Source organism: Solihabitans fulvus (genome assembly GCF_008386585.1).
GTDB classification, from domain to species: Bacteria; Actinomycetota; Actinomycetes; order Mycobacteriales; family Pseudonocardiaceae; genus Solihabitans; species Solihabitans fulvus.
Window position 1 is genome coordinate 1 of sequence record NZ_VUOB01000076.1, and the last position, 57671, is coordinate 57671.

The following is a 57671-nucleotide window of genomic DNA, read 5'->3' on the forward strand; positions in this document are numbered from 1 at the left end:
CGATCGGTGATCACGGCAGTCGAGTCGTCGGCCAGTCCACGGCGGTGACCAGGTAGGCGCGCGCCCCGGTCGGGGCCGCCTCGCGCTCGGTCAGCTCGAACTGGTGCAGCTCGCGGCGCAGCGCGACGGTGAACTCCCAGAACGGCCGGTCGTGCCGGTCGAGGGCGGCGGACAGGACCGGGTCCGGTTCGGCGGCCGGCGCGGACGCGACGTCGGCGAGGACGAACACCGTTGTGCTGCACCGCAACAGCTCCTCGAGGATCCGACACAGGGTGCGTTCCGGGAGCAGCCGCCAGTAGTCGGTGACGATCGCGATGTCGAAGTGGCCGTGGTCGAACGGCAGCCGGGTGCCGAGGAACGGCAGTCGGTCCGGTTCCCCTGGCTTCTCCAGCGGGGACACGACGCGGTCCGGGGTGTCCAGGTCCGCCGGCCAGCCGTCGGCGGCGCCGAGCAGCAGGACCCGGTTGGCGGCGCGCGCCTCGGCGAGGGTGGCCGGTAGGGCGGTGATCCCGGCCACGTCGATGGCCGACCGGTCAAGGCGGTTCGCGAACGACTCGAGCTGCGGGACCAGGTCGCGCGCGTTGACGATGTCGAAGCTGCACACGGCCTCCACGTCCGGGTCGGGGTGTCGGCGTAGCAGGAGCAGGTCGTTGCGGCGGTCCCGCTGGAGGTCGTCGTGTCGCCCCCTGGAGTGCGGTTGGTGCAGGGCTCGCGCGGCGTCCAGGAAGATCGTCGGCACGTCGTCGCGTTGCAGGCGCAGGCCGATCTCCAGGTCCTCGACGCCCTTGATCTCGAAGTCCTCGAGGAAGCCGCCGCACGCCTCGAACACTCGGCGCGGGATGCTCACGTTGTGGGTCCAGAAGAACGCCCAGTCGGTCGGCAGCGGCGGGTTGAGCACCAGACCGAGCGGGTCCGCGAACGCCGGGGTGTCGGCGGCCCTGGCGAACGTGCCCGCCGGGTCGTCGAGGTCCCAGTCCGTGCCGAGGCGCAGGTCCCAGATCGCGGGGGTGAGTTCGCGGCCGTAGACGTAGCCGCAGGCCGCGATCGGTTCACCCTGCTGCGCGTCCAGGTGCGCCTGGAGGCAGTCCGGGTGCGCCATGCAGTCCACGTCGAGGAAGACCAGCAGGTCGCCGGTCGCGTGCGCGGCCCCCGCGTTACGCGCGGCCGACACGCCCTTCGCCGTGTCGTGCCGCAGGTATCGACTGCTGGCGAATTTCTCAAGCGCGGCAACGGATTCCCGGTGCATGCCCTCTGGCGAACCGTCGTCGACGACGATCACCTCGAACCGGTCCTGCGGCAGTGACTGCACGGTGAGGCTGCGCAGGGTGCGCCGTAGCTCGACCTTGCGGTGGTGCGCGGGGATGACCACCGACACCGTACGCGGGCTCGTCGCGTTCGTTGGCATCAGATGGCCCTCGCCGTCGTGTCCAGGACCTCGGGCGCGACCATCGAGCAGGACACCACGGCCCGGCCGGCGGCCACGAGTTCCGCCAGCGGCGCGGACGCGGCCACGATCTCCTTGCGCGCCAGCGCCTCGAAGTGTTCGAAGTCGGTCTCCCGGTCCCGGTGCTCCGCGTGCAGCCCGAGCAGGAAGTCGATGCGCAGCACACCGTCCTCGCCGGTCGAGGACTCCCAGTCCAGGATCGGCTGGGTGCAGTCGTCGGCCCGGTACACGCCGTTCTCGTGCTGCTCGTCGGGCTCGTGGGCGACGAACGGCAGCGTGTCCACCGCGTCCTTGATCTGCAACGAGGTCAGGTACAGCCGGTCGATCCCGCGCTCGACCGCAGCGGAGGCCGGCGCGAGCCGCACCGCGTCCCGCAACCGACCGCCGAACAGGTAGCGGTCCCGGCCGGTGACCTCGCAGACGCCGTCGATCTCGGTGAGGTCGCCGGTGCGGTAGCGCAGCAGCGGCTGCCGCAGCGCGAACGGGGCCAGGTGGGTCAGGGTCAGCTCGCCGACACCCCGGTCGACCGGCCTGCCGGCGGGGTCGGTGACCTCGACGAGGATCGTCCAGTTGAAGTGGTAGGCGCCGCAGTGCGGGCAGCGCATCCCGTAGCTCTGGTAGAACTCCGTGCACCCGTACATGTCGGTGATGTGGCATCCCCAGTAGTCCTGGAGCTTCCGCCGCCAGGACGCGGACAGGTGGAAACCGCCGTGCAGCACCGATTCGACGGCCAGCTGCGCCGGATCCACGCCCTGTTCGATCAGGTACGCGGTCAGCCCGAGCACGGTCGGGGTCTGCGACCGCACCGACACCACCTGCTGCTCGGCATTGCCGCTGCCGTTGTCCAGCAACAGGTGCGCGGCCTCGGCGTAGTCCGCGTCGGAGTGCAGCGGGAACGCGATGGTGGCGTGCCGGTGCAGTTCCGGGATCGGCGCCGGCGCGCCGTGCGTCACGTCGATCGGCCGCAGCGCGATCGCGCGGTAGGGCCGAGGGGTCTTCGCGTACTGGAGCGCGCGCACGGCGTTGAGGTAGGCGTCCTCTCGCAGGTCGCTGTGCAGCACCTTGTGCCGGTTGGTGGTTCCGCCGGAGAAGTACAGGGCGTCGCTGCGGGCCCCGTCCACGAGCAGGCCGCCACCGGCCCAGTCCAGCGTCTGGTCGAAGGTGGGCACCGCGCCGAGGTCGCGCCAGGTCGGGTCGCCCGCCGCGCGCAGTAGCTCGGCGTAGTGCGGTATCCGCGAGTACAGGTGCCGGGTGCTGTGTTCCCACACCACGGTGCTGCGTTGTTCCGGTGGCAGCGCGGCGACCTGTTCGACGTCCAACCCCTGGTGTTCCCACAGCAGCAGCGGGTTGTCCCGCTCCGCGTTCGGCGTGCCCAGCGACATCTGTGGCCCTTCGCGGTCGTCGTTCGTCAGTCCGTTCACCAGGCGGGCCGGATCCGCTCGACGTCCGCCGAGTCGTCGGCGGCGATGACCACGCTCCGCACTATTCCGGTGCGCATGTGGTGGCGCCCGCACGCTCGACGGGATAGATCCAGTTCGCACGGCAGTTCCGTCGTCGATCCGAGCGTATGGACGGCCGTCGAACCGCACACCGCAAGAACTGCGGCCGACGACCGCAACGATTGCGGTCGACTACCACAGTGTTTGCGCCCGGCGCCCCGCCGACCCCGCACGAACGGCCAGGATCCAGGGGCGACAGGTCCCCGCCCGAGAGGTGAGTCCCGCATGCCGGACGGCACGTCCCCAACCCTGCTGTGGCTCTATCCCGACCGCGACACCTCGGGAAAGCGCGCCTACGCCGAGGAGCACTACTGGCCGTTCCGGCGGTCCGCGGCCGAGCGCGAGGGGTTCCGGTTCCTGCTCGCGGCACCACAGGACCTGGTGCTGCACCACGACGGCGGGCTCACGGTCGACGGCGAGCGGATCGACCGGGACACCTGCATGGTGGTCGCGGACCTCGGCCTTGACCCGCGTTCGCTGCCGGACCTGTGGGCCACCGTGTCGGTCCTGCTGTGCCTGGAGGCGGCCGGCTACCACCTGGCCACGCCGCTGCGCTGGCTGCTGATCGGGAACGAGAAGTACGCCACGCTCCGCGCGCTCCCGGCGCTGCCCGCCCTGCCGACGCTGCGGATCGTGCCGAACCACCACCTCGACGACACGGGTGTGGTGGAGGCCGCGCTGGCACTCGGCCTGCCGCTGGTGGTGCGGCCGGCGAGCTGGTACGGCGGCATGGGGGTCTGCTTCGTCCACGACCGCCCGCAGTTGGAGCAGGTGCTCAGCCTGGCCGCCGGCTACGACCAGCCCTTCGTCATCCAGCATCGGCTGCCGGAGCCCCTGATCGACGCGCGGGCGTTCTGCGTGGACGGCGAGATCCTCGCCTTCGTCGAACGCACTCCCCTGCCCGGCGAACCCGTGAACACCCGCACCGGTTTCACCGCGAAGCTCGGCACGCCGCCCGAGTTCCTGGTGACGGCGGCGCGGGAGCTGTTCCGCCGCAACGAGTTGACGTACCTCAGCATCGACATGTTGTTCGACGGCACCGACTGGTGGCTGTCCGAGATCGAACCCGACGCGGGTGCGCTGCCGGTCGGCGAGTTCGACGAGGACCGGGTGGCGGCCCTGCTGCACGCGCGCTTCGCCAGCTACCGGCGCCGGCTGGCGGGTGTGGGCCGCTGATGCCGGGCACGTCGACGCCGCCGACCGAGGACTCCGTGCTGCCGCAGGCCCCGAGGCGGTCGCTGTGGCGGCACCGAGACTTCCGGCTGTTGTGGGGCGGACAGACCGTCAGCGAGCTCGGCGCGAGCGTGTCGAGCCTGGCGCTGCCCCTGGTCGCGGTGGCCCAGCTCGGCGCGAGCGCGTTCCAGGCCGCGCTGCTGACCGCCGCGTCCTGGTCCGGCTACCTGCTGGCGACGCTGCCGGCCGGGCCGCTGGCCGACCGGATGTCCCGGCGACGCCTGTTGGTGTGGTGCGACATCGGCCGCGCCGCGGTGACGGCGTTGATCCCGATCGCCGCGCTCGCCGGCGTGCTGACGCTGGCGCAGTTGTACGTGGTGACCGTGGTGACGAGCGTGCTGTCCGCGGTCTTCGACGTCGCCTACCCGAGTTACCTGCCGTCGTTGGTGGACAAAGACCAGCTCGTGGACGCGAACGGGAAGCTGTCCACCGCGGGCTCCGTCGCGCAGCTGGCCGGCCCGTCGCTGGCCGGGGTGCTCGTCTCGTCGATCGGCGCGACGCGTGCCGTCGTCGCCGACGCCGCCTCGTTCGTCGTCTCGGTGTTGTCCCTGCTGGCGATCAGGACACCAGAGGCCCCGCCCGAGCCAGAACCCGAGGCGGAGTCGCAGCCAAGGCGGCAGGTGCGCGCGGAGATCCTGGACGCCCTCAGGTTCCTGCTGCGCCATCGGATCCTGCGCAGCATCGCCGCCAGTTCCGCGCTCAGCAACCTGTTCGTGGCGATGGCGCTCGCGCTGGAACTGGTGTTTCTCGTGCGCGACCTGCACGCGCAGCCCTGGCAGATCGGGTTCGTCATGCTGGGCGGCGCGGTCGGCGGGCTGCTCGGCGGGCTGCTCACCGGCAGGCTCGCCAAGCGGATCGGCACCGCGCGAATGATCTGGCTGCCGTTCCTCGCGCTCGGCTGGAGCGGCCTGCTCGCGCCGCTGGCGCGCGGCGGCTGGGGCGTGTACCTGGTCGCGGTGGGGTCACTGGTGTTCGCCGCGAGCAGCGTCCCGTTCAACGCCGCCGCGACCGGCTACCGGCAGGCGATCTGCCCGCCCGAGTCGCTCGGCCGCGTCAACGCCGCGTCGCGGTGGTTGTCCTGGGGCACCGCGCCGGTCGGGGCCGTGCTCGGCGGCCTGCTCGGCGACTGGATCGGCGTGCGCACCACGCTGGTGGTGGCCGGTTTCGGGGCGTGGGCGTGCTGCCTGTTCGTACTGTGCTCGCCGCTGCGGCGGATGCGGGACATCCCGGAATGAGTCGGCCGGCGATCATCACGACCGTGCACCGCGACGTCGACGAGTTCGCGGCGGACTACCTGAGGATGGTGCCGAACCCACCGCTGCACGAGTCCGTGCGGTGGCTGCGGTACTGCGACCGCAGGTCCCGGGGCGGCATGCGCTACGTCGCGGCGCGCGACACGGGCGGCGCGTTGATTGGCCTGGCGGCGCTGCGCGCGACCGCCGACCGGTCCGGCGCGTCGCCGAACTACGACGTCGCGGACCTCGTCTGGCCCTGGCCGCTGGAGCCCCCGGTGCCGAGGAACCTGTTGTACCCGCAGCTGTTCGGCGCGGTGTCCGGGGCGCGCTGCCTGCTCACCGCGCGCGACAACGGCGTGCTGGAGTCCATCGCGGATGCCGCGGACGCGCTGGCCGGCGACGGGGTGCTGAGCTTCGCCGGCCTTGCCGACCTCGGGCTCGCGCGGCGGCTCGCCGGACTGCTGCGCAACTCCGAGGTCGGCCTCGTCGGGGCCGAGACGGTCCTCGACGTCACCTGGACCGACTTCGACGGATACCTCGCCACGCTGGGCAGAAACGCACGCACCAGCATCCGTCGGGAGCGCCGGCAGTACCTCGCCGGCGGGCTGCGCACCCGAGTTGTCGAGGGCACCGCCGCGCTGGACGAGTGCACCGCGCGCCTCCAGGTACAGCTCGCCGCCAAGTACCGGACGACGGCCTCGACCGAGGCCGTGCTGGCGGACTACGCGGACATCGCGGCCACGATGGCGGACCGGATGGTGGTGTTCCTCGCCGAGCGGGCCGGTGCGCCTGTCGGGATGTGCGTGTGCCTGCGCGACAACGGCACACTGCACATCCGCAACGTCGCGTTCGACTACGCGGCAACCCGCGCGGACTTCGTCTACTTCAACGTGATGTGCTACGAACCGCTGTTGTGGGGACTGTGCAACGGGATCTCCCGGTTCTGCTTCGGCAACGGAGCGGCGGAGGCCAAGCGCCGCCGGGGTTGCCGCCTGGATCCGCTGTACGGCGTGGTGCGCTGGCCGGGTTCGCTCGCGGCTGCGTGCGGCGGGTCACTGGCGCACCGCACCAGGCTGGCCCGTGCCGAACTTGGCCTGGCCGAACCGGAAGCGGCGTCGGCGTCAGCGTCGGATCGGGCGCGGACTCCAGTTCCGGCGACCTAGACACCAGCCATCCGGTCGGTCTCGGTGATGCCGGGGCCGTGGCCTTGTCGAATCCGGTTGCGGCCTCAGGAGTTCGTCTGTTGTGGGGCTACGGCGGGAAATGTCACCCCGGTCAGTTCCTCGGAGACGGTCCACAGGCGCCGTTGAACATCCTGGTCGTGGGAGTCGGGGCTGGAGGTGACCGGCTTCGGGTAGCCGCGGGTCCCCCAGCGGTTACCCGGGCCGTAGTACTGGCCGCCGGTGACCGCCGGGTCGGTGGCGGCGCGCAGGGTGGGCAGGGCGCCCATCTCGGGCTTCTGGGTGAGCAGCGGCGCGAGCCAGGTGATGGGCAGGCGAAGTGCGGCGGGTGTGTGGCGCGCGAGTTCGGTGTTGGACACGCCGGGATGGGCGGCCACCGCGATCGTGGTGCCGTGCGGTGCGAGCCGGCGCTGTAGTTCGTAGGTGAACATCAGGTTGGCGAGCTTGGCCTGACCGTAGGCGCCGATGCGGCTGTACGAGCGCTCCCATTGCAGGTCGTCGAAGTGGATGGCGGCCCGGATGCGGTGCCCGGTGCTGCTGACCGTCACGACGCGGGAGCCGGGGACTGGCAGGAGCCGGTCCAGCAGCAGGCCGGTGAGGGCGAAGTGGCCGAGATGGTTGGTGCCGAACTGTAGTTCGAAGCCGTCGGCGGTGGTCTGCCGAGGGGTGTACATCACGCCGGCGTTGTTGATCAGAAGGTCGATGCGCGGGTGCGCGGCGCGGAGGTCGGCCGCCGCCGACCGGATCGAGTCCAGGGAGGTCAGGTCGAGGGCTTGCACGGTCACGTCGCCGGTGATGCGGGCGGCCGCCTGCTTGCCCTTGTCGACGTCGCGGACGGCCAGGACCACCGCGGCCCCGCGCGCCGCGAGCATCCGAGCGGTCTCGAAGCCCAGCCCGGTGTTGGCGCCGGTCACGATCGCCACCCGGCCGCGCTGATCGGGAATGTGCTGCTCAGTCCAGTTGCCGCTCATGAAGTCTCCTAAAGAACCGTCAGTCTGTTACGAGTGTCAATGTAAGAGACTGCCGGTCTCATGTCAATGAACCGGTGGTCTGTAAACTAGGATGCGGGTGTGACCTTTCAGCGAGCGCGAAGCGAGGAGCAGCGGGAGATCCGCCGCCGGGCGATCCTGGACACGGCGGCGGCGATGCTCGACGAGATGCCCGTGGCGGACGTGAGCCTCAACGAGCTCAGCCGGCGGGTGGGCCTGGCCAAGTCGAACGTGCTGCGGTATTTCGAGTCGCGCGAGGCGGTCCTGCTCGAACTGCTGGACGTCTACCTGGAGAGCTGGCTCGCCGAACTGGCCGACGAGCTGGCCACGGGCATCGAGGCGCACGCGGCGCCGGAGGTACGGGCGGGACAACTGGCCGAGATCCTCAGCCGGTCACTGGCGGGCCGAACGGTGCTGTGCGACCTCTTCGGCGCACAGGGCGGCGTCCTTGAGCACAACGTCTCGGTCGAGGTCGTCAAGCAGCACAAGCGATCGGCCCTCACGAGACTCGAAGCTATGACCCAACTGCTGCGCCGCCACGTGCCCGAACTCGGCGACAACGCGCGGCTGTTCTGCCTGCTGAGCCTCGTCTCGGCGGGCGCCCTGTCGGCGTACGTCCCGCCACCGCCCAGCCTCCTCGCCGCCTACGCGGACGAGCCCGCCCTCGGCGTGCTCCACCTGGAACTGCGTGACGCGTTGCGACTCTCCTTCACCTCGGCGCTGCTGGGCGTACTGCCGCGCACGTGAACCTGATTGCCAAGTGCGTGTCCGTGTGGTTACAGTCTGTCCTGGGAGCGCTCCCAGGTATGGCAACGTCGCCCAGCCCACAGGAGAGCACATGCGCCGAAGAACAGGCGGCGACTTGGCGGCCGTGGCCGCGTTGGCGACCGTGGCCGCGTTGGCGATCAGCGTGAACCCCATCTCCGGACACGCCGCCGACGCGCCCGCGTGCGTGGTCGGCTACCACGTGGACCAGTGGAACGGCGGTTTCGTCGCTCAGGTGACGGTGACCAACAACGCCTCCCCCATCAACGGCTGGGCCCTGACGTGGACGTTCGCCGGCAGTCAGCACGTGACCTCCGGCTGGAGCGCCGACGTGACACAGTCCGGCAAGGCCGTGACCGCACGCAACCAGGCGTTCAACGGCAGCATCGCCACCGGCGCATCCGTCCAGTTCGGATTCCAGGCCACGTTCCAGGGCAGCAACGACACGCCGGCAGACTTCGCCCTCAACGGTGTGCGCTGCAACGACACCAGCCCACCACCACCCACCAGCACGACCACGCCACCGCCGCCGCCCGCGGGCTGTCCGGCTGGTGCCTTCTGCGATGGCTTCGAGAACCAGACCGGGCCGACGCCCTCCGGTGACTGGTCACTGGCCTTCCCGAACTGCCAGGGAACCGGCACCGCGACCGTGGACAGTTCGACTGCGCACAGCGGCAGTAAGTCGGTCCGGATCGACGGCCACGCGGGCTACTGCAACCACGTGTTCCTCGGAACATCCAGGGGGATAACGGCATCCAGCCTGTACGCGCGGTTCTACGTCCGGCACACCACCGCGCTACCGGACGCGCACGTGGCCTTCGTGGCCATGAAGGACACCGCGGACGGCGGCAAGGACCTGCGGATGGGCGGGCAAAACCGGGCCATGCAGTGGAATCGGGAGTCCGACGACGCCACATTGCCCGAGCAGAGCCCGGCAGGGGTCGCGCAGAGCGTCCCGCTACCGGTGAACCAGTGGAACTGCGTGGAGTTCGGGATCACCGGCTCCGACCTGCGGACCTGGGTCAACGGCACCGAAGTGCCTGGCCTGCACGCAGACAGCACGCCCACGCCGGACGTGGACGCGCAATGGCTCCGCCGGGGCGGGTGGCGGCCTGCCCCGGCGGACCTCCGGCTCGGTTGGGAGAGCTACGGCACCGGCGACGACACGCTGTGGTTCGACGACGTGGTGGTGGCGGCGTCGCGGATCGGGTGCTCCTGAGACACGGACGGGGAGGTCAGCTGGCCTCCCCGGTAGGGCTGGGCGTCCACGCGGCAACCGACGGCGAGGAGATGTGCTTTATGCGGTCGAGAAAGTTTCACGCCGGGGCGTTACTGGCGGCGGCGGTGCTCGCGGTGTCGGCTGGCGCCGTGCCCGCCTCCGCCGTGGACTACGAACGGCTACTCAACGGCGACTTCTCGGGCAGCACCATCGACCCGTGGTGGACCGGGGCGGGCACCAGCGGACACGTCACCAGCGGAGAGTTCTGCACCACCGTCACCGGCGGCACGGTCAACCGCTACGACGCGTTGGTCGGCCAGAACGGGGTTCCCTTCGAGGCGGGCCAGCGCTACACCTTGGCGTTCGACGCGCACGCGACGACCACCCAGCCGATCTCCGCTGTCGCGGGTGAGGCAGTGTCGCCCTACCGGCAGATCTCACGGAACGACCTGACGGTCACGCCGACAACCCAGCACTTCACCTTCGCCTTCACGTCCACCGTGGACTTTCCCAACGCGGGCAACGGCCAGCTCGCGTTCTGGTTCGGCGGCCAGACGAGCGACAACACCATCTGCCTTGACAACATCTCGCTGATCGGCGGCGTGATCCCGCCCGGCGGTCAGCCGCCGACCAGCGGCATCCGGGTGAACCAGGACAGCTACGCGCCGGGCCTGCCCAAACAGGCCACGCTGATCAGTGCCTCGGCCACGCCGTTGACGTGGACGTTGCGGAGCTCCGCAGGGGCCGCCGTGGCCACCGGCCAGACCACGCCGCGCGGTGCGGACGCCGCGTCCGGCGAGAACGTGCACGAGATCGACTTCTCCTCCTACGACACCGTGGGCGCCGGTTACACGCTGGCCGTCGGCTCCGAGACCAGCTTTCCGTTCAGCATCTCCTCGGACGGACTAAAGAAGCTGCGCCACGACGCGCTGGCGTTCTTCTACCACCAGCGCAGTGGTGTCGCGATCGACGCCAAGTACGTCGGCGCCACCTACGCACGGCCCGCAGGACACGTGAACGTGCCACCGAACCAGGGCGACAACAACGTTCCGTGCCGCTCGGACCTCAACTGCGGCTACACCCTCGACGTGCGCGGCGGCTGGTACGACGCAGGCGACCACGGCAAGTACGTCGTCAACGGCGGCATCGCGGCCTGGCAACTGCTCAACGAATACGAGCGGGCGCTGAGGATGGGCGACGCGAGCGCGCTGGGTGACGGCACGTTGGCGATCCCGGAACAAGCCAACGGCGTGCCCGACATCCTGGACGAGGCCCGCTGGGAGGTCGACTTCCTGCTGGAAATGCAGGTGCCGGACGGCAGGTCGAACGCCGGGATGGTGCACCACAAGATCCACGACGCGCAGTGGACCGCCCTGCCCACCCGGCCCGACCAGGACAGCCAGCCGCGCCGACTGTCGCCGCCGAGCACGGCGGCCACCCTGAACATGGCCGCGGTCGCCGCGCAGGCGTCGCGGCTGTGGCGGACCATCGACCCGGCGTACTCGGCGAAACTGTGCGCCGCTGCCGAAAAGGCCTATGCCGCCGCGAAGGCCAACCCGATCATGCTGGCCGACCCGAACGACGGCACCGGTGGCGGCACCTACAGCGACAACACCGTGACCGACGAGTTCTACTGGGCGGCCGCGGAGTTGTACTCCAGCACGGGGAAGCGCACCTACCGCGACGACGTCACCGGTTCGTCGCTCTACCGGGGCGTCAGCTTCAACACGCACGGTTTCGACTGGAGCTCGACGGGCGCGCTCGGCGACATCACGCTGGCGTTGGTGCCCAACGACCTGCCCGTGGCGGACCTCGCGGCGATCAGGGCGGCGATCACCACGACCGCCGACAGCCACCTGGCGCAGATGAAGTCCATGGGCTATCCCGCGCCGTACCGCACGGCAGACGGATCCTACGAGTGGGGCTCCAACGGCCTGGTGGCCAACAACGGCATGGTGCTCGCGCTGGCATACGACTTCACCAAGCAGGACAAGTACCGCGACGGCGCGTTCCAGGCGATGTACTACCTGCTTGGCCGCAATCCCGCGAACTACTCGTACGTCTCGGGCCACGGCGACCAGCCGGTGCGCAACGTGCACCATCGGTTCTGGGCACACGAACTGGACCCGTCGCTGCCGACCGCCCCGCCCGGCGTCCTGTCCGGCGGGCCCAACAGCGGCCTCCAGGACCCGACCGCGGCCCGGCTGCTCGCCGGTTGCAAGCCGCAGCGCTGCTTCGTCGACGACATCCAGGCGTACTCGGTGAACGAGGTGGCCATCAACTGGAACTCGGCGCTGGCCTGGCTGGCGAACTGGGTCGCGGAGAAGTCGTCGTCCCCGGTCACGCCGCCGGGCGACTGCCGCGTGACCTACGCGTCGAACACCTGGAACACCGGCTTCACCGCAACCATCACGCTGACCAACACCGGCACTGCGGCCTGGACGGACTGGGCGCTGACGTTCCCCTTCCCCGGCGACCAGCAGGTGGCGCAGGGCTGGTCGGCCACCTGGTCACAGTCCGGCGCGAACGTGACCGCCACGGCCATGCCCTGGAACAGCACGCTGGCCCCGGGCGCGTCGACCACGATCGGCTTCAACGGTACCTACACCGGCGTCAACACCAACCCGTCGTCCTTCACGGTGAACGGGAGGACGTGCGGCTGAAGACGCGCCCCGCCTGCCGGAGCAACGCACTCCCGGCAGGCGGGGCGTTCCCAGGTGTGGATCGCCACTCACCTCGTCACGACGACGTCGCGTGGCGTGCCTTCCAGGCGCGCCAGACCACCGAGTTCATCGCCTCGCAGGCCGGCATCGTCCGCGCATATGCTCGAGCGGACCAGTTCGTGACCACGTGCATCGCCTACACCCGGGTCGCGGTCGACGACGACGAACTGACCGATCAGTTGGATGTCACTGCGGGCAACGAGCCCGCACCCGGACGTCTCGTCGACGTCGCGGGTGTCCGGTACGACGAGTGCAGCAACCTGATGCAGGATAATCCCGCTGCGCGCCGCGCCGGGCGTCCCACTCGACCTGCCGACCGACGCCATCGCGACCCGCTGGATGGACGGGCTCATCGTCCTCGACGCTGACGTGCTCGTCGGGTACGACCACCCCCACTTAGGGCGCTGGGCCACGACGCGGCGGTTTCGTCACGAATCACACGCACGAATATGACGTCCTTGGCCACGACAGGCGACCAGGTGTGCGAGACTCATCGCCCAGATCGGGTCAAGCGGACATCAGTACCCTGCCGGTGATCAACGCAGTGTCCACTGCTGGTTGGCTTGGCCGGTGCACGCCCACAGCACGAGTTGCGTGCCGTTGGCGGTTCCCTGACCGTAGGCGTCCAGGCACAAGTTGGACTGCACACCGGTGATCGTGCCGTTGGAACCGACGGTCCACTGCTGGTTGGTCTGGCCGTTGCAGTCCCAGACGATCACCTGGGTACCGCTGCTGGTGCCCTGGTTGTTCGCGTCAAGGCACTTGTTGCCGTAGATCGTCAACTGCCGGCTTGGCGTGTACGTCCAGGACTGGCTGGCCTGGTTGGCGCAGTCCCACAGCCGTGCCTGGGTGCCGTTGGTGTTCGGCACGTCCACGCACCGGCCGGACTGGGTGCCCGCGATGTGCCTGGCCACCGGCGGCCCGCCGGGGTCACCGACGCTGCCGGGGACCGAGCCGAGCGCGGTGTACCAGGTCGCGGCCATCTTGTCGTAGCCGCTCGCGGTCGGGTGGACGCCGTCGACCAGGTCGGCGGCGGTCAGCGCCGAGTGCATGTCCACCAGGTGCACGTGTTTGCCCGCGGCTGCCTTGCTCTGCACGATCCCGGGAATCGTGGAGTTGTAGGACCGAGCCTTCGATTCCTGGTCCGCATTGGCCAGCGGGATGATCGTCGCGACGAACACCTCGGCGCCCGGCACGGTCGCGGTGACGTGATCGACCAGGGCGGACAGTCGGGCCGGGGCGGTGGCGAGGTTGAAGTTCTGCAACACGTCGTTGGTGCCGATGTGCAGCAGCACCGTGTGCGGGGTGGTGTTCTGTAGCCACGGCACGATGTTGGCGTCGATCTGGTCGATCCGCCAGCCGGGGTGTCCCTCGTGGTCGTGGTCACCGAGACTCGCCGGGCCGTTGTACTGCGACCCGACGAAGTCCACTCGATAACTCCCGCCAACCAGCCGCTGCCACAGCCCGATCCGGTACCCGCCAGGAACCTCCGCGCCGTCGGTGATGGAATCACCCAGCGGCATCACGCGGACCCCACCGTTCGACTCGGCGGACGCGGGAACCACCGACAACGTGGCACTGACGACCGCTGCGGCAGCAGCAGCCACAAGCCAGCGAAGGCGCGTGCGCATTGTGTCTCCTCGTCAGACGAAGGACTAGCAGGATCTCTCTGTCAATCGAATCGATTCGATTCCTAGGTAACGATAAGGGAACGCTCCCGAGCAGCACAACCGGTCGACACACGCCTCTTGCACAGGCCTTGTCACGCGGTTACGTTGACGCCACTGCGAGGATCGAATCGGTTCGATCAAGAGCCGGAGGGGAACACGCGATGCTGCGTATACCGATCGCCCGGCGACTGACCATCGTGCTGATCGCCGCGGGGCTGGCCGCGTGCGCCTGTTCGAGCCAGGCCGGCGACGGCGGTTCGAAGGACTCCGGCACGTACTCGCTCTGGGACCCGTATCCGCAGTTCGACAACGGCTCGGAGTGGGTCAAGGTGATCGACAACTGTGGCACGCAGGCGGGCGTCAAGATCACTCGACAGGCCTATGACACGACCGATCTGACGAACAAGGTGCTGCTCGCCGCGCAACAACACACCGCGCCGAACGTGCTGGTCGTGGACAACCCGGTGGTGTCCACCCTCGCCGACGCCGGCGTTGTTCTGTCCAACAAGGACAGCGGGTTGGCCGCGGCCGAGGCAGCGCCGAACCTGGTGGCCGCGGCGCAGACGGGCGGGCAGACCTACGGCGTGCCGATCGGCGCGAACACCCTGGCGTTGTACTACAACAAGGCAGTCCTGCGGACGGCCGGCGTCGACCCCGCTGCGATCACGGACTGGGCGTCCCTGGACGCGGCACTGGCCAAGGTCACCGCGGCAGGCAAGAAGGGCATCACGTTCTCCGCGATCGGCACCGAAGAGGGAACGTTCCAGTTCCTGCCGTGGTTCTGGGGCGCTGGCGCGCAGCTGACCAGTCTGTCCTCGCCCGAGGCCGCTTCCTCGCTGGACCTGTGGAAGTCGTGGTTGGACAGGAAGTACGCGCCGAACTCCGTCATCGGCAACACGCAGACCACGAGCTGGCAGGAGTTCGCCACCGGCGAGTACGCCTTCGCCGAGAACGGCACATGGCAGCGGGCGAACGCGGCGAAGGCGGGCTTCGAGTACGGCGTCATCCCGATTCCGGCCAGGAACGGGGGTGTCGCGCCTGCGCCGACCGGTGGCGAGTTCGTCACCGTTCCCGTGCAGGGCGACAAGGGCACCGAGACCACGGCGGCGAAGATCGCCAACTGCCTGGTAAGCCCGGACACCGCCCTGACCACCGACACCGCGCTGACCTACGTCTCCGCGGTGCCCGCCGTCCAGGAACGCCAGATCGCCGCGCAGCCGGACCTGAAGGTGTGGGTGGACGCGGTGAAGGCGGCGAAGGGCCGAACGAGCGACGGCCTCGGCACGCGCTACCCACGGATCTCCCAACCGCTCTGGACCGCCGTCCAAGCGGTGTTGACCGGGTCGAAGTCGTCGGCGGACGCCTTGTCTGCGGCCCAGGCCGCCGCAGCGTCGGCGAAGTAGGGCCGTGGTGCAGCTGCGCAGACAGCTTGTCGGATGGGCGTTTCTGCTGCCACTGCTCGCGTATCTGCTGCTCTCCTACGCCTATCCGCTGCTGACCAACCTCGACCTGAGCCTCCGCGACAACACCATCCGCACCTTCGTGCACGGCGGCGCCCCGTTCGTCGGCTTCGCCAACTACGCCGCGGTGTTCGCCGACCCCGCCTTCGGCACGGCCGTGCTGCACACGGTCGTGTTCACGCTGGTGTCGCTGGTCTTCCAGTACGCCGCCGGCCTGGCGCTGGCGGTGTTCTTCACCCGCAGCTTCCCGCTGTCGGCGACGCTGCGGGCGCTGTTCCTGGTGCCGTGGCTGCTGCCGCTGATCGTGTCCGCGTCGACCTGGGCGTGGATGCTCAACAGCGAGGCCGGGGTGGTCAACGCGGTTCTCGCGGCGTTCGGCGTCGACAAGGTCGACTGGCTGACCTCACCAAACTGGTCGCTGGTGTCGGTGACGGTCGCCAACATCTGGATCGGCATCCCCTTCAACCTCGTCGTGCTGCACAGCGGCCTGCGGAACATCCCGGCCGAGGTGTACGAGGCGTCCGCGCTGGACGGCGCCAACGGCTGGCAGACCTTCTGGCGGATCACGTTCCCGATGCTGCGGCCGGTTTCCGGGATCACGCTCCTGCTTGGTCTCGTCTACACCCTCAAGGTGTTCGACATCATCTGGATCATGACGCGCGGCGGCCCCAGCGGCGCGTCCACCACGCTCGCCGTCAAGTCCTACGAACTGGGCTTCGGCAACATGCTGCCCCGCTTCGGGCCCAGTGCCGCAGTTGGCAACGTGCTGATCCTGGTCGCCATGGTCGCCGGCATCTGCTACGTCCGCGTCCAGCGCCACCAGGAGGAGGCATGAGGCGGCGGCGGTTGTTGCGGACCGCGACGGGCGTGCTGCTCACCGCGCTGATGCTCTTTCCCGTGTACTGGATGGTCAACGTCTCCCTCACGCCGCCGGGGAAGATGCGCAAGTCGCCGCCGGACTTCTTCCCAACGACTCCCACCTTCGACGGGTACGTCCGCGTGTTCAACGAGCAGCTGCCGTACTTCCTCACCAGCCTGCTGGTCGCGTCCGGCACCGTCGTGCTGACCTTGGCACTGGCCGCGCCCGCGGCGTACTCGCTGGCGAAGCTGCGCCCCCGGGGTCGCCGGCCACTGTGGTTCGTCCTGCTCGTCGCGCAGATGATCCCCGGCATCATCATGGCGCTGGGGTTCTACGGCATCTATGTCAGCCTCGGCATCACCAACTCGGTGTCGGGCCTCATCCTGGCCGACTCGACGATCGCGGTGCCGTTCGCCGTGCTGATCCTCTCGTCGTTCATGGCGTCGGTGCCCGACGAACTGGTGCAGGCGGCTCGGATCGACGGTGCCGGTGCCGTGCGCGTGTTCTGGTCCATCGTGCTTCCGGTCAGCCGCAACGGGATCGTGACCGCGGCGTTGTTCGCGTTTCTGTGGGCGTGGTCGGACTTCGTGTTCGCCGCGACGCTGGACAGTGGGGGTTCGCTGAAGCCGTTAACCCTGGGGATCTACCGCTACATCGGCAACAACAACCAGGAGTGGAACGCGATCATGGCGACCGCCGTGGTCGCTTCCGTGCCCGCCGCCGTCCTGCTCGTGCTGGCCCAGCGTTTCGTGGCCGCGGGCATCACGGCTGGCGCCGTCAAGGACTGACCGAAGAGGGGCTTGCGCGCGTGGACGACTTCTCGATACAGGAGATCCCGTTCAGCTGTCGGGGTTCGTGGTTCGGTGTCAGCCCGGTCGTCGCTCTCGGCACCTACGCCGACGACCTCCACCTCGTGTCGCACCGCAACGGGATGCACGCGGTACTCCGGCTGGTCCCCGTGTTGAGCGGCACCCGGGTACCGGCCGAGGTGACGGCGAATCCGACGGTGCTGACCTGGTCGACCGACCGAGGACGGATATCGGCCGCGTTCGAGTCGCCGTCCGTGCTGAGAATCTCCGGACACGGCCTGGGTTTGCGCGTCGAGGCGGCCGACGCAACCCTGACTCCCTTCACCGGGACCTACTTCTTCCACGACCCGGTCACCTCGTCGTACGTCTTCACCTCCTACGAGACCGGCCACCGCTACCGGGCGACCGCCCTGTCCGGTTCGGTGCGCACGCTCGGGGCCTCCGCCCTGGGAACCGGGGAGCGGTCGGTGGAGATCGGGGCGGACGGCGCCGAGTGGGAGTTTGTGGTGGAGGAACTGACCACCGCAGGGGACCCGCCCTTCGTCCGCCCGCCGTTCGCCGACGTGGTGGCCGCGTCCCAGCGTGCCTTCCGGGAGTTCGCCGACGCGATCGCGCCCTGGCGCAACGAGAGGACTCCGGCCGCCGAACTCGCCTGCTACGTGCTGTGGTCTGCCACAGTGGACCCGTCCGGGTTCGTCCGGCGCCCCGCGATCCTGATGTCCAAGCACTGGATGGACAAGGTCTGGAGCTGGGACCACTGCTTCAACGCGCTCGCGCTGGCGGCCGGCGCACCCGAGCTGGCCTGGGACCAGTTCCAGGTGGTGTTCGACCACCAGACCGAGGAGGGCGCGCTGCCCGACTCGATCACCCATGCCGAGATCCTGTACAACTTCGTCAAGCCGCCCATCCACGGCTGGACGGTGAACCGGCTCCGCGAGCGACTGCCAAACGGGTTGCCAGCCGCTGAACTCCGGCACGTCTACCGACAACTGGCCACCTGGACGACGTTCTGGCTCGACTACCGCCGGGTCCCTGGTCAGCCGCTCCCCCACTACGAACACGGCAACGACAGCGGCTGGGACAACGCCACCGTCTTCCACGGCCACCAGCTCGTGCGGTCCGCGGACCTCGCGGCGTTCCTGGTGGTGCAGATGCGCGAGCTCGCGCGCATCGCCGAGGAGATCGGCGACCCGGTCGCCGCGACCCGATGGACCAGGGAAGCCAAGACGATGCACACCGCCATGGTCGACGAGCTGTGGAACGGCACCCGGTTCACCAGTCGCACGGTGGAGGGCACGGCCCGAACGACGGCGAGCCTGCTGGACCTTATGCCTGTCGTCCTGGGCACTGAACTGCCCTCCACCGTGCGTGCCGCCGTGGCGGCCGACCTCGCCGGGCACCTGACCCCGGTGGGTCTGGCCACCGAACGCCCCGACTCCCCGCTCTACCAGGCCGACGGCTACTGGCGTGGTCCGGTGTGGGCACCCGCGACGGTGCTGATCGAGCATGGCCTGCGTCGGGGCGGTTCGGTGGCCTTGGCGGACCAGGTGAGTGCCCGGTTCCGTGCCGTGTGCGAGAAGTCCGGCTTCGCCGAGAACTTCGACGCCCTCACCGGGCAGGGGCTCCGGGACCGCGCCTACACCTGGACGGCCAGCGCCTACCTGCTGCTTGCCTCGGACGCCGAAGGCAGGCGCGACCGCCGGACGCCCTGACGAACCGCTATCTCACTTCGTTGGTGTCGATGACCTTGGCGAACCATTGGGCGGACCGCTTGGGCGTGCGCGTCTGGGTGGCGAAGTCGACGTGCACCAGGCCGAACCGTTTGGCGTATCCCTCGGCCCACTCGAAGTTGTCCAGCAGCGACCAGCAGAAGTATCCGCGTAGGTCGACGCCCTGTTCCACGGCCTTCGCGGCGGCGCGAAGGTGAGTGTCGAGGAAGGCCACCCTGTCGTAGTCGTCGATGCCCTCGTAGGAGGCGCCGTTCTCGGTGACATACAACGGGACGCCTCGGTCCTTCAGGCTGACCAGCACGGTCGTCAGCCCGTCGGGATTGACCTCCCAGCCGCTGTCGGTCAACGGGAGGTCGCGGGGTGGGAACGCGGCGTGTTCGGCGCCGATCCACTCCGACGGGAACCTCGGCTCGCCGCCGCCGGAGACGACGTAGTCCCGGTAGTAGTTGACGCCGAGGTAGTCGATGGGTGCGCTGATCAGCTCCATGTCCCCGGGCTCGACGAGGTCCGCAAGGCCGGGCAGGACGTCGTCGGGGTAGCGACCGTCGAACACCGGATCGAGGAACACCCGGTTCTGTAGCCCGTCGACGGCTCGCGCAGCGTCCACATCGGACTCGTCGGCGGGATCGACGGGTGCCACCGGGTACAGGTTGAGGGTGATCCCGGCAACGGCCTGGGGAACGTTCTCGCGGATGACCTGCATCCCGAGTCCGTGCGCGAGCATCAGGTGGTGGACGGCGGCGGTCGCCGCGTCCGGCTCGGTGCGACCTGGTGCGTGAATACCGGCGGCATAGCCGAGGAAGGCACTGCACCACGGCTCGTTCAGCGTCGTCCAGTGCACCACCCGATCGGCCAGGTGTTCGGTCACCGAGGACGTGAAGTCGGCGAACCGGTATGCGGTGTCCCGGTTCGCCCAACCACCCAGCTCTTCCAGCTTCTGCGGCAGGTCCCAGTGGTAGAGCGTCAGCCACGGGTCGATCCCGTTGTCCAGCAACGTGTCCACCAGGCGGTCGTAGAAGTCAAGGCCGCGCGGGTTGGTCGCGCCGCCGTCCGGCCGGATCCGGGGCCAGGCCACGGAGAACCGATACGCCCGCAGCCCAAGGGACGCCATCAGCGCGACGTCCTCGGCCATCAGCCGGTAGTGGTCGGCGGCCGGGTCGCCGGTGTCGCCGTTGCGGACCGCCCCCTGAACTCGACAGAACGCGTCCCAGATCGAGTCCGATCTGCCGTCCACTGTGGTTGATCCCTCGATCTGGAACGCCGCAGTGGCCGCGCCCCACACAAAATCGCTCGGAAACCTCACCCTGTTCACCCCTTCACCGCACCCTGCATGATCCCGGCGACGATCTGTCGACCAAGCAGCACGAAAACAATCACGATCGGAATGGTCGCCAACGTTGTGCCCGCAAGCACCAGCGAATAGTCGATGTAGTAACCGCTCTGCAACTTCTCCAATGCCACCTGGACCGTGGGGTTGCCCGCGTCCAGCACCACCAGCGGCCACAGGAAGTCGTTCCAGGACGTCATGAACGTGAACATGCCCAGGAACGCGGCGGCCGGCCGGACCGCGGGCAGGCACACGTGCCAGTAGACCCGGATCATGCTGCACCCGTCCATCCGCGCGGCCTCGACCAGCTCGTAGGGCACCGCTTCCAGCGTGTACTGGCGCATCCAGAACACGCCTAGGGCGGTGACCAGGTTGGGCACCATCACCGCCCACAACCCACCGATCCAGCCGAAGTCGGCCATCGCCATGTACAGCGGGACGATCCCCAGCTGGGTGGGCACGGCCAGGGTCGCGACGATGAACAGGAACAGTGGGTCGCGCCCACGGAAGCGCAGCTTGGCGAAGGCGAACCCGGCCAGTGTCGAGAAGAACACCGTCGTCAGCGTCACCGTGCCCGCGACGATGACGCTGTTCGTCAACGCCTTCACGAACTCCACGGAGTCGAACACCCTGGCCGCGTTGGCCCAGAAGTTCCCGCCGGGCAGCAAAGGTGGCACCCGGTCGGTCAGCATCCCGCTGTCCCTGCTGGCCACCAGATAGGACCAGTAGAACGGGAACACCGACCCCAGCACGAAGGCGGTCAGCAGCCCGTACGCCCAGAACCCGGCGCGTCTCACGACGGGCCTCCCGTCGACGCGATCCGCCTGGTGAGCAGGAAGTTGACGGACGCGACCACCAGGATCACCAGGAACAGAACCCAGGCTATCGCCGAGGCGTAGCCGAAGTGCTGGCTCTCGAACGCTGTCTGGTACATGTACAGCGTCACGGTCTGGAACTGGTTGGTGGAGCCGCCGTTGTTCGACCCCGGCATCGCGTCGAACAGCTTGGGCTCGGTGAAGATCTGCAACCCTCCGATGGTCGACGTGATGATCACGAAGACCAGCGTTGGCCGCAGCAACGGCAACGTGACGCTGCGGAACTGCCGGACCGCCGAGGCGCCGTCGACCCTGGCGGCCTCGTAGAGCTCCTTGGGAATCGCCTTCATGGCGGCGAGGATGATCAGCGCGTTGTATCCGGTCCAGCGCCAGTTCACCATGACCGCGATGGCGATGTGGCTGGCGAACCGGTTGGCCTGCCAGTCGATCCGATCCAGCCCGAAGAACTGGAACACCGAGTTCACCAGCCCGTACTTGGGCCCGAACAGGTTGGCGAAGATGATCCCGATGGCCACCAGGCTCGCCGCGTACGGCAGCAACACCCCTACCCGCCACCCCGTTGGCGTCCGCAGGCGCGAGTTCAACAGGGCGGCCAGCAGCACCGCGATGACGATCTGCGGGCCGCTGGAGAGCAGGAAGATGCTGAACGTGTTGGTGAGCGTTCGGTAGAACTGGTTGTCGGCGAACAGCTCGACGTAGTTCTGCAACCCGATGAACGTGGGGTTGTCGCTACCCAATTCCCACCGGAACAACGAGATGTATCCGGTGTACAGCAACGGGAACAGTCCGACAACCGCGAACACCACGAAGAACGGCGCGATGTACAGGTACGGCGACGCCTTCACGTCCAACCGGGCCAACCGATGACGCCACCCCGACCGGCCCCGCGGCCCGTCTCCGGGCTGCGGGGTGCGCTGGTCGTCTGTGGCCAGTTCCTCACTCAGGGTCAACGGACGAGCTTCTTCGCGCCGTCGACCACCTGCTGCCACCCGTCGGAGGGGCTCTTGCCCTGCTCCACCGCGGACAGCGCCGGGCTGGTCACGTTCTCCTGGATCTGGCCGTCCTTCGGCCCCTTGTACTGTGCCTTGGTCACCTTCTTCGCCTGGGCCGCGAACAGCTCACCGATCTTGGTCGCGCCGAAGTAGTCGTTGGTGGTGGCCAACAGCTCCGGGGACTCCATCGCCTTGACCTGGCTGGGGAAGTTCCCGGTCTTCTTGAACGCCTTGAGCTGCTGCTCCGGCGCGGTCAGCCACGCGGCCAGCTCGGCGGCCTCCTTCGGGTGCTTGCTCTGCGTTGGCACCGTCAGGTACGAGCCGCCCCAGTTCCCTCCCCCGTTCGGGAACGCGTCGGTGACCGCCCACTTGCCGGCGTTCTCCGGGCCCGCCTGCTCCTTTACCACACCGAGCATCCACGACGGACACGTCTTGGTCGCGAACGCGCCCTGCTTGAACCCGCTGTTCCACTCGGGGGAGAACGCGGTCAGCTTGGCGCTCTGGCCGTGCGTCGCCGCCGAGGTGACCTGGTCCCACGACTTCTTGATGCCCGGGTTGGACTCGATCGCCAGGGTGTCGTCGGTGTTGAGGTAGCCGGTGTCGAGCTGGTTGATCATGGCGTTGAAGACCTGCGCCGACGAGTCGAACCACGCCTTGCCCGTCGCCTTGGTGAACTGGTCGCCCGCCGCGAAGTAGCTGTCCCAGGTCGCGAACAGGGACTTGACCCCGGCGGGGTCGGTCGGCAGGCCAGCGGCGGCGAACATGTCGGTCCGGTAGCACATCGCGAGCGGGCCGATGTCCGTGCCGTACCCGATCAGCTTGCCGTCCTTGGACTTGCCGGCGTCGTACTTCCACTTCAGCCAGCGGTCCTGCAGGCCCTGCGGACCGATCTGGTTGAGGTCGTTGAACTTGGCCGACTTGTCGAGGAAGTCCGACAGGTGGCCCTCCTCAAGGGCCTGGACGTCCGCCAGACCGGATCCGGCCGCCAGCTTGGTGAGGAACTCCTGGTGGTACGGGCCGCCCTGGCCGGTCTTGCGCTGGGTGATCTTGATGTTCGAGTGCGCCTGCTCGTACTCCTTGAGCAGGTCCTCGTAGCCGAACTCGGTGAAGGTCGCGACGGTCAGCTCGACCGGACCGTTCGCGGTGTTGGCCTGGTCCGTCCCGCCGGACGAGCTGCCGCAGCCGGCCGCGGCGACTAACGCCACTGCGGAGACGCAGGTGAGCAGTGCTCTGAGCATGTTGGCCCCTCATTGGACTCGTTCTGGGAGCGCTCCCAGAACATGCTGCCCGAGTTTTCCGGGTGTACCTGATAGTGTCAAGACCTTGTTACGGGAGCGCTCCCAAATTGGATGTGCAATATACTCTTGCGGGGAGGTGACGAATGGCGTCCAGTATGAGTGCCGAGCGGCCGACGTTGGAAGACGTCGCCGCGTACGCGGGGGTGTCCCGTTCGACCGCGTCCCGCGCGCTCAACGAGGAGTCCTACGTCAGCCCCCGGGCCCGCGAGGCCGTTCTCGCGGCCGCCCGCGACCTCGGCTACTCCCCCAACCAGGCGGCCAGGTCCCTGGTCACGAAGCGCACCGGCGCGGTGGCCCTGATCCTGTCCGAGCCCGAGTCCAAGGTTCTGAACGACCCCTACTTCCTGATGGTGATGCGGGAGGCCTTCCGCGCGCTGGCCGACGGCGGCGCGCAGATGCTGGTGATGTTCGTGGACAACCGCGACGACATCCCGCGAACGACGAGGTTCCTCGAGGGCGGCCACGTCGACGGAGCCCTGGTCTTCGCCCCGCACGCCGGCGACCCCCTGCCCACCGCGCTCAAGCTGCTACGCGTCCCCGTCGTCTTCGGCGGTCGCCCTGGCACCGCCAGCAGGGGCCTCTACACGGTGGACTACGACAACGTCGGCGGCGCCCACCTCGCCGCCACCCACCTGATCCAGCGGCACCGGCGCAACATCGTCACCGTCTGCGGTCCCCAGGACCACCCAGCCGCCCAGGACAGGCTGCTCGGCTGGCAGAAGGCCCTCGCGGAACACGGAATGCCCATCGACGACCGCGCCGAGAGTGGAGACTTCACCCAGACCGGCGGCGAGGCGGCCATGACCCGGCTGCTGGAACGCCACCCCGACCTGGATGCCGTCTTCGCCGCCAGCGACCCGATGGCGGCCGGCGTCCTCCAGGCGCTACGCGCCCACGGCCTCCGCGTCCCCGACGACGTGGCCGTGGTCGGCTTCGACGACAACCCGTCGATAGTGCACACGCTCAAGCCCCCGTTGACGTCCGTGCACCAGGAGCCGGCCGCACAGGTCCGGCACATGATCACGATCCTCCAGTGCCTCATCGCCGGCGACGCGCCAACCCCCAAGCGCCAGGTCCTCCCGGTCTCCCTCGCCATCCGCGACTCCACCTAGGCCGTGTCCCGCGGACACGGCCTAGGCCGGTCCACGCAGGTCCGTCAGGAGAAGGAAACCGAGTAGCTGTTGGTGTTGAAGTTCAGGCCGCCGCTCGACGAGGTGATCTCGAAGCCGAACTGGACCTCGCCAAGGGTGACGTCGCCGTACCAGCCGCGGTTCTTGATCCAGTTCAACACCGCCAACACATCCACCGTGCCGGCGTCCGTGTTGGACGTGCGAACGAACGAGAACACCGCGTTCGAACCGTTGCTGCCCTTGTAGACGTCCCAGGTGTGACCGCCGACGGACGCCGTGGTCTGCTTCGTTCCCAACGGACCAACGGCGCCGGTCTTGTTCATCCACAACATGATCTCGTCGGCGTTGTTGTTCGCCCAGATGTCGTACGTCGTCTCGTAGGAGCCACTGCCCGGCCGGGACACGGAGAAGCTGCTGGACACGCCGCGCAGCGCGCTCAACCTCTGGTTGACGTTCCTGGCCGAGTGCGGATACGACTTGACGCCGCCGGTGTTGGGATGGTTGGCCCACACACCGAAGTTGCCGTACGAGTTCGCCCAGATCGTCTGCGGCCCGGCCCCGCCGCCCCAGACGTCGTTGCGGAGCGTGTAGCCGCCGTTGGACCAGGTCGCCCACCTGTCCGACGAGGACCACACGGCGGCCTGCGCGGCCACCCCTGTCGTCAGCGTGGCGACCGCCACGATCGCCGCGCATACCAATGAACGCGCTGAGTTCCTCATGGATGCGTTCCTTCCTCAACGGGAGTCAGCCCATGCTCGCGCAGCCACGCCAGCTGTGCGGCGGAGTTGAAGCCGTGACCGCCGCCGTGGTCGGCGAACGGCCAGACCGTCATGGCCCGGTCAACGGCCGCGTAGCGGTTGAAAGCCGCGTAGACGGTGGAGGGCGGGCAGATCGGGTCCATCATGCCGACGCTGAACAGTGCCGGCGCGGTCGCCCGTCGACCGAAGTGCACACTGTCGAAATAGGACAGCGTGGCGAAGGTTTCCCGCACCCGATCGGGACTGTGCCACCGCAGGTACTTCGCGAGTTCCACGTACGGGCCTTCACCGCTGATCTCCGCGCCCCGGCGGAAGTCGCACAGGAACGGCACGTCCGGCAGCGCCGCCACCACACGGCCCCGCGTCAGTCCCGCGACGGCCAGGGTCAGTCCGCCGCCCTGACTGATGCCCGTGATGATCACCCGCCCCGGATCCAGGCCGGGCAGTTCACCGACCGCGTCCACCGCCCGGACGCAGTCGGTGATGATGCGCCGATAGTAGTAGTGATAAGGGGACTCGATGCCTCGGGTCATGAAGCCTTCGACCCACTGCGTGCCGCCGCCCTCACCCCGGTCCGGGGTGTCGTGGCCCTGGCCGCGGCTGTCGACGACCAGCTGGGCGTACCCGGCGGCGGACCAGAACAGGTGATCGGTGGGCAGGCCGCGGCCACAGGAGTAGCCGAGGTAGGTGACGACGACAGGCACCGGGCCGTCGACGTCGCGCGGCCGCAGCAGCCAGGCGGCCACGGGTTCGCCGTTCCAGCCGGGGAAGCGCACGTCGTCGACGTCGACGGTGCGCAACAGGTGCCGGTCGGTGACCCGTTCGGCCTGCACCGTCCCGCCGTGCGTGCGCGCCTCGGCGAGGGTGCCGTCCCAGAATGCGTCGAAGTCCGCCGGTTCGCGCGACTCGGTTCGGTAGGCGGTGAGTTCGTCGAGCGTGCAGTCCGTCAACGGCATCATTGGTCCTTGGTCTCAGTCGGCTGTCGAACCGACGAAGCGGAAGGCGACGAGCCGGAAACCGCCGTGCAGGGCGAGCCGCAGGTCGTGGACACCCGCCAACGGCGCCGCGAGTTCGGTGGCGACGGTCGTCCGCGCGTAGCGGTGTCCGGTGACCGGCACCGGGATCGTCCCGATCAGCTGGTCGTCGGCCCAGAACTCCAGCCTGGCCTCGGCCGGGCCGTCCTCCCGTGCGATCTCGGCCTCGACCCGGACCGCGCCCGACAGGTCGGTGGAACGGAACCACAGCATCGCGGGCTGCGCGGGATCGGTCGGCGCGACCGCGTCGCCGGTCGCGCGGCTGGCGTCGACGATGGTGACGCCGGCGTGGTCGTCGAAGTCGACGGCCGCGGTGTGGCGGTCGACCACCGCGCGAGGCGCGGGCGCCGGTCCGGTCACCGTGAGCCGCGCGGCGCCGACGACGTTCTCCGCGGACCGGGCCACCAGGACCTCGTAGTCGCCGGGGTCGACGGTGAACGCGCCGGTGCCGACGTCCCAGTGGGCGAGCTGTTCGGCGGACAGCGGGAAGGTCACGTCCCGGCTTTCGCCAGGGTCGAGCCGGATCTTGCGGAAGTCGGCGAGTCGCAGCGCAGGCGCCTCGTAGCGGGTGGTCAGCGCGCGGACGTAGAGCTGGACCACCTCGCTGCCGGGGCGCGCGCCCGTGTTGGCCAGCGTCACCGCCGCCTCGACCGAGCCGTCCTGGGCGATGGCCCTCGAGGACAACCGCAGGCCGCCGTAGGCGAAATCGGTGTAGGACAGGCCGTGCCCGAACGGATACCGGGACGCGGTGCGGTGGTACTGGTAGGTCCAGCCCGCCTTGATGATGTCGTAGTCGAGCGGGTCCGGCAGCTCGTCGTCGCCCCGGTACCAGGTCTGCGGCAGCCGGCCGGCCGGCTCGGCGTCGCCGAACAGCACGGCGGCCAGCGCATGGCCGGTCTCCTGCCCGCCGTGCGACGTCCACAGCACGGCGGGCAGGTGCCGGTCGGCCCAGTCCAGGGCGTACGGGTAGCTGCTCATCACCACCAGCACCGTCTCCGGGCGGACCTCGGCGACCGCGCGCAGCAGGGCGTCCTGCGTCCCGGGCAGCGCGAGGTCCGTGCGGTCCTGGGTTTCCCGGCCGTTGACGAGCGGGTGGTTGCCGAGGACGACGACCGCGACATCGGCCGCCTCGGCGGCCACCCGCGCTTCGCGCACGCCGTCACGCACCACCTCGCGCTGCCAGCGTTCGGCATCCTCGGGTGTCTCGGCCGTGACGCCGATCCGGCCGTCGGTGGGATCGGCGGCCGCATACCGGCCGGTGAGGACACTGCGCAGCAGGACGGCGCCACCATCGGGTTCCAGGCGGAACGTCTCGTGCACGTCCCAGCTCTTGATCTGGTCCTGGTCGGCGACGAGCGAGGCGTCGGCGTCCTTGAGGCTCAGGTAGCGGCCGGTGTCGGTGGCACGGAGCGTCAGCACGTCACCGCCCCAGTCGACGACGTCGAACGCGGTCCCTCCCAGCAGTTCGCCGGTAGTGCGGGAGCGCAACGCGATCCGGTCGACGCCGTCGACGCGGACCAGCTCGCCGCGCTCGCCGAGCCCGGCGGCGATGGTGATCCCGTAGGGCATGGTGCCGCTGTACCAGTCCTCGTACAGCGAGTCGGCGAGCGGGCCGATGACCGCGATCCTCGGTTTCCTGGCGGCATCCAGCGGCAGCAGCCCGTCGTTCTTGAGCAGCACCACCGATTCCGTTGCGGCACGCAGCGCGAGAGCCCGGTGCTCGGGGCAGTCGATCACCTCAAGGCCGGTGTCGGCGTACGGGTCGAGGTCGGGATCGAACTCGCCGAGCCGAAAGCGGACCAGGAGCTGCCTGCGTACCGCGCGGTCCACATCGGCCTCGTCGATCAGGCCACGCTCCAACGCCGCACGGAGCCTGCCGATCGGGGTCGCGCTGTCCTCGCCGTGGTCGGTGAAGCTGTCGATGCCGGCCTTGAGCGCGGCGGCGTGGGACTCGACGTGGTCGTCGAAGTAGTGCTCCAGATCGACGAGATTGGACGGCGCCTCGGCGTCGCTGACCACGAACAGCTCGTTGCCGCTCGCCTCGGCCCAGCGGCGCAGCTCCGTCTCGATGAGCGGACTGACGTGGCACGGGCGGCCGTTGACGAGGTTGTACGCGGCCATGGCGCCGGTGGCCGCGCCGGAGGCGATCACGGGACGGAAGGCGGCGAGGTCGTACTCCTGGAGTACCCGGGAGCGCAGGCCCGAGGAGGTGGTGCAGCGGTCGTTCTCGTTGTTGTAGGCCAGAAAGTGCTTGAGCACGGGGGCGGTGCGCAGGAACCGAGGATGGTCGCCGGACAGGCCCCGGCAGAAGGCCACCGCGAGGCGGGCGGTGTGGGTCGGGTCCTCGGAGTAGCCCTCCTCGTTGCGTCCCCAGCGCGGATCGCGCAGCAGGTTCACCACGGGCGCCCAGGCCTGGAGGCTGTTGGCGCCGTTGCCGACGGCGGGCGGGCGGTGGTAGTGGAATGCCCGCTGCTCGACCGAGATGGCCTCGGCGACGCGATGGACCAGCGTCTCATCCCAGGTCGCGCCCAGCCCGACCGCCTGGGGGAAGACCGTGGCCGGACCGAGCCACGACACCCCGTGCAGGGCCTCGGTTCCGGTGCGGAACCAGGTGAGCCCAAGGCGTGGCACTGCGGGGGCATACTGGTGCAGCATCGCGATCCGCTCGTCGATCGTGAGCCGCCCGAGCAGGTCGTCGACGCGCTCGCTCACCGGCAGCGCGGGGTCGCGGAACGGCAGCCGCGTTACGGCGGGTGCGGTCGGGGAACTCACTGGGCGGCCCCTCTGGATCGACGTTGAAGCGCTTCGACAGTCGCATGCGCCATTTGGACTGTCAATCGTCCCATCGAGTAGCACAATTCGCGGTACAGCAGACTCTTGTCAGATGTCAAACGGGTTACTAGTCTCGCCACCACTGTTTAAGCGCTTCGACACTTCAATGGAGAAGGGCGGACATCGGCATGGCCACCGACTTCACTCGCAGAAGGTTCATCAGCGTCGCGGCAACGCTCGCGGGAGCCACAGCCATAGCGCCGCTTGTCTCCGCCTGCGGCAGCGGGGCCCAGAAGACGACCGGCGCGAACAGCGAGTCGGGCCTGCGGGCAGTCCTGCCGGCATACGCGCCATCGACCCAGATCACCCCGGATCTCCCGTCGGTGTCGGGCGCCGCCGACATCGCGACGGAACCCGGCTTCCTGACCTACCCGGCCAACCCGGTCGTCACCGTCCCGGATGTTGCAGGCAGAGGCGGCACCTACACGGCCGTCACCCCGCTGTGGGGCACCATACCGCCGGCCGGCAATGCCTTCTACCAGGCCATGAACAAGGCGCTTGGCGTCAACCTGACCATCAAGCCCGCAGACGGGACCAACTACAACACGATCGTCCCGACCATGACGGCGGCCAAGAAGCTGCCCGACTGGATCCAGCTGCCGAGCTGGTGGGACCCCAACTTCAACGTCGGCGAGCTGGCCGGCACACAGCTGGCGGACCTGACGCCGTACCTGGCCGGCGACAAGATCAAGAAGTATCCGAACCTCGCGGCCATCCCCACCGGCGCGTGGCGGGCCGGCGCCTGGAACGACAAGCTCTACGGCATTCCGTCCTTCTCCAGTGGCTTCAGCCTCACCGGTCTCGTCTACTACCGCCGCGACATCTTCGACGCGAAGGGCATCACCGCCGGCCAGGTGAAGTCAGCCGACGACCTGATGAACCTCGGCAAGGAGCTGACCGACGCCAAGAACGGCGTGTGGGCCTTCGACGACGTGTGGACCTACACCTTCGCCGCCTGGGGAGTGCCCTACAAGTGGCGGGTCGACAGCGGCAAGCTGGTCCACAAGTACGAGACCCCCGAGTTCCTGGCGGCCCTTGACTGGCACTACCAGCTCGCGCACGCGGGCTACGTGCACCCGGACGCGTTGGCGGGCGACAAGGAGAACGCCAACACCCGCTTCTACGCCGGAAAGGCGCTGATCCAGGGCGGCGGCACCAGCGGCTTCTCCCTTGCCGACTACCAGTCCGGCACCGCGGCAAACGGGAACTACCGGCGCGGCGCGTTCGACGTCATCGCCGCGGACGGCAAGAGCACACCCCGCCTCTTCCTCGGCAACTCCACCGGCATCCTGAGCTACCTCAACAGCAACCTCAAGCCCGACCAGATCGAGGAACTGCTGGCGGTCGCGAACTACCTGGCGGCGCCGTACGGCTCGGCCGAGTACACGATGGTCAACTTCGGCGTGGAGGGCACGCACTACACGAGGCAGGACGGGGTGCCGACGGCCACTGACGCGGGCAAGAAGGAGGTCCAGGCGCAGACCTATCCGTTCCTGGCCTCACCGCCGCAGGTGATCAGCAACCCTGGCGCGGACGTCGTCACCAAGGACTGGACCTCCTGGCAGGCCGCCAACCTCAAGACCGTGTACAAGCCGGTCTTCTGGAACATGAACATCAGCATGCCGCAGGCGCAGGCCACCGCCGACGCCGCGCAGGCCGTCGAGGACTCCATCAAGGACTGCTACCACGGCAAGAAGAAGGTCTCCGACGTGCGGGACGCCATCGCCACGTGGAAGTCCAGCGGCGGCGACCGGCTGACCGGCTGGATGACCGACAACGTCCTGAACAAGTACGGCACCGGCCAGTGACCAGGCCGGCGCCGCCAGCTCGATCGCGGCCCGGGGCACGACCGGCGCGGCGGAACTGGCGGGTCAGGATGCGGCGCGACCGGTCGCTGCTGCTGATGGTGGTGCCCGCGATCCTCCTGCTGCTGGTCTTCAACTACGTGCCGTTGTTCGGTGTGGTCACGGCGTTCCAGGAGTACGACCCGATCGTCGGCGTCTGGCACAGCGACTGGGTCGGCCTTGAGCAGTTCCAACGACTGTTCGCCGACTCGCTGTTCTGGGAGTCGCTGAAGAACACGCTCTACCTCAGCTTCGTCCAACTGATCCTGTTCTTCCCCATCCCGATCGCGCTGGCGCTGCTGCTCAACTCGCTGCTGTCCCAACGGCTGCGCAACTTCGTCCAGTCCGTCGTCTACCTGCCGCACTTCTTCTCGTGGGTGCTCGCCATCGCGCTGTTCCAGCAGATGCTCGGCGGAGCCGGTGTGCTCAACCAGTTCCTGCGCAGCCACGACCTCGGCACGTGGGACGTCATGACCGATCCACACGCCTTCGCGCTGCTGATCACCTCGCAGACCATCTGGAAGGAAGCTGGCTGGGGGATCATCGTCTTCCTGGCCGCGCTCGCCACGATCAACACGGACCTGTACGAGGCGGCGGCGGTCGACGGCGCAGGGCGGTGGCGGCGGCTGCGCCACATCACCCTGCCCGGCCTGCGCGGCGTCATCATGCTGATGCTGGTGCTGCGTCTCGGCAACGCGCTGACCGTCGGGTTCGAGCAGTTCCTGATCCAGCGGGACGCGGTGGGCCACGACGCGGCGGACGTGCTGGACACGTTCTCGTTCTACTACGGCATCGCCACCGGCAACTACAGCTACGGCGCGGCGGCGGGCCTGTTCAAGAGCGTCATCTCGCTGCTGCTGATCTGGGGAGCGAACAAGCTGGCCCACACCTTCGGCGAGGATGGGTTGTACCGACAATGACCGACACGTTCACGATCGAAGGCCTGGAGCACAGGGCGAGCGCGGCCGAGGCGGCCGTCCGCGTGCCGAGACGGACCGCGCGGCCACGCTGGGAAGAGCCGCCGACGGTCGTCGGCCAGGCCGCCAAGGGCCTGACTCTTGGCGGGTTCCTGCTGATCATTGTTGTTCCACTGTGGATAGTCGTGGTCACCAGCCTGTCCACCCAGGCCGCCGTCAACCGCGCCGGCGGGATGGTGCTCTGGCCGGACGGCCTGACCTTCGAGGCGTACCGGGAGATGCTGACGGAGTCGACCGTGCGCACCGCGTTGCTGGTGAGCCTTGGCATCACCGTGGTCGGCACGGCCCTGTCGATGGCCGTCTCGGTCCTGTGCGCGTACGGCCTTTCCCGTTCGCGCTCGCTCGGCCACCGCTTCCTGCTGGTCCTGCTGGTCGTCACCATGTTCGTCAACGGCGGCCTGATCCCCACTTTCCTCGTCGTCACCGGGCTCGGCGGCTACGACCAGTGGTGGGCGCTGATCCTGCCTGGCGCGGTGTCTGCCTTCAACATCCTGATCCTGCGCAACTTCTACATGCAGACCTCCGCCGACCTGATCGAGGCTGCCCGGATCGACGGCGCCGGGGACTGGCGGATCCTGTGGTCGATCGTGCTGCCCACCTCGCGCGCCGTGACCGCGGTGACCGCCCTCTTCTACGGAGTGGGCTACTGGAACTCGTTCTTCAACGTCATGCTGTACATGCCGACCGACAGCGAGAAGTGGCCGCTTCAGTACGTGCTGTTCACCTACGTCGACCGGGGCAATGGAATGCCCGGCTCGATCAACTCGGGCTTCGGCACCGCGCACGCGCAGACCGCGCCGCTGGCGCTCCAGATGGCGGTGGTCGTGCTGACCCTGGTGCCGTTGCTGCTCGTCTACCCGTTCATGCAGAAGCATTTTCGCACCGGTGTGCTCACCGGAGCGATCAAGGGCTGAGCGGTTGGGACAACGCGGAACCGATCCGAGGAAACGGAGTTCCATCGATGGTGACGCTCGCCGACGTGGCCAGGCAGGCGGGGGTGTCGGCCAGCACGGTCAGCTACGTGCTCAGCGGCAAACGCTCGATCTCCGAGGAGACCCGACGCCGGGTCGAACGGTCCGTGACCGAACTCGGCTACCACCCCAACGCGGGCGCCAGGGCACTGGCCGCCCGCCGCTCACAGATCATCGCCCTGGTGGTTCCGTTGCGCGCCGACGTCTACGTGCCGGTCATGATGGAGATCGCCGTCTCGGTCACGGTGGCGGCCCGCCGGCACGGCCACGATGTTCTGCTGCTCACCAAGGACGAGGGACCAGCAGGGGTGCGCAGGGTCGCCGGCAGCGGCCTGGCGGACGCGGTGATCCTGATGGACGTCGAGGTGGACGACGAGCGCGTGCCGTTGCTCCGCGCCCAGGGCACGCAGGCCGTGCTCATCGGCGTTCCCGACGACCGGCGCGGAGTGTCCTGTGTGGACCACGACTTCGCCACCGCGGGTGCGCTCTGCGCGGACCACCTTGCCGACCTTGGCCACCGGGAGGTCGCCTTCGTCGGCTACGGTTCCGGCGTCTACCACCGGCACGCCGGATACGCGGAGCACACTCTCGCAGGGTTCCGCGAGCGCGCCGAGCGGCGCGGCCTGCGCTTCGTGCAGCGCCCCTGCGAGGGCACCTACGAGAGCACCGCGGGGACCCTCGGCCGCATCCTCGCCGACCGACCCGAGACCACCGGGTTCGTGGTGCAGAACGAGGGAGCCATCGGCCCGCTGCTCGGCCTGCTGCGCACCAGCGGGCGGACGGTTCCGGAGGACGCCTCGGTGATCGCACTCTGCCCGGAGCAACTCGCCGAGCAGTACGCACCCCGGCTCACCGCCGTGACGGGGCCGGCGCAGGAGCTCGGCCGGGTCGCCGTCGAGCAGACCATGGGCAGGATCGCCGCGCTGGATCGGGGCGAGGAGCCGCGTGACGAACTGGTCCTGCTCACTCCCGTCCTGACGGTTCGCGAGAGCACCGGTCCCGCGCCGCGACAGGGCTCCCGACCGTGACGCCGCAGGGAAGAGACCGGGGCACACGTCATCTGGTCGACCGGCTCGGCGGCCTCGCCTTCGGCGGGGACTACAACCCCGAGCAGTGGGACGAGCCGGTCTGGAAACAGGACGACGACCTGATGCGCCAGGCCAGGGTCAACCTGGTCACGGTCGGCGTCTTCTCCTGGGCCCTGTTGGAGCCGGAAGAGGGCCGCTACGACTTCGACTGGCTCGACGCCCAGCTCGATCGCCTGCACGCCAACGGCGTCGCCGTCGACCTGGCCACCCCGACCGCGTCGCCACCACCGTGGTTCACCCTGGCCCACCCGGATGCCATGCCGGTCACCGCTGACGGCACTAGGCTGACCCACGGCAGCCGCGACACCTACTGCCTGGCCGCCCCCGCCTACCGGCACGCCGCGCGCCGCATCGCCGCCGCGCTGGCGCAACGCTACGGCGACCACCCGGCGGTGGCGCTGTGGCACGTGCACAACGAATACGCCACGCTCTGCTGGTGCGAGCACACCGCCGCCGCCTTCCGGGTGTGGCTCCGCGCCCGCCACGGCTCGCTCGACGCCCTCAACGAGTCGTGGGGAACGGCCTTCTGGAGCCAGCACTACGCCTCCTGGGAACAGGTCCTGCCGCCGCGAGCCACCCAGTGGCACCGGAATCCGGGCCAGGTACTGGACTTCCGCCGATTCTGGTCCGACGAGGCCCTTGCCGCGTACCGGGAGCAGCGCGACGCGATCCGCGCCGCCAGCGACCGGCCGGTGACCACCAACCTGATGGTGCCCGGCTACCAGAACCTTGACCTGTGGGCCTTCGGCCGGGAGGTGGACCTGGTCGCCATCGACCACTACCCGGACGCGCCCGGCCTCGACGCCGCCGCGGACACGGCCTTCGGCGCCGACCGCGCCCGGTCGTTCGCCGCCGGCCGGCCCTGGCTGCTGATGGAGCAGGGCACCAGCACCGTGTACGCGGGCGACCGGGTCCTGGCCAAGGAACCGGGAGAGATCCTGCGGCACACCATGGGGCACATCGCGCGCGGCTCGGACGGCGCCCTGTTCTTCCAGTGGCGCCAGTCCCGTGCTGGCGCCGAGCAGTGGCACTCGGCGATGGTGCCGCACGCCGGGCAGGACAGCCGGGTCTTCCGCGAGGTGGTGACGACCGGCGAGGCCGTCGCGCGCCTCACCGAGTTGGCGGGATCGACGGTCACCGCACGCGTGGCGATCCTGCATGACTCCGATGCGTGGTGGGCGCTCGAGTCGAACGGATTGCCGTCGGCCGAACTGGACTATCACGGCACGCTCCGCCGGGCGCACCGGGCGCTGTGGGACGCCGGCGTCACCGTCGACTTCGTCCCTCCGGACGCCGAGCTGAGCCGCTACCCGCTGCTCCTCGCCCCGGCGTTGCCGCTGCTGTCCGACGCGAACGCGGCGAACCTGCGTCGATACGTGGCCGACGGCGGCATCCTGCTCCTCCAATGCTTCGGTGGCGTCGTCGACGAACGCATGCACGCCCGCCTCGGCGGCTACCCGGCCGCGCCGCTGCGCGCGGCAATGGGTGTCCGGGTCGAGGAGTACCGACCGTTGCGGCGCGACGAGCGGGTCGCGCTCTCCGACGGCCGGCACGGCACCGCGTGGATCGAGTCCGTGCGCGTCGAGGGCGCCGAGACCCTTTTCTCCTACGCCAAGGGCGTTCTCGCGAACGCTCCCGCGCTCACCCGCCACCGCTTCGGCGCCGGACAGGGCTGGTATCTCTCCACCTGTCTCGACGACGCCGGCTATGCCGCCCTGGTGGCGCGGTTGTTGACCGAGGCCGGCGTCGCTCCGGACCTGCCGGGTCTGCCGTCCGGCGTGGAAGCCGTCACCCGGGCCGCCCCGGACGGCCGCCGCTGGCTGTTCCTGCTCAACCACCGCGCGGACACCGTGCCCCTGCCGACACCAGCGCACGACCTGCTCACCGACAGACCGGCGAAGGAGCTGCCGACCGGCGGGTGCGTGGTGCTGCGAATGACCTGAAAGGACCTGATCCGGTGTCAGACCATCAGCAGGACACCACCGTCGCCAACCCGGTGATCGCCGGGTTCCACCCCGATCCCAGCGTCTGCCGCGTCGGCGCGGACTACTACCTCGCCTGCTCCAGCTTCGAGTACTTCCCCGGCGTCCCGATCTTCCACAGTCTCGACCTGGTGCACTGGACGCAGCTCGGCAACGCCCTCGACCGGCCGAGCCAACTGCGGCTGCCGAGTGACACACCCGCCTCCGCAGGCGTCTACGCGCCAACGTTGCGCCACCACGACGGCCGGTTCTGGCTGATCGTCACGAATGTCAGCGACGGCGGCAACCTGCTGGTCACCGCGACCGACGCGGCAGGGCCGTGGTCCGACCCGGTGCGGCTGCCCGGGGTGCCCGGGATCGACCCCGATCTCGCCTGGGACGAGGACGGCACGTGCTGGTGCACGGTCGCCGGGGTCGCGCAGGTCCGTCTCGACGCGCACACCGGCCACGCGTTCGGCCCGCCACGCCGCCTGTGGTCCGGCACACCCGGTGCCACGGCCCCGGAAGCGCCACACCTGTACCGCATTGGCGACCACTGGTACCTGCTCATCGCCGAGGGCGGCACCGAGCGGGCCCACAGCGTGTCCGTCGCCCGCGGCGACGCGCCAACCGGGCCGTTCGAACCGTGCCCGGCCAATCCGATCCTGACCCACCGCGGCCTCGACCATCCCATCCAGAACACCGGCCACGCGGACCTGGTGCAGGGTCCGGACGGCTCGTGGTGGATGGTGCTGCTCGGGGTACGGCCGGGCGGCGGCACCCCCGGCTGGCACGTCCTCGGCCGCGAGACCTTCCTCGCCCCGGTGAGCTGGGTGGACGGCTGGCCGGTGGTCGGCGACCTGTCCCCCGTCCTGCCCGCTCCCCCGTGGCCGCTGCACCCCGGTCCCGTGCCGCCCGACCGGGACGACTTCGACCTCGGCGAGCTACGGCCGTGCTGGCTCTCGCTGCGCGACCGGCCCGCGAACCACTACACCACCAAGGAGCGCGCCGGATGGCTGAGCCTGCACGCCAGGGGCAGCGGCCTGGACGATCCCACCGTGGTGTTCCTCGGCCGGCGCCAGCAACACCTGTCGTGCCGGGCGCGCACGCTGATCGACCCAGCAGAAGGCGTCGGCGGCCTGGCGGTCCGGCTCGACGAGGAGCACCACTACGAGATCGAGGCGACCGACGGAGAGGTGCGGGTGCTCGCCCGTATCGGTCCACTGCGGACAGTCGTGGCCGCCCAGCCGACGCCCACCGGCCCCATCGTCCTCGGCGTGGAGATCACCGCCACACGGGAACTGCGCGACGCGCGTTCCGGGCCGGATTCCATTTCCTTCGGCATCGAGCGAGCAGACGGGACGTTCACCGCGCTGAGCACGCTCGACGGCCGCTACCTGTCGACCGAGGTGGCCGGCGGCTTCACCGGCCGCGTCATCGGCCTGTACGCCAGGGCAGGCGCCGTCCACTTCGACTGGTTCGACTACGGACCGCTCGACCACTGACGCTCCGCACCGTGAACCGACCTACCGAAAGGAACTTCAGACGTGGACAAGACCGGACACACCGCACCACGCCGAAGGCGCGGGCTCAGGTGGGCGATAGGCGTTCCGCTGGCGTTGACCATCACGACTGTTCTCGCCGGCGGCACAGTGCTCGCCGACTACACCGCGGCCGCTTCAGCCTCGGTGCCCTCGGTTCCCCGAAACGCGATGGACGCCGTTGCCGCGATGCAGCCCAGTTGGAACCTGGGCAACTCCCTGGACGCCATCCCGGAGGAGACGTCGTGGGGCAACCCGGCGGCCACCAAGGCCCTGTTCGACACCATAAGAGGCCAGGGCTTCCGCAGCGTCCGCATCCCGGTGACCTGGAGCAACCACCAGTCGGCCACGGCCCCATACACGATCGACCCGGCGTACCTGAGCCGCGTCAAGCAGGTGGTCGACTGGGCGTTATCCGATGGCCTCTACGTCGAGACCAACGTCCACCACGACTCGTGGCAGTGGATCGCGACCATGACCACCGACCACGACAACGTGCGGGCCCGCTTTGACGCGACCTGGACCCAGATCGCGCGGGAGTTCAGGGACGAGCCGGCCAAGCTGCTGTTCGAGAGCGTCAACGAACCCTCGTTCACCAACGCCACCGACGCCCAGAAGACCCAGCTGCTGGCCGAGCTGAACACCTCCTTCCACACCATCGTGCGTCAGTCGGGCGGCCGGAACGCGACGCGCCTGCTCGCCCTGCCCACGATCGGCTGCACGCCGGACCAGAAGCTCATGGACGACCTCGCCACCACGATGGCCTCGCTGCACGACCCCAACCTGGTTGCCACCGTGCACTTCTACGGCTTCTGGCCGTTCAGCGTGAACATCGCCGGCTACACCCAGTTCAACGCCGACGTCCAGAAGGACATGACCGACGTCTTCGCCCGGATTCGCACCACGTTCGTCGCCAAGGGAATCCCGGTCTACCTCGGCGAGTACGGGCTGCTCAACTATCCCGACTACACGCATCCCGCTCCCATCGAGCAGGGTGAGGCATTCAAGTACTTCGAGGCCGTCGGCGACCAGGCACGGACGAACGGGGTCACCACCGCCCTGTGGGATCCGTTCTCGTACCTGAACCGTGCCACGCTTCAGTGGCGCGACCCGGCCCTGTTCGCCCAGGTCAAGTCGAGTTGGACCACCCGCTCGGGAACCGCGGCCTCGGACCTGGTCTTCGTGCCGAAGTCCGGCCCGATCGCCGCCAGGACGATCACCCTGAACCCGAACGGAACTACGTTCCGGGGACTCTGGCTGGGCAACCGTCGGCTGGTCGAGGGCAGGGACTACACCGTGGCCGGCACCCAGCTCACGTTGACCGCGGCCCTGCTCACCCAGGTGACCGGGGACCGGGCCTACGGGGTCAACGGGGTCCTCCAGGCCCGGTTCCGCCAGGGAGTTCCCTGGCAGCTCAGCGTGATCACCTACGACCCACCGGTGCTGTCGAACGCGACCGGAACGGCCACCTCGTTCGCCGTGCCCACCCAGTTCCGGGGTGACGTGCTGGCGACGATGGAGGCCAAGTACGCCGACGGCAGCAACGCCGGCCCGGCGAGCTGGACCCCGTACCAGCAGTTCAACACGGCCTTCAGCCCGGACTACGCGGGCAACGCCATCACGCTCACTGCCGACTTCCTCAACACCGTCAAGGACAACGCGCCGGTGGCGCTCACGTTCCACTTCTGGAGCGGCGCGACCGCGACCTACCACGTGACCAAGGCGGGAAGCTCGGTGACCGGCAACGCGTCCTGATCGACTCCGTCGAGCGGATCGGCTGCGACGGCGTTACCCTTCTGTTCCGCGTCGCCCTGACCGGCCCAACCGGTCAGGGCGACGCGCAATCGTGTTTCGACACCGAGGAGCGGCTGCTCCTGGCCAGCGAGAAGGAGCACCGCGTGAAGATCGCCGCCGACGTCCTGGTCGGGTTGGTCGCCCTCATCCACATCTACATCATGGTCACGGAGATGTTCCTCTGGACGACCCCGCGGGCCCGCGCGGCCTTCGGGACGACCGAGGAGTTCGCCGAGGAAACGCGGACACTGGCCGCCAACCAGGGGCTGTACAACGGTTTCCTCGCGCTGGCGCTGATCTGGGGCCTGATCGCGAGTCAGTTCCAGCTTCAGCTGTACGGCCTGATCTGCGTGATCGTCGCCGGGCTCTACGGTGCGGCGACGGCGAGCAGGCGGATCCTGTTCGTCCAGGTGTTGCCGGGCGCCCTCGCGCTCATCGCCCTGCTGCTCGCCCGCTGACTCGACCGTTTCCGCCGGGTGCGGAAGCATCCACGGTGTCCTGATCGGACACTGCTAACTGGACACCATCGCCAGGTGATCCTTGATCCCCTGACCGAACGCGGTCGGCGTGCCGTTGAAGTCCGTGATCAACGACGGGCCGCTGGTGCACGACCACGTGTTCCACGTCCACCCCAGGTAGCCGACGCCGTGCGCGTCCGCCCACGCCATCATCTGGTCGACGAACCCGTGCGCGCAGTCGTTCTCGCCGATCTCGGTGAGGGTCAACGGCACCTGTGCCGCCACGGGCGCCAACTGGCTGTCCCAGCAGCTCGCGCTGACGCACTGGTTGAAGTTGTACACGTGCGCGAAGGCCATCACGTTGTTCAACGGGTCCGTCGGCCGGTACTGCAACCATTGGGCGAGGTTGTTCGACCACGCCAGGCCACCGACCATGAGCACGTTGCTCGCTCCGGTCGCCCGCACCGCGTTCACCAGGCTCTGGAAGCCGGCCACCTGGTAGCCGATGCCGGGACAGGTGCCGCCGTCACGGAAACACCGCCAGCCGGCCGTGGCGTCGTTGGCAGGGACGTCCGGGAACGGCTCGTTGAACAGGTCGAACAGCACCGCGTCGGTGCCCTTGAACGCGTTCGCCACGCCGGTCCAGAACGCGGGCGCGTACTGGGCGTCCGGCATCGGCTTCTGGCAGTTGGCCCGCGTTTCCGAGCAGTTCGCCCCTGCGCCGCCGTACTGCCCGTAGCTCCAGTGCAGCTCCACGATCGGGGTGATCCCGGCGGCGATCAGCAGGTTGACGTAGGCGCGCACGTTCTGCTGGTACACGCTCCCGCTGGCGCCACCCGCCGGGACGTCGGCGGTACCAAGCCAGCACTCCTCGTTCAGCGGCACCCGCACCGCCCGCACCTTCCAGGAACGCATGGCGGTGATCGACGCCTGGTCCATCGGGCCGTCCCACATGCCGTTGCCCTGGATGCACGCGAACTCGCCGCCGGAGCGGTTGACGCCAAGCAACCGATACGCGGCCCCGGACGAGGTCACCAACTTGTTGCCGGACACGTGCAGCGCGGGCGCGGCGCTGGCCGGCCCGTTGACGACGACGGTGACGGGGTCGGACACCCCGACCGCGCCCTTGTCGTCGGTCGCCCGCGCGGTGAGCTGATAGCTTCCCGGCGGGACGTTGCCGAAGGTGGCGCTGTAGGGCGCGGTGGTCGCGGTCGCCTGGAACGAGCCGAGGGCGAAGTCGACGCGCGCCACGGTCCCGCCGGCGTCGGCGGCGGTCGCGGTCGCGGTCGCGGTGATCGTGGCCGGGGCGTCGAAGGTCGCCCCGGACGCGGGGCTGGTGATGGCCACCGTCGGCTGGGCGTTCGACCCGTTGCACGGCACGTCGTTCAGCGAGAAGCCGCTCGGTTTCGGGTTGCTCCCGCTCCATGAGCCGTTGAAGCCGAGATCGGTCGACGCGCCGGTGCCAAGGGCGCCGTTCCACGACAGGCTCGTGGCGGTGACGGCCGCGCCCGACTGGGTCCAGGTGGCGTCCCATCCACTACCCGACAGCTGCTGGCCCCCGGGGAAGGCGAACCGCAGTGTCCAGGAGGTGATCGGGGCGCCGAGGTTCTTGACCGTCAGCGCGGCGCCAAACCCGCCCTGGCCTGGTCCGGTGTTCCAGTCCTTCGTGGTGTAGGCGACCTCGCAGCCGGTGGCCGCCTGCGTCGGTGCGGCCGACGCGGCCGGCACGGCCAGGACCACCAGTGCCAACGTCACGCCGGCTGTCAGTGTTCTTCGCAGCATTGCGCTCATCACCTCATGGTCGACAAGTCGAAGCGGTTCAAGGGCCCGGCCGCGGCATCGGCCTCGCCACGGCGCAGAGTGGCGAGGCCGATCCATCCGGCGCTGTCCGCACAGCGCTGTGCGGCGCACACCGAAGCCGTCCGGTCAGGTGGCCGCGCAGGCGGGGCTCGGCGCGCTGTTGGCGCCGTTCCACGTCGCCAGGAACCCGAACGTGGTGCTCGCGCCGGCGGCGACCGTGCCGTTGTAGCCGGCGTTCTTCGCGGTGACCGCAGCCCCGTCAGCCGTGACGGACGCGTTCCACGACGAGGTGATCCGCTGTCCGTCCGCGAACGTCCAGGTCACGGTCCAGCCGTTGATCGCGCTGCTGCCCGCCGTGATCTGCGCCTCGCCCTGGAAACCGCCCGGCCACTGGTTGACGATCTGGTATGTCGCGGCGCAGGTTCCCTGGCCCGGCGGGGGTGGCGTTACGGTGCCACCGTAGGCCTTGACCAACGAGTCGTACGCGGGCTTCGACTGGAAGTTCTCGTCGAAGGGCAGGGCAGCGCCCTGGCCGGGGAACGTGGACGGGATCCACGAGTACTTGTCCGACAGGCCCCACGTGGTGATGCCGACGCATCCCGTCACCGTGAGACACGCGTTGGCGACGGTGGCGTAGTCCGTCGCCTGCGTGGCCAGCTTGTCCGGGGTGGCGGGTGTGTTCATGCGGACGTCCAGCTCGGTGATCGCGACCTCCACTCCAAGGTCGACGAACCGCTGGATGTTCTGCTGCATCGAACTGGGCACCTGGCCGAGGATCAGGTGCGCCTGTAGGCCGACGCCGTCGATCGGCACGCCCTGCTGCTTGAACGACTTGACCATGGCGTAGACGGCGTCGCTCTTCGCGCCGATGCCGTCGGTGTTGTAGTCGTTGTAGTAGAGCTTCGCGCCAGGGTCGACCGCATGGGTCGCGCGGAACGCGTCCGCGATGTAGCCGTCGCCCAGTTTCTGCTCCCAGAACGACTGCCGGCGGGTGCCGTCGTCGTTGAAGGCCTCGTTGACGACGTCCCACGAGTACAGCTTGCCCTTGTAGTGCGTGACTTCGGTGTTGATGTGGTTGAGCATCGCCTGGCGCAGGTCGCTCGCGCCCAGGTTCTGTACCCAGCTGGGCGCCTGACTGTGCCAGACCAGGGTGTGGCCGCGCACCCGCTGGTTCGCCGCGGCCGCCGACGCCACGAGCGAGTCTGCCGGGCCGAAGTTGAACTGCCCTGGGTTGGGTTCGGTGGTGTCCCACTTCATCTCGTTGCCCGGCGTCAGCATGTTCGCTTCCCGCGCGCCCAACGCCTTGTACGTGGCGTCGTTCCACTCTCCGACCGTGGCCGCCGTGCCGAAGTAGACGCCTTTCGCCGCGGCCAGGTCTCGCAGGCCGGTCGCCGCATCGGCCTGCGGGACCCGGCCGGACGGCAGGAGGAGTACGGCGGCGACAGCAGCGACGGCAAAAACAGAACTGTGTCTCATGACTCACCTCACTGTGGCATGACTACAGTGGATGCTCGCCAGACGTTGTACCGCAGGGCATTCCTGTCTGGGAGCGCTCCCAGTATGGAACTGTATCCGGTTGTCCCGATGACGAAACACCACCAACCGGGCCAACCAGCGGTCACGCGTGGTACTCGAACCACCCGAAGTCGGCAACGGACTCGCTGAGCAGACCGAGGGCGCTGGCGTACATCCCGATGTAGACACCGGTGAACCCGCCGGCGACCGGGGTGCTCAACATCCGGCCGTCCACCGGCGGCCCCACCGGCCGCCACTGCCCCGGCTCGATCGCGTACACGGCCTGGTAGGACTGTCCTTGGGCCTCGAAGCCGAGATACGTCCGCGCGCCGGCGGCATCGACCTCGGCGAGTGTCTCGTCGACACCGCCCTGTCGGCAAGACAGCACGATCCGGTCCTTGGCGCGGACCAACAGCACGTGGAAGTCGTTGTTCTGCAACAACGCCAGCCCCGCGCGCTCGTTGTCACCGGCCGGCTGGAACTCCAGCACGCATCGGGCGGTGAACGTCATGTGTTGCTGGCGCCTGCCGACGAAGGCCGGCGCGGCCGGTTCTGCCAGGGTCTCGGGCCGCAGCCGCAGCCGCAGGAAACCCGGCCGTTCGGTCAGCGAGTACACCGGTTCCTCTGGCGTGCGCAGGACGTTCCACTCTTGACCCAGCTCCGGCCGGTCGAAGTGGTCGCACACCGAACCGGTCAGGTCCGGCGCGGTCTCGTCCGGCGGCAGCGGGTCGAACAGCGGCCAGCCGTCCTCCCAGCGCACCCGGGTCAGGAACGTCTCCCTGCCCAGGTTGTAGAAGTAGCCGCCGTACGGTCGCATCGCCAGGAACACGGCCCACCACTGGTCGGACTCGTCACGCACGAGATCGGCGTGCCCGACGCCGACGATCGGATGGTCCCGACCAAGATGTCGGTGGCTGAACACGGGATTGCGCGGCGATCCGACGTACGGACCGGTGACCGACTCGGCGCGCGCGACAACCACGGCGTGGTCGATGTCGGTGCCGCCCTCGGCGCACACCAGCACATACCGCCCGTCCACCTTGTACAGATGCGGTCCCTCGGCCCAGACGGCGTCCCGCATCGCGCCGTGCCAGATCACCCACTCCCGACCGGTCAGTGCCATGGTGGCCAGGTCGAGCTCCCGCAGCCACACCTCGGTCTGCCCGGGATATCCGTCCGCCACCTCGCGGCATCCGGTGAGCCACGCGCGTCCGTCGTCGAAGGACAGCGACGGATCGAACCCCTTGGCCTCGGGCAGCCAGTGCGGCTGTGACCAAGGCCCGGCCGGATCCGTTGCGGTGACGACGAAGTTGCCCTGCTCGCGGTCGCCGTCGACGAGCGTGCACACGACGTAGAAGACGCCGTCGTGATACCGGATGGTGGGCGCGTAGAGACCGCCGGAGCAGCGGATGCCCTCCAGCGAGACCTGGTCCGTCCGGTCGAGCACGTGCCCGATCTGCCGCCAGTGCACCAGGTCGCGGCTGTGGTGGACCGGCAGCGCCGGGAAGTACTCGAAGCTGGAGTTCACCAGGTAGAAGTCGCTGCCCACCCGGCACACCGAGGGGTCCGGGTAGCACCCTGGCAACACTGGGTCGAGGGTCATCCCTTCACCGACCCGGTCAGGCCGCCGACGATCCGCCGTTCCGCGAGCACGAAGAACCCGAGCGCGGGCAGCATCGACAGCGCGGTGAACGCGAAGATCCTTGCGGTGTCCTGGGTGTACTGCGCCTGGAACGCCGTCACGCCAAGCGGCAGCGTGAAGTTCTGCGACTCGTTGAACACCAGGAACGGCAGCTGGTAGGCGTTCCAGCTGGTGACGAACGCCAGCACGGTCACCGTGGTGAGCGCGGGCACCGACAGCGGCAGCAGGATGCGCCAGAAGAATCCCAGCCTGCTGGTGCCGTCCAGCACGGCGGCCTCCTCCACCTCCGCCGGTATCGAGTGCATGAACGGTCGCAGGATGACGATGGTGATCGCCAGCGAGAACGCCGCCTCCGGGATCGCCACACCGAACGGGTTCTCCAGCATGCCCAGCTGCCGGAGCAGCAGGTACAGCGGCAGGCTCGCCACACCGAGCGGGAACAACAGACCGAGCGTGAACAGCCCGTACACGGTCTCCCTGCCCCTGAAGGTGTATCGGGACAGGGCGAACGCGGCCATCGAACCAAGGCCGACCGCGAGGACGGTCGCGACCACGGCGATGAGCGCGCTGTTGCCCAGGAACCGCCAGAAGTTGGGCGAGCTCAGGATGAACGTGTAGTTGTCGAGCACCCACGGGTCGGGCAGCGCCGAGGGTGCCGCGTTGATCTGCGCCGTGGTCCGGAAGCCACCGACCACCACGAACAGGATCGGCACCACGGTGATCCCCACGATCAGAACCGCCGCGAGGTACGCGAAGGAGTTCCTGGGTCGCACCGGGCTCACCCGGCCAGCCGCGTCATCGCGCCCTCGGTGTCCCTGCGCAGCGCGAAACGCTGGTACAGCAGGGCGAACACGAAGCAGATGACGAAGAGGATCACGGCGACCGCGCTGCCGTAGCCGAACTCGTAGCGCTTGAAGCCGTGGTCGATGAGGTAGGTCGCCATGGTGGTGGACGCGTTCGCCGGCCCGCCGAGGGTCATGATCCACACCACCTCGAACAGCTGTAGCGATCCGATGACCGACAGGAAGATCCACACCCGGATGGTCGGCCCGAGCAGCGGCAGCAGCACGTGTCGGGTCGCCTGCCAGGCGCCCGCGCCGTCCAGCGCCGCGGCCTCCCGCAGTTCGGGAGGGATGCCCTGCAACCCGGCGAGCAGCAGGATGATCCCGAACCCGATGTACTTCCACGTGATCACGACGAACAACGTGTAGAGCACGATGTCCGGGTCGGCCAGCCACTGGTGAACCAGCCCGCCGAGGCCGACCGACCGCAGCGAGGTGTCGACGAACCCCTTGGGCTGCAACAGGAGCAACCAGATCACCGCGGACGTCGCCTCGGCAAGCACGTACGGCGCGAACACCACGAGGCGCAGCAGCGCCCTGCCGCGCAGGCGCCGGTTGAGCAGCAGCGCCATACCGACGCTGAGCGGCAGCTGGATCACCAGCGACAGGGCGACGATGATCAGGTTGTGCGTGACCGCCTGCTGGAAGACCTTTCCGGTCAGGGCCTGCACGTAGTTGTCCAGCCCGACGAACTTCTGTAGCGAGCCGAAGCCGGTCCAGTCGTAGACGCTGTAGTAGCCGGCGACCCCGATCGGCACCAGCACGAACCCGACGAACAGCAGCAGCGCGGGACCAAGCAACAGCACGAGTTCCAGCCGCTTGCGGGTGCTGCCGGGACGTCGGGCCGTCCGGGCCACTGCCGCCCGGACCGGCCCTGCGGTCACCGCCACGGGTTCGTCCCGCGCGCTGGTGGCCACCTCCCGCATCATCGGCCCCCGGTGGCCGCGTTGTTGACGGCGTCGATGACGCTGTGCGCGTCGCCCTTGCCGGCGAAGAGGTTCGCGGCGGCGTCGTCGAGCGCCTGTCCCACTGCCGTGGGGAACGCGATGTCGAAGTAGGTCTGCGTGTAGGGCGCCTTCTGGACCTGCTCCACCGCCGCCTTCGCGCCCGCGCTGCTGAGCGCCGCCGCGGCGTCCGGGTTCACCGGCAGGCCCACGCCGGCCGCGGCCAGCTTCTTCTGCACGTCGACGGACGTCAGGTACTTGAGGAAGTCGACGCACGCCGGCGGGGCCTTGGTGGTGCAGGAGAACCCGTCGCCGCCACCCAGCATCGCGGCCTGGTCGCCCTTGCCGCCCGGCACGGACGGGAACGGGAACCAGCCGACCTTGTCGGCGAAGGCCTTGTCCTCGGTCAGCGGGGCCATGGTGGCCGGCTGCCAGTCGCCCTGTAGCTCCATGGCGGCCTGGCCGCCCGCGATCATGCCGGCCGAACTGCCCGCGCCCTGCTGGGCCGGGGTACCGAGGAAGGCCTCCTGGAACGGGTTGGTGCCCAGCAGCGCCTTCACGTCCTCGCCCGCCTTCTGGTAGCACGGGTCGTCGAGCTTGACCGTCTTGACCGAGGCGGCGAGCGCGTCCTTGCCGCATTCGCGTACCGCGAAGTAGCTCCAGTAGAAGGCGTCCGGCCACCGGTCCTTGCCGCCGATCGCGATCGGCACGATCCCGGCCGCCCGCAGCTTCGCCACGGTCGCGTTCAGGTCGTCCAGCGTGGCCGGGACGGTGACGCCGGCCTTGGTGAACAGGTCTTTGCGGTACCAGAAGCCGACGGCGTGCCGGACGTAGGGCAGGCCGTACTGCTTGCCGCCCACCTGCCAGCCCTCCGCGACCGGGCCGAGCAGGCCGCTGGTCTGGCTGGTGATGTCCATGACCTTGCCCGAGGTGACCTGGCTGGCCAGGTTGCCACCGCCCCACTGCTGGTAGAGGTCCGGCGGACTGTCGGACTGGAGCGCGAGGGGGACCTTCGTCTGGAACTGCTCGTTCTGGATCGGCTCGACCTTGAACGACACGTTCGGATGGGCGGCGTGGTAGTCGTCGGCCACTTGCTGCCACAGGCTCTTGAGCGGCTCGCTTGAGCCGTTGTGCCACCAGGTCATCGTCACCGGACCGTTCGGGTCTGCGGCGGGTTTGTCACTGCCGCTACAGGCGGCGGTGACTAACGCGGCGGCGATGACGATGGCGGCGGCGACGGTTCGGACACGGCGCATTGGTCCACTCCTGACAACGTCGGCGGAGCGTGGAAGTCCCCAAGGTGGGCACGAGTGTGCAGCCGTGGAAACATCGGTGTCAATCGTTGTCGATAACGTTTCACATCGCTATCTTGAGCCCTGTGCTCCCGAGTTCCCGTGTCACCATCCGCGACGTCGCCGCCAGGGCGGGAGTCTCGATCGCCACCGTGTCGAAGGTGATCAACCAGCGCTACGGCGTCGCCGAGGAGACCAATGCCCGCGTGCTCGCGGTGATCGAGGAGCTGGGCTACGAGGCCAGCCTCGTCGCCCAGAGCCTGCGCAACCGCCGGACGAACGTGATCGGCATTCTGGTCGCCGACCTGGAGCCGTTCAGCACGGAACTGCTGAAGGGCACGGCCGACGCGATCCGCGGCACCGGCTACGAGCTGGTGATCTACTCCGCAGGCGGCCGAACCAGCGACCACGTCGGTTGGGAGCGCCGGTACCTGTCCCGACTCAGCGGCACCCTGATCGACGGCGCCGTCCTGGTCACTCCCACGGTGACCGACGTGCGCTACGACGCCCCGATCGTCGCCGTCGACCCGCACACCGGCCCGTCCGACCTGCCCACGATCGACTCCGACAACCTGCACGGCGCTCGCCTCGCCACCGAGCACCTGCTCGGCCTTGGGCACCGCCGGATCGGCATGCTCACCGGCCGCCCCGACCTCCAGTCGGCCCAACTGCGTGAGCAGGGCTACCGCGCCGCCATGCACGACGCCGGTGTCCCGGTGGAGCCCGAGCTCGTGCAGGAGGGCGCGTACGACCCGGAGATCGCGGTGGACGCCGCCCGCCGACTGCTGGCCGGTCCCCTTCGCCCGACGGCCGTCTTCGCGGCAAACGACCTGTCGGCGATCGCGGCCATCGACGTGGCCAGGGACCTCGGCCTGCGGGTCCCTGAGGATCTGTCGGTGGTTGGTTTCGACAACGTGCCCGAGTCGGCACTGTGCACTCCCCCACTGACCACCGTGAACCAGCCGATCCGCCAGATGGGCCAGCGGGCGGTGGAACTGCTGATCCAGCTCATCCGCGACGGGCAGGTGCCGTCCACGCACATCACGCTGGCCACGAAGCTCGTTGTCCGCCGGTCCACCCACTCCCCTGCGGAACGGACGCCCCTTGACCATTGATGATCGAGTCAGCGCCGAGATCTGGCGGGACCCGGCGGTCTCCGCCGCCGAACGGGTCGGCGACCTGATGGCCCGGATGTCCGTGCGGGAGAAGGTCGCCCAGCTGTCCGGGGTGTGGGTGGGCATCGACGCCGCAGGCGACGTGGCTCCACACCAGCACGAGCAGGCGTCCGCACCGGACTGGGACGCGCTTGTCCCCTTCGGTGTCGGACAGCTCACCCGCCCCTTCGGCACCGCGCCCGTCGACCCGGCCGACGGTGCCGCCGCGGTCGCCCGCAGCCAGCAGCAGATCATGGCGGCCGGCCGGTTCGGGATTCCGGCGGTGGTGCACGAGGAGTGCCTCACCGGGCTGGCGGCGTGGCAGGCCACCGTCTACCCGTCCCCGCTGTGCTGGGGCGCCACGTTCGACCCCGACCTCGTGGAGCGGATGGCGGCGAGCATCGGCCGGACCATGCGGGCACTTGGTGTGCACCAGGGACTGGCGCCGGTTCTGGACGTCGCACGGGATCTGCGGTGGGGGCGGATCGAGGAGACCATCGGCGAGGACCCGCATCTGGTCGGCGTGATCGGGAGCGCGTACGTGCGCGGCCTTGAGACGGCCGGTGTCGTGGCCACGCTGAAGCATTTCGTCGGCTATTCCGCGTCGCGCGGCGGGCGCAACCTGGCTCCGGTGTCCATCGGTCCCCGCGAGATCGCCGACGTGCTCCTGCCGCCGTTCGAGATGGCGCTGCGAGCCGGCGCGCGGTCGGTGATGAACGCGTACGTGGACATCGACGGAGTCCCGGTGGCCGCCGACCCCCAGGTGCTGACCGAGGTGTTGCGGAACGCGTACGGCTTCACCGGAACGGTCGTCGCCGACTACTTCTCCGTGTCCTTCCTGAGCAGCCTGCACGGCGTGGCCGGATCGCCCGCCGACGCCGCCGGGCTGGCCCTGGCCGCCGGGATCGACGTCGAACTGCCCACCGTCGACTGTTACGGCCCCGCACTGGCGGAGGCGGTGGAACGCGGTGACGTGGACATCACCCTGGTCGATCGCGCGCTCGAACGGGTGCTGCGGCAGAAGTGCGAACTCGGCCTGCTGGATCCCGGCTGGTCGCCCGAACCGCCCGGCGTGGTCGACCTCGACGACCGCGCCCTGGCCCGCGAGGTGGCTCGCGAGTCGATAGTCCTGTTGAGCAACAACGGAATCCTGCCGCTGCGCCCGGGAAAGAGGATCGCGCTCGTCGGGCCGCGAGCCGCCGAGAGCAGCGCCATGCTCGGCTGCTACTCGTTCCCGATGCACGTGGGCGTGCACCATCCGGACGTGCCGATGGGCATCGACGTGCCCACCGTGCTCGACGCGTTGCGACCGGACCACGACGTGACCCACGCCCAGGGTTGTCCGGTGGTCGGCGGGGATGACGAGGGCATCGCCGCCGCGGTGGACGTCGCGCGGGACGCCGACGTGTGCGTCGCCGTGCTGGGCGACCAGGCTGGGCTGTTCGGCGGAGGCACGTCCGGGGAGGGCTGCGACGCGACTGACCTGCGGCTGCCCGGCCGGCAGGAGGAGCTTCTCGAGGCCCTGCTCGGCACGGGCACCCCGGTGGTTCTGGTGCTGCTGACCGGCCGGCCCTACGAGCTGTCCCGACAGATCGACCGGCTCGCCGCCGTGGTGTGCGGCTTCTTTCCCGGCCAGGAGGGCGGTCCCGCGCTCGCCGATGTCCTGAGTGGACGGACGAACCCGACCGGCCGGCTGCCGGTCAGCTTTCCCTCGGCGGGCGCGAACCAGCCGACCACCTACCTGGCCGCGCCCCTTGGGCAGCGGGGGGAGGTCAGCACGGTCGACCCGACGCCGCTGTTCCCGTTCGGGCACGGACTGTCCTACGCGCCGGCCACCTGGCTGGACGTCACGGCGGACACCGAGTGGCCGACCGACGGCACCTGCCGACTCGTCGTGACCCTGACGAACCCGGCCACGATCAGCACGGCCGAGGTCGTCCAGATCTACCTGCACGACCCGGTCGCCGAGGTGGCCCGGCCGGTCCGGCAGCTGATCGGCGCCGTCCGGGTGAACCTGCCCGCAGGCTCCACTCGGACGGTGACCGCGGACCTGCACGCCGACCTCGCCTCGTACACCGGACGGGCCGGAGGCCGGCAGGTCGACCCCGGCGCGGTCGAACTGCACGTCGGCGCGTCCAGTGCGGACATCCGGGCCGTGCTGCGGGTGACGATGGACGGACCGGTGCGCGCGGCGGGCCACGATCGGGTCACCCGCCCGGTGTTCTCCGAGACCTGAACGGTACCGGGCGTTCACAGGTCACTGTCGAAGCGCTTCGGTCGCGTACCTATCATGGAGCGATGGTCACCATCGTCGATGTCGCCAGGGCCGCCGGCGTGTCGCCGAGCACGGTCTCGTACGTGCTCTCCGGAAAGCGGACGATCTCCAAGGAGACCCGCCGCCGCGTGGAACGCAGCATCCACAAGCTGGGATACCAGCCGAACGCCGGGGCACGGGCACTGGCCAGCAACCGGACCAACGTGCTCGCGCTGGTCGTGCCGCTGCGGACGGACCTGAACGTGCCGGTCGTCATGCAGTTCGTCGCGGCGACGGTCGCCAAGGCGCGGAGTTTCGGCCATGACGTGTTGCTGCTGACCAAGGACGAGGGTCCAGACGGTCTGCGCCGGGTAGCGGGTTCGTCGCTCGCCGACGCGATGATCGTGCTGGACGTGGAGTCCTCGGAGCCGCGCGTGCCGGTACTGCGGGAGCTGGGACGGCCGGTCGTGCTCATCGGCGTGCCCACCGACCCCGGCGGACTGACCTGCGTCGATCTGGACTTCACCGAGGCGGGCGCGGCGTCGGTCACGCACCTCGCCGAACTCGGTCACCGCGCCGTCGCGCTGCTCGGCCCTTCTCCCGCGGTGTACGAGCGCGGCACGAGCTACGCGGACCGGTTCCTTGCCGGGTTCAAGCAGGCCGCGAGCAGCAACAAGGTGCGTGCCACCACGATGGCCTGCGCGCCGACCTACGACGCGCTGCGCACGTGCCTGGACACCCTGCTGGCCCGTCGCCAGCGGATCACCGGCCTGGTCGCGCACAACGAGGCCGTCCTCGGCCCGTTGCTCTCCGAACTCGACCGCCGTGGCCTGTCGGTCCCCGGCGACATCTCGGTGCTCGCCGTGTGCCCGCCGGACATGGCCGAGGCCCAGGTGTTCCCGCTGACCTCGCTCGCCATCCCGGTCGTCGAACTCGGCGAGCTGGCCGTCGAGATGGCCATGCGCCAGCTCGACGGCCCAGCTCGTCCCGAGGTCCGGTTGCTCTCGCCGCAGATCACCGATCGTGGCAGCACCGGCCCTGTGGCGTCCTGACCGTCACGCGCCCGCCCGCCGTTTGGTCCAGATGTCGTAGACGACCGCGGCCAACAGCACCAGGCCCTTCACCAGCATGACCCGCTCGCTCGGCGCCCCGATCAACGACATCCCATTGTTGATCACCGCCATGATCAGGCCGCCGGTGATGGCCCCGACGACCTTCCCGACCCCGCCCTGCACCGCGGCGCCGCCGATGAAGGCCGCCGCGATGGCGTCCAGCTCGAAGGAGTTGCCGGCGGTCGGGCCCGCCTGGTTGAGGCGGCCGGCGAAGATCACCCCGGCGAGAGCGGCCAGCACACCCATGTTCACGAAGATCCAGAACGTGACCGACTTGACCTTGACGCCGGACAGCTCCGCCGCCTGTCGATTGCCGCCGATGGCGTAGATGTGCCGGCCGAACACCGACCGGTTGGCCAGCAGCGAGTACCCGAGCACCAGGACGGTCAGCAACACCAGTACCCACGGGATGTTCCTGAACCTGGCCAGCTGGACGACGACCGCGAGGACCACCACGCTCGCACCGCCCACCTTCAGCGCGAACACCCCGAACGGGTCCACCTGCTGGAGGTAGCCGAGTCGGGCCTTGCGTCGCTGCCACTGCAAGACCACGATCGCCAGCACCCCGGCGACGCCGGCCAGGACGCTGATCAGGTCCGCGCCGCCCAACGGGCCGAGGCCGATGTTGCCGAGATAGCCGTCGGTGAACCCGTTCGACAGCGTCCGGAGCGAGGACGGGAACGGCCCGATTCCCTGGTTGCCGAGCACCGTCAGGGTCAACGCCCGGAAAGCCAGCATCCCGGCCAGGGTGACGATGAACGCCGGAATCCCGAAGTACGCGACCCAGTACCCCTGCCACGCCCCGATGGCCGCGCCCGCCACCAGCGTGATCAGCAGCGCCGGCAGCCACGGCATGCCCATGTTCACGGTCAGCACCGCGCACAACGCCCCGCACACGGCCACCACCGAGCCCACCGACAGGTCGATGTGCCCGGCGATGATGACCAGCATCATCCCCATCGCCAGAATGAGGATGTAGGAGTTCTGCACGATGATGTTGGAGATGTTCTGCGGCTCCAACAGCACCCCGTGCGTCAGGACGGTGAACAGCACGACGATCAACGCGAAGGCGACGTAGATACCGCCTTCCCTCGGGTTGAACGAGATTCGTCGTAGCTGCGGCGACCCCGAACGCACCTGGGTGGACGCCTTGGTGACAGTCATGCCGATTCCTTTGTCATGTACTGCATCAGCCGCTCCTGTGAGGCCTCCGCGCGGTCGACCTCGCCGGTGATCCGGCCGCGGGACAGGGCGTAGATCCGGTCGCACAGGCCGAGCAGCTCAGGCAGCTCCGAGGAGATCACCAGAATCGCCTTCCCCTCGTCGGCCAGCCGGTTGATGATGGTGTAGATCTCGTACTTCGCGCCGACGTCGATGCCCCTGGTCGGCTCGTCCAAAATCAACACGTCCGGGTCGGTGAGGATCCACTTCGACAGCACGACTTTCTGTTGGTTGCCGCCGCTGAGCTTCCCGGTGATGCTCCGGACGCTGGGCGCCTTGATGTTCATCTGGCGCTGGTACTTCGTGGCCACCTGGTGTTCCTCGTTCTCGTTCACCCAGCCACGGCTGGAGAGCTGACCGAGACCCGCCGAGGAGATGTTGCGTTTGATGTCGTCGATCAGGTTGAGGCCGTACCGTTTCCGGTCCTCCGTGACGTACGCGATCCCGTTGGCGATCGCGTCCCGCACCGAACGAAGGCGGACCTCCTTGCCGTCCTTGACGACGCGGCCGGAGATGTCCTTTCCATACGTGCGACCGAAGACGCTCATCGCCAACTCGGTTCTGCCGGCCCCCATCAGGCCGGCGAGGCCGACGATCTCCCCACGGTGCAGCACCAGGTTCGCGTGGTCGACCACCACCCGACCGGTCTGCGTCGGGCTGTGCACGGTCCAGTCCTCGATCCGCAGGACCTCCGCGCCGACGGTCGGGACGTGCGGCGGGAAGCGGTCGGACAGGTCCCGCCCAACCATGGCCGAGATGATCCTTCCCTCGGTGGCCTCCGTCGTCGGGAAGTCCGCCACGGTCCGGCCGTCCCGCAGGATCGTGATCGAGTCGGCCACGGCCATGATCTCGTTGAGCTTGTGCGAGATGATCACGCAGGTCACGCCCTGCTCACGCAGTTGACGCAGCAGCCCGAGCAGGTGCTCGGAGTCGCTGTCGTTCAGTGCCGCGGTCGGCTCGTCCAGGATCAGCAACCGCACTGACTTCGACAGCGCCTTGGCGATCTCGACCAGCTGCTGCTTGCCGACGCCGAGCTCGTTCACCGGCGTGACCGGCAGTTCGTCAAGGCCGACCCGGCGAAGCAGTTCGGCGGCGGCGTGGTTGGTCCGGTTCCAGTCGATCAGGCCACCGGAGGACAGCTCGTTGCCAAGGAAGATGTTCTCCGCGATGGAGAGCTGCGGGCACAGCGCGAGTTCCTGGTGGATGATCACGATCCCGCGCCGCTCGCTGTCCCTGATCGACGAGAATGCGCACTCGGCGCCGTCGAACTCGATCGACCCGGAGTACGACCCGTGCGGGTAGACACCGGACAGCACCTTCATCAGGGTCGACTTGCCGGCGCCGTTCTCACCGCAGATCGCGTGGATCTCGCCTCGGCGGACATCCAGGTGGACGTCCTCGAGCGCCTTGACCCCCGGGAACGTCTTGGTGATGTCCCGCATCCGGAGAATGGTCATTTCAACTGGTCCGCCGAGTAGTAGCCGGAGTCCACCAGCACCTTCTGGAGGTTGTCCTTGCCGACGACCACCGGCTGGAGCAGCTGGCTCGGCACGACCTTGACCCCGTTGTTGTAGTCCGTGGTGTTGTTCACCTGCGGCTTGTCGCCCTTGAGCACGGTGTCTGCCATGCCAACGGTGGCCTTGGCCAGGTCACGGGTGTCCTTGAAGACCGTCGAGTACTGCTCGCCGGCGATGATCGACTTGACCGAGGCGACCTCCGCGTCCTGCCCGGTCACCACAGGGTAGGGCTGCGAACCCGTGCCGTAGCCGTTGCTCTTGAGCGCGGACAGGATGCCGATCGACAGCCCGTCGTACGGCGAGAGCACGCCAGCAACGGTCTGGCCGCCGTGGTAGGTCTTGGTCAGCAGGTCCTCCATCCGACGCTGCGCGGTCGCCGGGTCCCACCGCAGGATCGCCACCGTCGCGAAGTCGGTCTGTCCACTCGCGACCTTCAGCACGCCCTTGTCCAGGTACGGCTTCAACACCGACATCGCGCCGTTGAAGAAGAACGTGGCGTTGTTGTCGTCCGGCGAGCCGGCGAACAGCTCGACGTTGAACGGCCCGGTGACGCTAGGGTCGTCCGTGCCGTCGACCTTCTTGATCTTCAGCCCGGTCAGCAGCGAGGTCGCCTGCTCGACGCCGACCTTGAAGTTGTCGAACGTGGCGTAGTAGTCCACGTTCGGGCTGTTGCGGATCAGCCGGTCGTACGCGATGACCGGGATCTTCTTGTCCGCAGCCTCCTGAAGCTGGGTGGTGATCGCCGTGCCGTCGATCGAGGCGATCACGAGCAGCTTCGCGCCCTTGGTGATCTGGTTCTCGATCTGGTTCACCTGCGTCGGGATGTCGTTCTCGGCGTACTGGAGGTCCACCTTGTAGCCCAGCTTCTCCAGCTGTGCCTTGATGTTGTCCCCGTCATGGATCCAACGCTCGGACGACTTCGTCGGCATCGTCACGCCGACCAACCCGCCCGCGTTGGCCCCTGGCTGCGAGGCCTGGTCGGCGGTCTTGGCGCTCGACCCGCACGCGGAGAGCGTGACGGCGAGCGCGAGGACTCCAGCGACAGCGGCGATTCTCATCAGATTCCTCCCTTGAGCCGGTAGTACGCCTGGTTCCAGCGCACCCGGTCGGCGAACGTGCTTGGGGTGGTGTCCCTGTCGATCACCAACAACTCGGTGTTCACCATGGTTGAGAAGTCACGCAGGGTCTCGACGCCGACGGCCTGGGTCAGCACGGTGTGGTGCGGTCCGCCGGCGATGAGCCACGACTCGGCGGACGTCGACAGCGACGGGCTCGGCCGCCACACCGCCCGCGCGACCGGCAGGCGCTCCAGCGGTTCGTCCGGCGGGACGACCTCGATCTCGTTGGCCACGAACCGGAACCGGTCGCCGAGGTCGGCAAGGCCGATGACGACGCCGGGGCCGGAAGCGGAGTCGAACACGAGCCGTACCGGGTCCTCCCTGCCGCCGATGCCGAGCGGGTGGATCTCGCAGGACGGCCGCTGCCCGGCGATGCTCGGGCACACCTCCAGCATGTGCGCGCCGAGGATCTTCGGCTCGCCCGGTCCGAAGTGGTAGGTGTAGTCCTCCATGAACGACGTGCCCCGACCGGTGCCGTGGCCCATCGCCTTCACTGCCGCGAGGAGCGCGGAGGTCTTCCAGTCCCCCTCGCCACCGAAGCCGTAGCCGTCGGCCATCAGCCGCTGCACGGCCAGGCCGGGCAACTGGCGCAGACCGCCGAGGTCCTCGAAGTTCGTGGTGAACGCGCCGAAACCGCCGTCGGTGAGGAACCCGCGCAGGCCGACCTCGATCCTGGCCGCGTATCTCAGCGCATCGCGCCGATCACCGCCGGCCCGGAGCTCGGGAGCCAGGTCGTAGACGTCGGCGTACTCGGCGACGAGCGCGTCCACCGCGCCGTCCGGCACGGCGTCGACCCGCTCGACCAGGTCGTTGACCCCGTGGGTGTTCACCGAGACGCCGAACCTCAGCTCGGCCTCGACCTTGTCGCCCTCGGTCACGGCGACGTCCCGCATGTTGTCGCCGAACCGGGCCAACTTCAGCGAGCGCAGGTGCGCGAGGCCCGTGGCCGCTCGCACCCATTCGTCGACGCGTCCGACCAGCCGAGGGTCGCTCGCGTGCCCGACAACGGTCTTGCGGGCGACCCCGAGTCGCGTCTGGATGTAGCCGAACTCGCGGTCGCCGTGCGCGGCCTGGTTGAGGTTCATGAAGTCCATGTCGATGGTTCGCCATGGCAGCGCCTCGTTGAGCTGGGTGTGCAGGTGCAGCAGCGGCTTGCGCAGCATGTCCAGCCCGGTGATCCACATCTTCGCGGGCGAGAAGGTGTGCATCCACGCGATCACGCCGACGCACGTCGGGTCGGCGTTCGCGGCGAGCATCACCTGGCGGATGCCGGCGGTGCCGGTGAGCACCGGGTGGCCGACGATGTCCGCGGCGATGGCGCCGGAGTCGGCCAACATTCGCTGGATCTGCTGCGACTGGGCGGCGACCTGGTCCAGGGTGTCCTGGCCGTAGAGGGCTTGGCTTCCGGTGAGGAACCAGACCCGGGGCTTGCTTTCCACCTGTGTCATCAACGCTCCTGGTGCTGGCCGTAGACGTTCTGATAGCGGTCGTGCAGCCGGTCGATGTCCTCCTGGCGCAACGGTTCTGGCGTGCCGAGCTGACGCGCGATGTGGACGGTCCTGGCCACGTCCTCCACCATCACCGCCGCCTTGACCGCCGATCG

General features: G+C 69.0%; 45 protein-coding genes (1 of these 45 running past the window's edge). 22 read left to right on the forward strand and 23 right to left on the reverse strand.

The genetic code is table 11. The features are described from left to right. Positions 1 to 10: 10 nt before the first annotated feature. A complete protein-coding gene (locus F0L68_RS36160) occupies positions 11 to 1405 on the reverse strand; it encodes a glycosyltransferase family 2 protein (RefSeq protein ID WP_149854410.1) in 1395 nt (464 codons plus the stop codon). Continuing rightward, positions 1405 to 2826, reverse strand: coding sequence for a phenylacetate--CoA ligase family protein (locus tag F0L68_RS36165; protein WP_149854411.1), 1422 nt, complete (start codon positions 2824 to 2826; stop codon positions 1405 to 1407). Before F0L68_RS36165 ends, F0L68_RS36160 begins: the two co-directional genes overlap by 1 nt. Before the next feature lie 342 nt (positions 2827 to 3168). Here F0L68_RS36165 and F0L68_RS36170 point away from each other — a divergent pair, with 342 nt between their 5' ends. From F0L68_RS36170 to F0L68_RS36180, 3 genes are read left to right on the forward strand one after another with little or no spacing between them, the layout of a single operon-like run. Then, on the forward strand, positions 3169 to 4119 hold the full coding sequence (locus F0L68_RS36170) for an ATP-grasp domain-containing protein (RefSeq protein ID WP_149854412.1): 951 nt from the start codon (positions 3169 to 3171) through the stop codon (positions 4117 to 4119). Continuing rightward, on the forward strand, positions 4119 to 5411 hold the full coding sequence (locus F0L68_RS36175; RefSeq protein ID WP_149854413.1) for an MFS transporter: 1293 nt from the start codon (positions 4119 to 4121) through the stop codon (positions 5409 to 5411). Before F0L68_RS36170 ends, F0L68_RS36175 begins: the two co-directional genes overlap by 1 nt. Then, complete coding sequence (locus F0L68_RS36180) at positions 5408 to 6574, forward strand: GNAT family N-acetyltransferase (RefSeq protein ID WP_149854414.1); 1167 nt, start codon at positions 5408 to 5410, stop codon at positions 6572 to 6574. The genes F0L68_RS36175 and F0L68_RS36180 overlap by 4 nt, the downstream gene beginning before the upstream one ends. Before the next feature lie 65 nt (positions 6575 to 6639). On the opposite strand, the gene F0L68_RS36185 is transcribed toward F0L68_RS36180, so the two are convergent. Continuing rightward, a complete protein-coding gene (locus F0L68_RS36185; RefSeq protein ID WP_149854415.1) occupies positions 6640 to 7563 on the reverse strand; it encodes an SDR family NAD(P)-dependent oxidoreductase in 924 nt (307 codons plus the stop codon). 99 nt (positions 7564 to 7662) lie between these two features. On the opposite strand from F0L68_RS36185, the gene F0L68_RS36190 reads away from it, so the two are divergent. The 3 genes from F0L68_RS36190 to F0L68_RS36200 all read left to right on the forward strand — a co-directional run bounded on the left by F0L68_RS36190 (position 7663) and on the right by F0L68_RS36200 (position 12228). Continuing rightward, entirely contained in the window at positions 7663 to 8328 is a 666-nt protein-coding gene (locus F0L68_RS36190) for a TetR/AcrR family transcriptional regulator (RefSeq protein WP_149854416.1), read from the forward strand. A 91-nt stretch (positions 8329 to 8419) separates the two neighbouring features. Next, positions 8420 to 9565, forward strand: a complete 1146-nt coding sequence (locus F0L68_RS36195) for a cellulose-binding domain-containing protein (RefSeq protein WP_149854417.1) — start codon at positions 8420 to 8422, stop codon at positions 9563 to 9565. Between the two features lie 80 nt (positions 9566 to 9645). Then, on the forward strand, positions 9646 to 12228 hold the full coding sequence (locus F0L68_RS36200) for a glycoside hydrolase family 9 protein (protein ID WP_149854418.1): 2583 nt from the start codon (positions 9646 to 9648) through the stop codon (positions 12226 to 12228). Between the two features lie 68 nt (positions 12229 to 12296). On the opposite strand, the gene F0L68_RS42835 is transcribed toward F0L68_RS36200, so the two are convergent. Next, positions 12297 to 12641: a hypothetical protein gene (locus F0L68_RS42835; RefSeq protein WP_188317021.1), complete on the reverse strand. Its 345-nt coding sequence runs from the start codon at positions 12639 to 12641 to the stop codon at positions 12297 to 12299. Between the two features lie 183 nt (positions 12642 to 12824). Then, entirely contained in the window at positions 12825 to 13919 is a 1095-nt protein-coding gene (locus F0L68_RS36210) for an SGNH/GDSL hydrolase family protein (protein ID WP_149854420.1), read from the reverse strand. A 200-nt stretch (positions 13920 to 14119) separates the two neighbouring features. Here F0L68_RS36210 and F0L68_RS36215 point away from each other — a divergent pair, with 200 nt between their 5' ends. Genes F0L68_RS36215 through F0L68_RS36230 form a run of 4 tightly spaced genes read left to right on the forward strand, consistent with a single transcriptional unit; the run spans position 14120 to position 18798 of the window. Continuing rightward, positions 14120 to 15361: a sugar ABC transporter substrate-binding protein gene (locus F0L68_RS36215; protein WP_149854421.1), complete on the forward strand. Its 1242-nt coding sequence runs from the start codon at positions 14120 to 14122 to the stop codon at positions 15359 to 15361. 7 nt (positions 15362 to 15368) lie between these two features. Further along, positions 15369 to 16253, forward strand: a complete 885-nt coding sequence (locus F0L68_RS36220; protein WP_223199445.1) for a carbohydrate ABC transporter permease — start codon at positions 15369 to 15371, stop codon at positions 16251 to 16253. Beyond that, positions 16250 to 17065 carry a carbohydrate ABC transporter permease gene (locus F0L68_RS36225; RefSeq protein ID WP_149854423.1) on the forward strand — a complete coding sequence of 272 codons (816 nt, stop codon included), beginning with the start codon at positions 16250 to 16252 and terminating at the stop codon, positions 17063 to 17065. Before F0L68_RS36220 ends, F0L68_RS36225 begins: the two co-directional genes overlap by 4 nt. Positions 17066 to 17085: 20 nt before the next feature. After that, positions 17086 to 18798 carry an amylo-alpha-1,6-glucosidase gene (locus F0L68_RS36230; RefSeq protein WP_149854424.1) on the forward strand — a complete coding sequence of 571 codons (1713 nt, stop codon included), beginning with the start codon at positions 17086 to 17088 and terminating at the stop codon, positions 18796 to 18798. Positions 18799 to 18805: 7 nt separating this feature from the next. Here the strand turns inward: F0L68_RS36230 and F0L68_RS36235 are convergent, their stop codons facing one another. Genes F0L68_RS36235 through F0L68_RS36250 form a run of 4 tightly spaced genes read right to left on the reverse strand, consistent with a single transcriptional unit; the run spans position 18806 to position 23209 of the window. Then, positions 18806 to 20119, reverse strand: coding sequence for a GH1 family beta-glucosidase (locus F0L68_RS36235; protein WP_149854425.1), 1314 nt, complete (start codon positions 20117 to 20119; stop codon positions 18806 to 18808). A 5-nt stretch (positions 20120 to 20124) separates the two neighbouring features. Continuing rightward, positions 20125 to 20940 (reverse strand): carbohydrate ABC transporter permease, encoded by an 816-nt coding sequence (locus F0L68_RS36240; RefSeq protein WP_223199446.1) that lies wholly within the window; start codon positions 20938 to 20940, stop codon positions 20125 to 20127. Further along, positions 20937 to 21911, reverse strand: a complete 975-nt coding sequence (locus F0L68_RS36245) for a carbohydrate ABC transporter permease (RefSeq protein ID WP_149854499.1) — start codon at positions 21909 to 21911, stop codon at positions 20937 to 20939. The genes F0L68_RS36240 and F0L68_RS36245 overlap by 4 nt, the downstream gene beginning before the upstream one ends. Before the next feature lie 14 nt (positions 21912 to 21925). Beyond that, on the reverse strand, positions 21926 to 23209 hold the full coding sequence (locus F0L68_RS36250; protein ID WP_149854426.1) for an ABC transporter substrate-binding protein: 1284 nt from the start codon (positions 23207 to 23209) through the stop codon (positions 21926 to 21928). 143 nt (positions 23210 to 23352) lie between these two features. Here F0L68_RS36250 and F0L68_RS36255 point away from each other — a divergent pair, with 143 nt between their 5' ends. Next, positions 23353 to 24381 (forward strand): LacI family DNA-binding transcriptional regulator, encoded by a 1029-nt coding sequence (locus F0L68_RS36255; RefSeq protein WP_149854427.1) that lies wholly within the window; start codon positions 23353 to 23355, stop codon positions 24379 to 24381. A gap of 44 nt (positions 24382 to 24425) precedes the next feature. On the opposite strand, the gene F0L68_RS36260 is transcribed toward F0L68_RS36255, so the two are convergent. Genes F0L68_RS36260 through F0L68_RS36270 form a run of 3 tightly spaced genes read right to left on the reverse strand, consistent with a single transcriptional unit; the run spans position 24426 to position 28963 of the window. After that, a complete protein-coding gene (locus tag F0L68_RS36260) occupies positions 24426 to 25118 on the reverse strand; it encodes a glycoside hydrolase family 12 protein (RefSeq protein ID WP_149854428.1) in 693 nt (230 codons plus the stop codon). Next, on the reverse strand, positions 25115 to 26113 hold the full coding sequence (locus F0L68_RS36265) for an acetylxylan esterase (protein ID WP_149854429.1): 999 nt from the start codon (positions 26111 to 26113) through the stop codon (positions 25115 to 25117). Before F0L68_RS36265 ends, F0L68_RS36260 begins: the two co-directional genes overlap by 4 nt. 15 nt (positions 26114 to 26128) lie before the next feature. Continuing rightward, on the reverse strand, positions 26129 to 28963 hold the full coding sequence (locus F0L68_RS36270; protein ID WP_149854430.1) for a glycoside hydrolase family 3 protein: 2835 nt from the start codon (positions 28961 to 28963) through the stop codon (positions 26129 to 26131). A gap of 188 nt (positions 28964 to 29151) precedes the next feature. On the opposite strand from F0L68_RS36270, the gene F0L68_RS36275 reads away from it, so the two are divergent. From F0L68_RS36275 to F0L68_RS36310, 8 genes are all read left to right on the forward strand, one after another. After that, positions 29152 to 30831 (forward strand): ABC transporter substrate-binding protein, encoded by a 1680-nt coding sequence (locus tag F0L68_RS36275; protein ID WP_149854431.1) that lies wholly within the window; start codon positions 29152 to 29154, stop codon positions 30829 to 30831. A gap of 68 nt (positions 30832 to 30899) precedes the next feature. Beyond that, on the forward strand, positions 30900 to 31787 hold the full coding sequence (locus F0L68_RS36280; protein ID WP_149854432.1) for an ABC transporter permease: 888 nt from the start codon (positions 30900 to 30902) through the stop codon (positions 31785 to 31787). Next, positions 31784 to 32758 (forward strand): carbohydrate ABC transporter permease, encoded by a 975-nt coding sequence (locus F0L68_RS36285; protein ID WP_149854433.1) that lies wholly within the window; start codon positions 31784 to 31786, stop codon positions 32756 to 32758. The genes F0L68_RS36280 and F0L68_RS36285 overlap by 4 nt, the downstream gene beginning before the upstream one ends. Positions 32759 to 32805: 47 nt before the next feature. After that, positions 32806 to 33843 carry a LacI family DNA-binding transcriptional regulator gene (locus tag F0L68_RS36290; protein ID WP_149854434.1) on the forward strand — a complete coding sequence of 346 codons (1038 nt, stop codon included), beginning with the start codon at positions 32806 to 32808 and terminating at the stop codon, positions 33841 to 33843. Next, on the forward strand, positions 33840 to 35846 hold the full coding sequence (locus F0L68_RS36295) for a beta-galactosidase (RefSeq protein WP_149854435.1): 2007 nt from the start codon (positions 33840 to 33842) through the stop codon (positions 35844 to 35846). The genes F0L68_RS36290 and F0L68_RS36295 overlap by 4 nt, the downstream gene beginning before the upstream one ends. A gap of 14 nt (positions 35847 to 35860) precedes the next feature. After that, positions 35861 to 37369: a glycoside hydrolase family 43 protein gene (locus F0L68_RS36300; RefSeq protein WP_149854436.1), complete on the forward strand. Its 1509-nt coding sequence runs from the start codon at positions 35861 to 35863 to the stop codon at positions 37367 to 37369. 42 nt (positions 37370 to 37411) lie between these two features. Then, positions 37412 to 39160 (forward strand): cellulase family glycosylhydrolase, encoded by a 1749-nt coding sequence (locus F0L68_RS36305; RefSeq protein ID WP_223199447.1) that lies wholly within the window; start codon positions 37412 to 37414, stop codon positions 39158 to 39160. Positions 39161 to 39303: 143 nt separating this feature from the next. Beyond that, positions 39304 to 39657 (forward strand): DUF1304 domain-containing protein, encoded by a 354-nt coding sequence (locus F0L68_RS36310; protein WP_149854437.1) that lies wholly within the window; start codon positions 39304 to 39306, stop codon positions 39655 to 39657. A 54-nt stretch (positions 39658 to 39711) separates the two neighbouring features. On the opposite strand, the gene F0L68_RS36315 is transcribed toward F0L68_RS36310, so the two are convergent. The 6 genes from F0L68_RS36315 to F0L68_RS36340 form a co-directional block, all read right to left on the reverse strand. Next, positions 39712 to 41448: a cellulase family glycosylhydrolase gene (locus F0L68_RS36315; RefSeq protein WP_223199448.1), complete on the reverse strand. Its 1737-nt coding sequence runs from the start codon at positions 41446 to 41448 to the stop codon at positions 39712 to 39714. A 135-nt stretch (positions 41449 to 41583) separates the two neighbouring features. Next, the gene (locus tag F0L68_RS36320) at positions 41584 to 42933 is read right to left on the reverse strand and encodes a glycoside hydrolase family 10 protein (protein ID WP_149854438.1); all 1350 of its coding nucleotides are present in this window, start codon (positions 42931 to 42933) and stop codon (positions 41584 to 41586) included. 142 nt (positions 42934 to 43075) lie between these two features. Beyond that, on the reverse strand, positions 43076 to 44575 hold the full coding sequence (locus F0L68_RS36325; RefSeq protein ID WP_149854439.1) for a glycoside hydrolase family 43 protein: 1500 nt from the start codon (positions 44573 to 44575) through the stop codon (positions 43076 to 43078). Next, entirely contained in the window at positions 44572 to 45387 is an 816-nt protein-coding gene (locus F0L68_RS36330) for a carbohydrate ABC transporter permease (RefSeq protein WP_223199449.1), read from the reverse strand. The genes F0L68_RS36325 and F0L68_RS36330 overlap by 4 nt, the downstream gene beginning before the upstream one ends. A gap of 5 nt (positions 45388 to 45392) precedes the next feature. Beyond that, positions 45393 to 46373 carry a carbohydrate ABC transporter permease gene (locus F0L68_RS36335; RefSeq protein WP_223199450.1) on the reverse strand — a complete coding sequence of 327 codons (981 nt, stop codon included), beginning with the start codon at positions 46371 to 46373 and terminating at the stop codon, positions 45393 to 45395. A gap of 8 nt (positions 46374 to 46381) precedes the next feature. Further along, positions 46382 to 47656 carry an ABC transporter substrate-binding protein gene (locus F0L68_RS36340; protein WP_149854441.1) on the reverse strand — a complete coding sequence of 425 codons (1275 nt, stop codon included), beginning with the start codon at positions 47654 to 47656 and terminating at the stop codon, positions 46382 to 46384. 122 nt (positions 47657 to 47778) lie between these two features. Here F0L68_RS36340 and F0L68_RS36345 point away from each other — a divergent pair, with 122 nt between their 5' ends. From F0L68_RS36345 to F0L68_RS36355, 3 genes are all read left to right on the forward strand, one after another. After that, positions 47779 to 48807, forward strand: coding sequence for a LacI family DNA-binding transcriptional regulator (locus F0L68_RS36345; protein WP_149854442.1), 1029 nt, complete (start codon positions 47779 to 47781; stop codon positions 48805 to 48807). Next, positions 48797 to 51082: a beta-xylosidase/alpha-l-arabinosidase gene (locus F0L68_RS36350; protein WP_497857733.1), complete on the forward strand. Its 2286-nt coding sequence runs from the start codon at positions 48797 to 48799 to the stop codon at positions 51080 to 51082. Before F0L68_RS36345 ends, F0L68_RS36350 begins: the two co-directional genes overlap by 11 nt. Before the next feature lie 62 nt (positions 51083 to 51144). Then, on the forward strand, positions 51145 to 52152 hold the full coding sequence (locus F0L68_RS36355; protein ID WP_149854443.1) for a LacI family DNA-binding transcriptional regulator: 1008 nt from the start codon (positions 51145 to 51147) through the stop codon (positions 52150 to 52152). A gap of 3 nt (positions 52153 to 52155) precedes the next feature. Here F0L68_RS36355 and mmsB read toward each other — a convergent pair whose 3' ends face one another. The 5 genes in view from mmsB to F0L68_RS36380 are tightly spaced (at most 11 nt apart) and all read right to left on the reverse strand, a layout consistent with a single transcriptional unit that may run on beyond the window. Continuing rightward, positions 52156 to 53376: a multiple monosaccharide ABC transporter permease gene (mmsB, locus tag F0L68_RS36360; protein ID WP_149854444.1), complete on the reverse strand. Its 1221-nt coding sequence runs from the start codon at positions 53374 to 53376 to the stop codon at positions 52156 to 52158. Beyond that, entirely contained in the window at positions 53373 to 54875 is a 1503-nt protein-coding gene (gene mmsA, locus F0L68_RS36365; RefSeq protein ID WP_438672346.1) for a multiple monosaccharide ABC transporter ATP-binding protein, read from the reverse strand. Before mmsA ends, mmsB begins: the two co-directional genes overlap by 4 nt. Before the next feature lie 11 nt (positions 54876 to 54886). Then, entirely contained in the window at positions 54887 to 56008 is a 1122-nt protein-coding gene (gene chvE / locus F0L68_RS36370; RefSeq protein ID WP_149854446.1) for a multiple monosaccharide ABC transporter substrate-binding protein, read from the reverse strand. Further along, positions 56008 to 57516 carry an L-arabinose isomerase gene (araA, locus tag F0L68_RS36375; RefSeq protein WP_149854447.1) on the reverse strand — a complete coding sequence of 503 codons (1509 nt, stop codon included), beginning with the start codon at positions 57514 to 57516 and terminating at the stop codon, positions 56008 to 56010. Before araA ends, chvE begins: the two co-directional genes overlap by 1 nt. Beyond that, positions 57516 to 57671 carry the 3' portion of an L-ribulose-5-phosphate 4-epimerase gene (locus F0L68_RS36380; RefSeq protein WP_149854448.1) on the reverse strand. Its footprint extends 531 nt past the window's final position, so 156 of the gene's 687 nt are visible here — the last part of the coding sequence; its start codon lies beyond the right edge, outside the window; the stop codon is at positions 57516 to 57518. Before F0L68_RS36380 ends, araA begins: the two co-directional genes overlap by 1 nt.

What these genes read in the sequence shown, in the direction of transcription:
- F0L68_RS36160 (WP_149854410.1), bottom strand. Translation starts at nt 1,405, where the DNA reads ATGCCAACGAACGCGACGAGCCCGCGTACGGTGTCGGTGGTCATCCCC.
- F0L68_RS36165 (WP_149854411.1), bottom strand. Translation starts at nt 2,826, where the DNA reads ATGTCGCTGGGCACGCCGAACGCGGAGCGGGACAACCCGCTGCTGCTG.
- F0L68_RS36170 (WP_149854412.1), top strand. Translation starts at nt 3,169, where the DNA reads ATGCCGGACGGCACGTCCCCAACCCTGCTGTGGCTCTATCCCGACCGC.
- F0L68_RS36175 (WP_149854413.1), top strand. Translation starts at nt 4,119, where the DNA reads ATGCCGGGCACGTCGACGCCGCCGACCGAGGACTCCGTGCTGCCGCAG.
- F0L68_RS36180 (WP_149854414.1), top strand. Translation starts at nt 5,408, where the DNA reads ATGAGTCGGCCGGCGATCATCACGACCGTGCACCGCGACGTCGACGAG.
- F0L68_RS36185 (WP_149854415.1), bottom strand. Translation starts at nt 7,563, where the DNA reads ATGAGCGGCAACTGGACTGAGCAGCACATTCCCGATCAGCGCGGCCGG.
- F0L68_RS36195 (WP_149854417.1), top strand. Translation starts at nt 8,420, where the DNA reads ATGCGCCGAAGAACAGGCGGCGACTTGGCGGCCGTGGCCGCGTTGGCG.
- F0L68_RS36200 (WP_149854418.1), top strand. Translation starts at nt 9,646, where the DNA reads ATGCGGTCGAGAAAGTTTCACGCCGGGGCGTTACTGGCGGCGGCGGTG.
- F0L68_RS42835 (WP_188317021.1), bottom strand. Translation starts at nt 12,641, where the DNA reads ATGAGCCCGTCCATCCAGCGGGTCGCGATGGCGTCGGTCGGCAGGTCG.
- F0L68_RS36210 (WP_149854420.1), bottom strand. Translation starts at nt 13,919, where the DNA reads ATGCGCACGCGCCTTCGCTGGCTTGTGGCTGCTGCTGCCGCAGCGGTC.
- F0L68_RS36215 (WP_149854421.1), top strand. Translation starts at nt 14,120, where the DNA reads ATGCTGCGTATACCGATCGCCCGGCGACTGACCATCGTGCTGATCGCC.
- F0L68_RS36225 (WP_149854423.1), top strand. Translation starts at nt 16,250, where the DNA reads ATGAGGCGGCGGCGGTTGTTGCGGACCGCGACGGGCGTGCTGCTCACC.
- F0L68_RS36250 (WP_149854426.1), bottom strand. Translation starts at nt 23,209, where the DNA reads ATGCTCAGAGCACTGCTCACCTGCGTCTCCGCAGTGGCGTTAGTCGCC.
- F0L68_RS36255 (WP_149854427.1), top strand. Translation starts at nt 23,353, where the DNA reads ATGGCGTCCAGTATGAGTGCCGAGCGGCCGACGTTGGAAGACGTCGCC.
- F0L68_RS36260 (WP_149854428.1), bottom strand. Translation starts at nt 25,118, where the DNA reads ATGAGGAACTCAGCGCGTTCATTGGTATGCGCGGCGATCGTGGCGGTC.
- F0L68_RS36265 (WP_149854429.1), bottom strand. Translation starts at nt 26,113, where the DNA reads ATGCCGTTGACGGACTGCACGCTCGACGAACTCACCGCCTACCGAACC.
- F0L68_RS36275 (WP_149854431.1), top strand. Translation starts at nt 29,152, where the DNA reads ATGGCCACCGACTTCACTCGCAGAAGGTTCATCAGCGTCGCGGCAACG.
- F0L68_RS36280 (WP_149854432.1), top strand. Translation starts at nt 30,900, where the DNA reads ATGCGGCGCGACCGGTCGCTGCTGCTGATGGTGGTGCCCGCGATCCTC.
- F0L68_RS36285 (WP_149854433.1), top strand. Translation starts at nt 31,784, where the DNA reads ATGACCGACACGTTCACGATCGAAGGCCTGGAGCACAGGGCGAGCGCG.
- F0L68_RS36290 (WP_149854434.1), top strand. Translation starts at nt 32,806, where the DNA reads ATGGTGACGCTCGCCGACGTGGCCAGGCAGGCGGGGGTGTCGGCCAGC.
- F0L68_RS36315 (WP_223199448.1), bottom strand. Translation starts at nt 41,448, where the DNA reads ATGAGCGCAATGCTGCGAAGAACACTGACAGCCGGCGTGACGTTGGCA.
- F0L68_RS36320 (WP_149854438.1), bottom strand. Translation starts at nt 42,933, where the DNA reads ATGAGACACAGTTCTGTTTTTGCCGTCGCTGCTGTCGCCGCCGTACTC.
- F0L68_RS36325 (WP_149854439.1), bottom strand. Translation starts at nt 44,575, where the DNA reads ATGACCCTCGACCCAGTGTTGCCAGGGTGCTACCCGGACCCCTCGGTG.
- F0L68_RS36340 (WP_149854441.1), bottom strand. Translation starts at nt 47,656, where the DNA reads ATGCGCCGTGTCCGAACCGTCGCCGCCGCCATCGTCATCGCCGCCGCG.
- F0L68_RS36355 (WP_149854443.1), top strand. Translation starts at nt 51,145, where the DNA reads ATGGTCACCATCGTCGATGTCGCCAGGGCCGCCGGCGTGTCGCCGAGC.
- mmsB (WP_149854444.1), bottom strand. Translation starts at nt 53,376, where the DNA reads ATGACTGTCACCAAGGCGTCCACCCAGGTGCGTTCGGGGTCGCCGCAG.
- mmsA (WP_438672346.1), bottom strand. Translation starts at nt 54,875, where the DNA reads ATGCGGGACATCACCAAGACGTTCCCGGGGGTCAAGGCGCTCGAGGAC.
- chvE (WP_149854446.1), bottom strand. Translation starts at nt 56,008, where the DNA reads ATGAGAATCGCCGCTGTCGCTGGAGTCCTCGCGCTCGCCGTCACGCTC.
- araA (WP_149854447.1), bottom strand. Translation starts at nt 57,516, where the DNA reads ATGACACAGGTGGAAAGCAAGCCCCGGGTCTGGTTCCTCACCGGAAGC.